At 38.5% G+C, this 57,671-nt stretch carries 53 protein-coding genes, 1 tRNA gene and 3 rRNA genes (2 of these 57 cut by a window edge); 39 read left to right on the top strand and 18 right to left on the bottom strand.

What is annotated here, in order from left to right:
- Positions 1-1,056 carry the 3' portion of a PTS sugar transporter subunit IIABC gene (locus DLD54_RS00245; protein WP_109917838.1) on the top strand. It extends 924 nt beyond the left edge of the window, so the window shows 1,056 of its 1,980 coding nt (coding positions 925-1,980); its start codon lies off the left edge, out of view; its stop codon occupies positions 1,054-1,056.
- 82 nt (positions 1,057-1,138) lie between these two features.
- Here the strand turns inward: DLD54_RS00245 and DLD54_RS00250 are convergent, their stop codons facing one another.
- Together DLD54_RS00250 and DLD54_RS00255 are read right to left on the bottom strand one after the other, a co-directional pair.
- The gene (locus DLD54_RS00250; RefSeq protein WP_109917839.1) at positions 1,139-1,615 is read right to left on the bottom strand and encodes a NanQ anomerase/TabA/YiaL family protein; all 477 of its coding nucleotides are present in this window, start codon (positions 1,613-1,615) and stop codon (positions 1,139-1,141) included.
- A 26-nt stretch (positions 1,616-1,641) separates the two neighbouring features.
- Positions 1,642-1,914, bottom strand: a complete 273-nt coding sequence (locus DLD54_RS00255) for a hypothetical protein (RefSeq protein WP_109917840.1) — start codon at positions 1,912-1,914, stop codon at positions 1,642-1,644.
- Between the two features lie 238 nt (positions 1,915-2,152).
- Here DLD54_RS00255 and DLD54_RS00260 point away from each other — a divergent pair, with 238 nt between their 5' ends.
- Positions 2,153-3,439, top strand: coding sequence for an SLC13 family permease (locus tag DLD54_RS00260; protein ID WP_158593299.1), 1,287 nt, complete (start codon positions 2,153-2,155; stop codon positions 3,437-3,439).
- Between the two features lie 30 nt (positions 3,440-3,469).
- Here DLD54_RS00260 and DLD54_RS00265 read toward each other — a convergent pair whose 3' ends face one another.
- Complete coding sequence (locus tag DLD54_RS00265) at positions 3,470-5,203, bottom strand: PrpR N-terminal domain-containing protein (RefSeq protein ID WP_158593300.1); 1,734 nt, start codon at positions 5,201-5,203, stop codon at positions 3,470-3,472.
- Between the two features lie 159 nt (positions 5,204-5,362).
- Here DLD54_RS00265 and DLD54_RS00270 point away from each other — a divergent pair, with 159 nt between their 5' ends.
- The 11 genes from DLD54_RS00270 (at position 5,363) to DLD54_RS00320 (ending at position 15,397) form a co-directional block, all read left to right on the top strand.
- Complete coding sequence (locus tag DLD54_RS00270) at positions 5,363-6,619, top strand: four-carbon acid sugar kinase family protein (RefSeq protein ID WP_158593301.1); 1,257 nt, start codon at positions 5,363-5,365, stop codon at positions 6,617-6,619.
- On the top strand, positions 6,598-7,743 hold the full coding sequence (locus tag DLD54_RS00275; protein ID WP_109917843.1) for a sialidase family protein: 1,146 nt from the start codon (positions 6,598-6,600) through the stop codon (positions 7,741-7,743). Before DLD54_RS00270 ends, DLD54_RS00275 begins: the two co-directional genes overlap by 22 nt.
- 7 nt (positions 7,744-7,750) lie before the next feature.
- Complete coding sequence (locus DLD54_RS00280) at positions 7,751-8,905, top strand: iron-containing alcohol dehydrogenase (protein ID WP_109917844.1); 1,155 nt, start codon at positions 7,751-7,753, stop codon at positions 8,903-8,905.
- A 22-nt stretch (positions 8,906-8,927) separates the two neighbouring features.
- Positions 8,928-9,830: a 4-hydroxy-tetrahydrodipicolinate synthase gene (dapA, locus tag DLD54_RS00285; RefSeq protein ID WP_046326516.1), complete on the top strand. Its 903-nt coding sequence runs from the start codon at positions 8,928-8,930 to the stop codon at positions 9,828-9,830.
- Positions 9,831-9,850: 20 nt separating this feature from the next.
- Positions 9,851-10,879, top strand: a complete 1,029-nt coding sequence (gene pdxA / locus DLD54_RS00290) for a 4-hydroxythreonine-4-phosphate dehydrogenase PdxA (protein WP_199692031.1) — start codon at positions 9,851-9,853, stop codon at positions 10,877-10,879.
- Between the two features lie 312 nt (positions 10,880-11,191).
- Entirely contained in the window at positions 11,192-11,884 is a 693-nt protein-coding gene (gene deoC / locus DLD54_RS00295) for a deoxyribose-phosphate aldolase (RefSeq protein ID WP_038520567.1), read from the top strand.
- Positions 11,885-11,987: 103 nt separating this feature from the next.
- A complete protein-coding gene (locus DLD54_RS00300; protein ID WP_038520570.1) occupies positions 11,988-12,728 on the top strand; it encodes a GntR family transcriptional regulator in 741 nt (246 codons plus the stop codon).
- Positions 12,729-12,738: 10 nt separating this feature from the next.
- Positions 12,739-13,152 (top strand): PTS sugar transporter subunit IIA, encoded by a 414-nt coding sequence (locus DLD54_RS00305; protein WP_109917845.1) that lies wholly within the window; start codon positions 12,739-12,741, stop codon positions 13,150-13,152.
- 20 nt (positions 13,153-13,172) lie between these two features.
- A complete protein-coding gene (locus DLD54_RS00310; protein ID WP_038520575.1) occupies positions 13,173-13,679 on the top strand; it encodes a PTS sugar transporter subunit IIB in 507 nt (168 codons plus the stop codon).
- Between the two features lie 2 nt (positions 13,680-13,681).
- Positions 13,682-14,527, top strand: coding sequence for a PTS mannose/fructose/sorbose/N-acetylgalactosamine transporter subunit IIC (locus DLD54_RS00315; RefSeq protein WP_038520578.1), 846 nt, complete (start codon positions 13,682-13,684; stop codon positions 14,525-14,527).
- A gap of 12 nt (positions 14,528-14,539) precedes the next feature.
- Entirely contained in the window at positions 14,540-15,397 is an 858-nt protein-coding gene (locus DLD54_RS00320; protein WP_109917846.1) for a PTS system mannose/fructose/sorbose family transporter subunit IID, read from the top strand.
- Positions 15,398-15,649: 252 nt separating this feature from the next.
- Here the strand turns inward: DLD54_RS00320 and alsE are convergent, their stop codons facing one another.
- From alsE to DLD54_RS00350, 6 genes are read right to left on the bottom strand one after another with little or no spacing between them, the layout of a single operon-like run.
- Positions 15,650-16,306 carry a D-allulose 6-phosphate 3-epimerase gene (alsE, locus tag DLD54_RS00325; RefSeq protein ID WP_109917847.1) on the bottom strand — a complete coding sequence of 219 codons (657 nt, stop codon included), beginning with the start codon at positions 16,304-16,306 and terminating at the stop codon, positions 15,650-15,652.
- Between the two features lie 20 nt (positions 16,307-16,326).
- On the bottom strand, positions 16,327-17,379 hold the full coding sequence (locus tag DLD54_RS00330) for a galactitol-1-phosphate 5-dehydrogenase (RefSeq protein WP_109917848.1): 1,053 nt from the start codon (positions 17,377-17,379) through the stop codon (positions 16,327-16,329).
- Positions 17,380-17,388: 9 nt separating this feature from the next.
- Positions 17,389-18,213, bottom strand: a complete 825-nt coding sequence (locus DLD54_RS08855) for a PTS system mannose/fructose/sorbose family transporter subunit IID (RefSeq protein ID WP_109917849.1) — start codon at positions 18,211-18,213, stop codon at positions 17,389-17,391.
- A complete protein-coding gene (locus DLD54_RS08860; protein WP_038520594.1) occupies positions 18,214-18,981 on the bottom strand; it encodes a PTS mannose/fructose/sorbose/N-acetylgalactosamine transporter subunit IIC in 768 nt (255 codons plus the stop codon).
- Positions 18,982-19,003: 22 nt separating this feature from the next.
- Positions 19,004-19,486: a PTS sugar transporter subunit IIB gene (locus DLD54_RS00345; protein WP_038520597.1), complete on the bottom strand. Its 483-nt coding sequence runs from the start codon at positions 19,484-19,486 to the stop codon at positions 19,004-19,006.
- Between the two features lie 5 nt (positions 19,487-19,491).
- A complete protein-coding gene (locus tag DLD54_RS00350) occupies positions 19,492-19,911 on the bottom strand; it encodes a PTS sugar transporter subunit IIA (RefSeq protein ID WP_038520599.1) in 420 nt (139 codons plus the stop codon).
- A 277-nt stretch (positions 19,912-20,188) separates the two neighbouring features.
- Between DLD54_RS00350 and DLD54_RS00355 the strand changes: the two genes are divergently transcribed.
- The 9 genes from DLD54_RS00355 (at position 20,189) to DLD54_RS00395 (ending at position 28,795) form a co-directional block, all read left to right on the top strand.
- Positions 20,189-21,208, top strand: coding sequence for a LacI family DNA-binding transcriptional regulator (locus DLD54_RS00355; RefSeq protein WP_109917850.1), 1,020 nt, complete (start codon positions 20,189-20,191; stop codon positions 21,206-21,208).
- An 84-nt stretch (positions 21,209-21,292) separates the two neighbouring features.
- Positions 21,293-21,466, top strand: a complete 174-nt coding sequence (locus DLD54_RS08965) for a hypothetical protein (protein WP_370448302.1) — start codon at positions 21,293-21,295, stop codon at positions 21,464-21,466.
- Positions 21,459-21,950 carry a PTS sugar transporter subunit IIA gene (locus DLD54_RS00360; protein ID WP_109917851.1) on the top strand — a complete coding sequence of 164 codons (492 nt, stop codon included), beginning with the start codon at positions 21,459-21,461 and terminating at the stop codon, positions 21,948-21,950. Before DLD54_RS08965 ends, DLD54_RS00360 begins: the two co-directional genes overlap by 8 nt.
- An 852-nt stretch (positions 21,951-22,802) precedes the next feature.
- Complete coding sequence (locus DLD54_RS00370) at positions 22,803-23,699, top strand: ABC transporter ATP-binding protein (protein ID WP_109917853.1); 897 nt, start codon at positions 22,803-22,805, stop codon at positions 23,697-23,699.
- Positions 23,692-24,915 (top strand): ABC transporter permease, encoded by a 1,224-nt coding sequence (locus DLD54_RS00375; protein WP_109917854.1) that lies wholly within the window; start codon positions 23,692-23,694, stop codon positions 24,913-24,915. Before DLD54_RS00370 ends, DLD54_RS00375 begins: the two co-directional genes overlap by 8 nt.
- Before the next feature lie 358 nt (positions 24,916-25,273).
- Complete coding sequence (locus DLD54_RS00380) at positions 25,274-26,167, top strand: EamA family transporter (protein ID WP_109917855.1); 894 nt, start codon at positions 25,274-25,276, stop codon at positions 26,165-26,167.
- Positions 26,168-26,301: 134 nt separating this feature from the next.
- Entirely contained in the window at positions 26,302-27,249 is a 948-nt protein-coding gene (locus DLD54_RS00385; protein ID WP_109917856.1) for an ABC transporter ATP-binding protein, read from the top strand.
- Positions 27,246-28,016: an ABC transporter permease gene (locus DLD54_RS00390; protein WP_109917857.1), complete on the top strand. Its 771-nt coding sequence runs from the start codon at positions 27,246-27,248 to the stop codon at positions 28,014-28,016. The genes DLD54_RS00385 and DLD54_RS00390 overlap by 4 nt, the downstream gene beginning before the upstream one ends.
- Complete coding sequence (locus DLD54_RS00395; protein WP_162542264.1) at positions 28,016-28,795, top strand: ABC-2 family transporter protein; 780 nt, start codon at positions 28,016-28,018, stop codon at positions 28,793-28,795. Before DLD54_RS00390 ends, DLD54_RS00395 begins: the two co-directional genes overlap by 1 nt.
- An 82-nt stretch (positions 28,796-28,877) precedes the next feature.
- On the opposite strand, the gene DLD54_RS00400 is transcribed toward DLD54_RS00395, so the two are convergent.
- Complete coding sequence (locus DLD54_RS00400; protein WP_109917859.1) at positions 28,878-29,756, bottom strand: LysR family transcriptional regulator; 879 nt, start codon at positions 29,754-29,756, stop codon at positions 28,878-28,880.
- 317 nt (positions 29,757-30,073) lie between these two features.
- Here DLD54_RS00400 and DLD54_RS00405 point away from each other — a divergent pair, with 317 nt between their 5' ends.
- Complete coding sequence (locus tag DLD54_RS00405) at positions 30,074-30,427, top strand: MerR family transcriptional regulator (RefSeq protein WP_046326534.1); 354 nt, start codon at positions 30,074-30,076, stop codon at positions 30,425-30,427.
- 6 nt (positions 30,428-30,433) lie between these two features.
- Here the strand turns inward: DLD54_RS00405 and DLD54_RS00410 are convergent, their stop codons facing one another.
- Positions 30,434-31,300, bottom strand: coding sequence for an alpha/beta hydrolase (locus tag DLD54_RS00410; RefSeq protein WP_109917860.1), 867 nt, complete (start codon positions 31,298-31,300; stop codon positions 30,434-30,436).
- Positions 31,301-31,499: 199 nt separating this feature from the next.
- On the opposite strand from DLD54_RS00410, the gene DLD54_RS00415 reads away from it, so the two are divergent.
- Positions 31,500-32,357, top strand: a complete 858-nt coding sequence (locus tag DLD54_RS00415) for a helix-turn-helix domain-containing protein (protein WP_109917861.1) — start codon at positions 31,500-31,502, stop codon at positions 32,355-32,357.
- An 80-nt stretch (positions 32,358-32,437) separates the two neighbouring features.
- Positions 32,438-33,301, top strand: coding sequence for an NAD(P)-dependent oxidoreductase (locus DLD54_RS00420; RefSeq protein WP_109917862.1), 864 nt, complete (start codon positions 32,438-32,440; stop codon positions 33,299-33,301).
- 70 nt (positions 33,302-33,371) lie between these two features.
- On the opposite strand, the gene DLD54_RS00425 is transcribed toward DLD54_RS00420, so the two are convergent.
- From DLD54_RS00425 to nrdJ, 4 genes are all read right to left on the bottom strand, one after another.
- On the bottom strand, positions 33,372-33,914 hold the full coding sequence (locus DLD54_RS00425) for a cob(I)yrinic acid a,c-diamide adenosyltransferase (RefSeq protein WP_038520638.1): 543 nt from the start codon (positions 33,912-33,914) through the stop codon (positions 33,372-33,374).
- Entirely contained in the window at positions 33,911-34,429 is a 519-nt protein-coding gene (locus DLD54_RS00430) for an ECF transporter S component (RefSeq protein WP_109917863.1), read from the bottom strand. The genes DLD54_RS00425 and DLD54_RS00430 overlap by 4 nt, the downstream gene beginning before the upstream one ends.
- 7 nt (positions 34,430-34,436) lie before the next feature.
- A complete protein-coding gene (locus tag DLD54_RS00435; RefSeq protein WP_046326541.1) occupies positions 34,437-34,829 on the bottom strand; it encodes a DUF4430 domain-containing protein in 393 nt (130 codons plus the stop codon).
- Positions 34,830-34,916: 87 nt separating this feature from the next.
- Positions 34,917-37,151 carry a ribonucleoside-triphosphate reductase, adenosylcobalamin-dependent gene (gene nrdJ, locus DLD54_RS00440; RefSeq protein ID WP_109917864.1) on the bottom strand — a complete coding sequence of 745 codons (2,235 nt, stop codon included), beginning with the start codon at positions 37,149-37,151 and terminating at the stop codon, positions 34,917-34,919.
- A gap of 638 nt (positions 37,152-37,789) precedes the next feature.
- Between nrdJ and DLD54_RS00450 the strand changes: the two genes are divergently transcribed.
- The 3 genes from DLD54_RS00450 (at position 37,790) to proC (ending at position 40,207) form a co-directional block, all read left to right on the top strand.
- Complete coding sequence (locus tag DLD54_RS00450) at positions 37,790-38,500, top strand: YjjG family noncanonical pyrimidine nucleotidase (protein WP_038520647.1); 711 nt, start codon at positions 37,790-37,792, stop codon at positions 38,498-38,500.
- A gap of 63 nt (positions 38,501-38,563) precedes the next feature.
- Entirely contained in the window at positions 38,564-39,427 is an 864-nt protein-coding gene (locus tag DLD54_RS00455; RefSeq protein WP_038520650.1) for an aldo/keto reductase, read from the top strand.
- 15 nt (positions 39,428-39,442) lie between these two features.
- Positions 39,443-40,207, top strand: coding sequence for a pyrroline-5-carboxylate reductase (gene proC / locus DLD54_RS00460; protein ID WP_109917865.1), 765 nt, complete (start codon positions 39,443-39,445; stop codon positions 40,205-40,207).
- Positions 40,208-40,298: 91 nt separating this feature from the next.
- Here the strand turns inward: proC and DLD54_RS00465 are convergent, their stop codons facing one another.
- The gene (locus DLD54_RS00465; RefSeq protein WP_109917866.1) at positions 40,299-41,309 is read right to left on the bottom strand and encodes a D-2-hydroxyacid dehydrogenase; all 1,011 of its coding nucleotides are present in this window, start codon (positions 41,307-41,309) and stop codon (positions 40,299-40,301) included.
- A 326-nt stretch (positions 41,310-41,635) separates the two neighbouring features.
- Here DLD54_RS00465 and DLD54_RS00470 point away from each other — a divergent pair, with 326 nt between their 5' ends.
- The 3 genes from DLD54_RS00470 to DLD54_RS00480 all read left to right on the top strand — a co-directional run bounded on the left by DLD54_RS00470 (position 41,636) and on the right by DLD54_RS00480 (position 45,835).
- The gene (locus DLD54_RS00470; RefSeq protein ID WP_109917867.1) at positions 41,636-42,463 is read left to right on the top strand and encodes an exodeoxyribonuclease III; all 828 of its coding nucleotides are present in this window, start codon (positions 41,636-41,638) and stop codon (positions 42,461-42,463) included.
- Between the two features lie 73 nt (positions 42,464-42,536).
- On the top strand, positions 42,537-45,377 hold the full coding sequence (locus DLD54_RS00475; protein WP_109917868.1) for a DEAD/DEAH box helicase: 2,841 nt from the start codon (positions 42,537-42,539) through the stop codon (positions 45,375-45,377).
- A gap of 206 nt (positions 45,378-45,583) precedes the next feature.
- Positions 45,584-45,835: a hypothetical protein gene (locus DLD54_RS00480; RefSeq protein ID WP_046326546.1), complete on the top strand. Its 252-nt coding sequence runs from the start codon at positions 45,584-45,586 to the stop codon at positions 45,833-45,835.
- Positions 45,836-45,969: 134 nt separating this feature from the next.
- Here the strand turns inward: DLD54_RS00480 and DLD54_RS00485 are convergent, their stop codons facing one another.
- Positions 45,970-47,055, bottom strand: a complete 1,086-nt coding sequence (locus tag DLD54_RS00485; RefSeq protein WP_233559182.1) for a serine hydrolase domain-containing protein — start codon at positions 47,053-47,055, stop codon at positions 45,970-45,972.
- Between the two features lie 652 nt (positions 47,056-47,707).
- On the opposite strand from DLD54_RS00485, the gene DLD54_RS00490 reads away from it, so the two are divergent.
- The 4 genes from DLD54_RS00490 (at position 47,708) to DLD54_RS00505 (ending at position 52,672) form a co-directional block, all read left to right on the top strand.
- Positions 47,708-49,273: ribosomal RNA gene (locus tag DLD54_RS00490) — 16S ribosomal RNA — on the top strand.
- 218 nt (positions 49,274-49,491) lie between these two features.
- Positions 49,492-52,400: ribosomal RNA gene (locus DLD54_RS00495) — 23S ribosomal RNA — on the top strand.
- A 72-nt stretch (positions 52,401-52,472) separates the two neighbouring features.
- Positions 52,473-52,589: ribosomal RNA gene (gene rrf / locus DLD54_RS00500) — 5S ribosomal RNA — on the top strand.
- Together the 16S, 23S and 5S rRNA genes with 1 tRNA gene alongside form the textbook arrangement of a ribosomal RNA operon.
- Positions 52,590-52,599: 10 nt before the next feature.
- Positions 52,600-52,672, top strand: a tRNA-Asn gene (locus tag DLD54_RS00505).
- A gap of 289 nt (positions 52,673-52,961) precedes the next feature.
- On the opposite strand, the gene DLD54_RS00510 is transcribed toward DLD54_RS00505, so the two are convergent.
- Entirely contained in the window at positions 52,962-53,717 is a 756-nt protein-coding gene (locus tag DLD54_RS00510; RefSeq protein ID WP_046326547.1) for an MIP/aquaporin family protein, read from the bottom strand.
- A gap of 369 nt (positions 53,718-54,086) precedes the next feature.
- On the opposite strand from DLD54_RS00510, the gene DLD54_RS00515 reads away from it, so the two are divergent.
- The 4 genes from DLD54_RS00515 to DLD54_RS00530 all read left to right on the top strand — a co-directional run.
- A complete protein-coding gene (locus tag DLD54_RS00515; protein ID WP_038520686.1) occupies positions 54,087-54,881 on the top strand; it encodes an enoyl-CoA hydratase-related protein in 795 nt (264 codons plus the stop codon).
- Between the two features lie 68 nt (positions 54,882-54,949).
- Positions 54,950-55,888 carry a nitronate monooxygenase gene (locus tag DLD54_RS00520; protein ID WP_046326548.1) on the top strand — a complete coding sequence of 313 codons (939 nt, stop codon included), beginning with the start codon at positions 54,950-54,952 and terminating at the stop codon, positions 55,886-55,888.
- A 42-nt stretch (positions 55,889-55,930) separates the two neighbouring features.
- A complete protein-coding gene (locus DLD54_RS00525) occupies positions 55,931-56,326 on the top strand; it encodes a MaoC family dehydratase (protein WP_223895917.1) in 396 nt (131 codons plus the stop codon).
- Between the two features lie 308 nt (positions 56,327-56,634).
- On the top strand, positions 56,635-57,671 hold the 5' portion of the coding sequence (locus DLD54_RS00530; protein ID WP_109917869.1) for an acyl CoA:acetate/3-ketoacid CoA transferase. It continues 535 nt past the right edge of the window; 1,037 of the gene's 1,572 nt are visible here — the first part of the coding sequence; the start codon lies at positions 56,635-56,637; the stop codon falls past the right edge of the window.

Consider the following 57,671-nt stretch of genomic DNA (forward strand, 5'->3'; position numbering starts at 1 on the left):
TTAACTAACTTCTGCCACATGTCTACGGCTTCGCCAACTTACACTATTATCAATGCGATGGGGGATGCATCGTTTTACTTTCTGCCTTTAATTGTTGGTTTTACAGCTGCTCAAAGATTAGGTTCTAATCCAGTAGTTGTTTCTATTATTGGCGGTTTTCTGATTTACCCTGATTTAGTAAAAATTTATGCCAGCGGCAAATTCAGTTACTACTTAGCTGGCGTTGGTATTAATGCCAACTTCTTCGGTATTCCAATTCATATTCCACAATATACTTATTCAATTTTCCCAATGATTTTTGCGGCTTGGATGGCTGCTAAAATTGAACCGTGGATTAAAAAATGGATGCCAGTTACATTAAGACAAATTTTTACTCCACTAGTAGAAATCTTTTTGGTAGGGATGACAGTCTTAATTATTGTAGGGCCCGTAATTTCGTTTATTTCTACGGGAATTGCCAAAGTATTGCAATGGCTCTTAACTGTCAACACTGCACTTTCCGGCTTAATCATCGGTGGTCTTTACCAGATACTCGTTATCTTCGGACTGCACTGGGCAGTAGTGCCAATTATTGCGAATGATATTGCTGCAACGGGACATAGTATTTTAAACGGTATTGTTTCAGTAACTATGATTGCACAAGGTGCTGGTGCTCTGGCCGTTTGGTTTAAGACCAAGCATAATCCTGACTTAAAGGGATTATCTTTAAGTGCCGCTATTTCCGCTGCTGTTGGTATCACTGAGCCGGCAATGTACGGTGTTAACTTAAAGTATGGTCGTGTATTTATGACTTCAAGTCTTGGTGCTGCCATTGGTGGTCTGGTAAACGGTCTGCTTAAAGTTGATATGTATGGCTTTACTGGCAGTTTAATCGGATTTCCATCCTTTGTGCCTAAAGCTGGGCAAGGCAATCCTAATAACCTGCTGAACTTCTGGATTGCCTCCATTGTGACAATTGTTGCTGCATTTGCTTTGACCTACTTCTTTGGTTATAAAGAGCAGGACGCTAATAGTCCTAAGGATGCTCCTAAGAAAAAGAATTTAGCTGATTTATAATTGATAACAGTTTTATAAGTACAAAATATTAAAGGGCTCCAAAAGCATGGTCGCTTTCGGAGCCCTTTTTCTGTCTAATAAATTATTGCACCAACTTAATTGGCACCTTGATAACCGCCTTTTTACATGGCTTTTCATTAACGTCTAAATCTAAGCAAGCTTCATGAGCATCTTCAGGAAATAAAATAATATAATCTCCAGGATGTAAGCAAATTGAAGTTGCTGGACCAGTAAAGCGCTGATAATGCGCTACGTCATCCGGGCTTGCAAGTGCATTATCTATTTCAGTCAGGCCGTTAGGTTTGGTTACCCTTGTTATTTCTGCACCCTTAATTAAATAATGAAAATCAAGGTGCGTTTGATGATTTTCAAAGCGACCCTTTTTTTCGTCTTTCGTATTATATTCCTGAATTTTAACAAAAATGCCATCACTGATATCGTATCTGCCAACAGCTAAATTGGTCAAATCGGTTTCTTGCAGCCATTTAAAAGCCTTATCCAGATACTGATTTTGACGAATGAAAGTAGTAGTTGAATCATTAATATTAGCGTAAATCATATCATTTTCCTTTCTTACATTCTGGGTTAATTATTTAGCATTTGCTTTGAATTAAGTTGCTGGATCTTATCCACCATTTCATCAAACGAAAGGTTGCTCAATTTTTTATTGGTAGTAAATTGTGTATCTTCTAGAGTGTTGAAATCACCTATTAAGTAGTATGCGGTCAAGTAACTTAACAAGAATTTTTTGGCCTCAGGTATTAAGTCTTGTTGAGAATAATTCATCTGACGGGCAACTGTCGCAAAATGATATGCGAATTTTTCTGGATCAATCTGAGTATTTTCGTTAACAGTCATAGAAAACCTTCTTTCATAAAAATACTTTTAATCCTATTCTATATTGCCCAATTAAATTGTTTTAGTGTTTATTGTTTAAAAATAAGACGATAAATATTCATTTACGAGTGATTTCTTTTTATCCAGTAAATAATGTTTAAAAATAAGACGATATTCAATGTAGTTTAGTTATGATTTTTATTAGCATAAACAATGTAAGCGATTAACCGGTATGTTTTATTTGAGAGAGGTCATTAAAATGTCACAAGCGTACATTGTTTTAATTGTAATGGCTGTAATGATCGTAGCAATGGTTTCTGATAAGTTTGATTTTGGATTTGCGCCAGTTGCCGCCTGTACAATCTTGGTTTTAACTGGAACAGCCACCGTACAACAAGCATACGGTGGCTTTATTAACAATAACACTATCTTAACTGCAGGATATGTAATTATCAGTTCACTTTTTGCGCGGACACGTGCCATTCATAAATTACAGGCATTTTTGTTAAAAATTCAAAAAGGTAAAAGTGGGCTGACACTATTTGTAGTTTTGCTATTATTCACTGTTATTCTGATGACAGTAATGGAACCGGGACCTGCAACCTTATTAATCTGTTTGGTTTTGTCAACTTTACCTGCAGGTGGTGGTATACCATCGGGACAAATGCTGTTGCCGCTGGCTTCAATGGTCGATATTAGCGCTCGTAAAATTCCTATGGGTATGACCATGGTTTATGTGTTAGCGTTAAATAATTTTATTACTAACGCTGGCTTCAGCCATACAGTAAGTATGGGCACTTGGATCATTGCCGGTGCAGTGCCACTTTTAGTTGCATTTGTTTATTCCTTAATTGCGTATCGTGTTTTACCCAAAAAGGAATTAAAAATTGATGCGGGGCAGGATCAAAAAGAACAGGAAGAAGAAGCGACTGATAACTTAAAATCATGGCAGGAAAATTTGATTTACATTTCTTTTGTTGTAACTACAATTGCCATGTTTTTTACCAATCAATTAGGAAATATTGTCTACGTTATCCCACTAGTAGGAATTGGCCTGATGTATTTTTGCAATATTATCAGTTTTAAAGAAATTCGCGAGGGTATGTCCAGTCCCATTATCTATCTTTTAGGCGGAATGTTTGGTCTTGCTGATATTATGGCTGCTAAAGGCGTAACCAAAATGATTGGTTCAGCATTACAAGGAGTTCTGGGCAATAATTCCAGCATTTGGGTCATTACCTTTGTCTTTGCTTTTGCGGCGACAATCATGGCCAACTTGACCGGCTCGAACATGGGAACAACCATGATTTTAACGCCAATCGCTATTGCAGTGGCTGTTGCTTCCGGACTTGATCCCCGTGCTGCAGGTTTAGCAACCGTAATTGCGTCTAATGCTGCAGTTATTATGCCAATGGATACTGCCATAGGTATTGCTGTTGCCCAGGGACACTATAAAATTGGCAGAACATTTGTCTATACTATCCCGTTAACAATAATTTATATCACCGTTGTTGCTGTGATGTGCTGTGTATTATTCCCAGCATAATTTGGCAGCAGTTTGATAATAACCCAGTTTTTACCGTTTTAAATAGCGCCATAAAGTTGCGCGACTAATGTTTAATTCTTTAGCCGTTTTGGTTTTATTGCCATTATTTTCTTTGAGCGCCTGTTTAATGTCTTGGACGATAATATCATGCAAAGAATGTCCTCGATGTGCGGGACTGGCTACCTTTAAAGCCGCTTGTTCTGGCTGTGATTTTTCACTCACAGCCAGCTGAGTTAAGATCAGATCAATATCTTTGCCCTTTAAAATCGGGGCGTCAGCTACTGCTAGGGCAGTAGTCAAAACGTGAATAAATTCGCGGTAGTTGTGGGGCCACGGGTAACTCGATAGATGGTCTAATGCTGTGTCAGAAATTCCTGAAAAAGTTTTACCCGTCTTTAAATTAAAATCGTTGAGAATGGAGTGTACCAACTGATTAAAAACGTCATAAGACATTGCGTTTAAAGGTTTTAAAAAGAGTTCGTTAACTGTGAGGTAATCAGGAAAAGAAATGTTCAACTTTGTTCCATAAGGCTGGGTAATTAAGAAAACCAACTTGTTTCTGCCGTCCAAATTCGATTTACGGATAAATTCAAAAAAGTCATTTTGGTCAGAGGCTGGCAATTTCTCTAAGCCGGTGATCTGAATAAGATGGTGATTATCAAAGAATATCGAGTCATTATCAGCAAGAGCTTTGCTTAAGCTTTCATGATCTGACAGAGAAATCTGTATTGGAGTTGCAGCGTCTGTTTCTTTAAAGATTAGGCTGCCTAAATATTCTTTTTCAAGGCCATCTGCACCGATTATGGCAACGGGCGCTTGGAGGTGAGAATAGTGTCTGAGTAATTTGAAAAACTGGTTATCATAGCAGGTCGAATAGACTGAGGAGATATAATCCGCATCAAAGTGTGTTTGACTGCTTGATGCAGCTTTTCCTAAATAATCAAGTGTAGCAATTGAAAAGTTGGGTGTCTGCGTTACTACTACGTGCCAGGAGGAATTAGCCCAAGTTACGATCGGTGTGGCGTCACTGAGCGCTTTACGCACCTTTTTTGCCAAAAATGCGGCTTTTTTCTTATTAGTGCTGAATAAAACGTTAAAATAATTATCTTTTTCAAAAAAGAGTGTGTAATTATGAAATGCTGCGAGGGTTTCGGAAAGCAGATTGAAGTAATTAATATTTGTTTCCTTTTCCCTAAGTAAGAGAAAACAGGTTTTAAGTGCTTGATAGACAACTTCGTCTCCCGATTCAATCAGATAAGAATTGAGGTGGTAGATATTGTTGGAAGCGACAATTATGCCTGAATCACAAATTATATTGTGATAACCGCTTGCTGCAAGCTTTGCCATTGCATTTTTAATATCCATTTTTTTCTGTACTACATATTTGGTCATTTTAATATTAAATTGAGCCAAGGTTTGGGAGATAGCTTGATCGAAGGCGTCATAGCAGATGATAGCGGACTTACTCAAGTCGGGAATGCTTTTGATCGTCCGAATAATATCGTACTGGGAAATACCAATATCTATTACAGGTACATTGGTTTGTTTTTCCAAAAAGGCGACAGTTCCACCACGGGAAAGTAATAAGTCAAAATCATTATTTTTAACTAAAGCGGCCAAATTGTTTTTATTCGCTAAATTAGCTAGTTCAATTTGAATTTGAATGTCCAGATCAGCATTCTCTGTTGTTAATTGCTTAAAAAAGTGTTGGACTTTGTTTCTCAAACCGGGATAGGGAACGATGCAGAGAATTTTAGCAGTCATAATAACCTCCGTTTCAATTTTGAACATATTTTTAGAGTTAGTATACTTCATTTTTAATTCCCTGATAAGTGTTTAAAAGTGAAACAAAAAATATTACAGCTTTGTTCTTAATCATTTTAAGATTATCTATGTAAAGAATATCTGATGGCGGGTGGAAAAATGGCTAAATTTTTGATAATTGCTGATGACTTTACTGGTGCTAATGATACCGGTGTTAAGCTTACAGAAGAAGGTATGCCAGTAAATGTTTTTTTCTCAGCAATTAATATTGTTCCCCACACTTCTTGTGTAATTGATACGGAAACACGAAATGACTCAGAAAAAACGGCTTATGAAAAAACAAAAACAATTTTAAATTCAATTGATATGAACCAGTTCGATTTTGTTTATAAAAAAGTTGATTCGACTTTGAGGGGTAATATTGTTACTGAATTAAGAGCGATTAACGACCGTTTTACACCAGATTACGTTGTTTTTGCACCAGCCTTGCCGGCGCTAGGCAGGCAGGTAATTAATAAGAAAGTTCTGGTTAGTGGCAAAGAACTGCGCAAAACGGAATTTGCCTGCGATCCCGTTAAACCGGTATTGCTGGATAATGTTGAAACAATCTTGGCCCAAAGCTTTGGCGTTAATAGCGTGCAATATTACTCTTTAAAAGATTTACGGTCTAACAAAGACTTGGATTTGAGCAAAAAATGCTTTGGCTTTGATACCGAAAATGATGAAGATTTTTGCAAGATTGTTTCTCTATTTCAGGGATTAAAAGGCAAAATCCTCTGGGTTGGCTCCTCTGGTCTAATTGAAGGAATGGTCAAAAAGAGTAGTGTGGCAACACCGGCAATTGCTTTAGTTGGCAGCGTCAGCAGTAAAACTAGAAAACAGATTCTTTATGCCAAAGAAAATGGGTTGGCTATCATTGCATTGCCGATTTATGAAATTTATAAAACAGAAAATTATTCTGAATACGTTGACCAGGCTGTAAGTATTTTAAAAAAAGGCAGAAATTTGGCCTTGGTATCGTCCGCATCACTAAAAAGGGCAGATTTAATAAAAACCAAGACCAGTTTTAATGAGGCTGGCATAGTTGGTACGGAAATGGAGAACACCATTCAAATGATACTGGCAGGTATTTGCCGCCGCGTGATTAAAGAATTTCCTGTTTCTGGCTTATTTGTTACTGGTGGTACAACTGCACAAAGTATTTTAAGAATTGTGAAGGCACAGGGAACGGTAATTAGAGAAGAAGTTGCTTTGGGGATGCCGCTTCTAACCGTTGTTGGCGGTGAATTTGACGGTATTAATATGATTTCTAAAGCTGGTGCTTTTGGAGATTCGAGTTTGATTATGTTTGGTTTAAATAAATTACGTTCTTTAGGAAAGAAGGCAGAAATATCATGGAATTACAAGAAAGCTTAACTGCTAAATTTGACAGAACTATGTTGTTGCCAGATTCGGGAATTCAAAGTCATGCTTCCAACTTATTGATATTACCTAATGGTGATACCTTGTGTACTTGGTTTTCAGGTACTGAAGAAGGCACAGACGACATTACCATTTTTATGGCTGAATTGAAAGCAGGAACAGATAGCTGGTCAAAGCCGGTTCCAATGTCGAACAATCCCGGTCGTTCCGATCAAAATCCGGTTTTATTTGCGGCACCTGATGGCGATATTTGGCTACTTTACACTTCCCAAGTTGGTGGAAATGAAGATACGGCGATAATTCAATATCGTGTTTCACATGATAATGGGAAAACATGGAGCTTGCAAAGTAATCTATTTCCAGGTGAAAGTGGTCTGTTTATTCGTCATCCGCTAGTTGTAACAGCTAATGGAGAGTGGCTTTTACCCCTTTATCATTGTGTAGTTAAAAATGACGGCAAACCATGGGATGGCAGTTATGATTACAGTTGTGTCCGGGTTTCGCAGGATAGCGGACAAACTTGGAAAGAATACGAAGTCCCCGATAGTCAGGGCTGCGTTCAAATGAGTATTGTCAAGCTACAAAATAACGCGGGATATGTAGGCTTTTTTAGAAGTCGTTGGGCTGATAATATCTACCGTTCTTTTTCTAATGACGGCAGCCGCTGGACGCCACCTAAGGCAATTGACTTGCCGAATAATAATTCATCTATCCAAGCAGCACTGCTGCCTGACGGCAACATAATTTTAGCTTTTAATAAGTCCAGTGCTGAAGATGCAACAGTGAGAAGACTATCATTATTTTCCGAAAAAACCACGGCAAAGGAAACGTCCAACAAAAAAGCTGCTAAAACTGCTTTTTGGGGTGCGCCCCGGGCACCATTAACCGTGGCAATTTCAGAAGATAACGGTAAAACTTGGCCGTATGTAAGAAATATTGCCGAAGGCAGCGGTTATGCCCTCACTAATAATTCTAAAGATAAGAAAAATAGGGAATTTTCGTATCCCTCAGTTAAACCGACAAGAAACGGTAAAATTGCTTTGACGTTTACCTATTTCAGACAAAATATTGCTTTTGTCGAGTTTACAGAAGACTGGGTCAAAGAAGAAAAGGAGTAAGACTGTGATGAAAGAAGCTTTTTTAAAGTTACCGCAGAGGGTATATCTGGGTGAAAATTTACTGGACAAATTAGGTGAATTTTTGCAAACCAGAAAAAATACGAATGTTTTACTTTTCACGGATCAAGGACTGTTAAAAGCGGGTTTGGTTCAACCGCTAGAAGATTGCCTGCAAGCACATGGTATTGCTTATCAAATTGAATCCGAAATTAAACCTGAACCAAGCTATACCCAAGTTGATGCTCTTTTTAAGAAGGTTAGCCAGTTTAACTTCAATACGATTGTTGCTATCGGCGGCGGCTCGGTAATGGATGCTGCCAAACTGATTTCACTATTGCTTCATACCGATTTGAGCGTTAAAGATCTGATTAATGATCCGACCAAAGCACAAAAACACTGTGCCACCGTTTTTATTCCGACTACTGCGGGTACAGGCTCAGAAGCCACAATTAATGCGATAGTCAGCATTCCGGAAAAACAGGTTAAGTTTGGTATTGTAGCGGATGCAATGCTCCCGGATTTAGTTCTGCTTGATGGCAATAATGTTAAAAACCTGCCCAAGTCAATTCTTGCCTCGTCAGCAATTGATGCACTCAGCCACTGCGTTGAATGTTATACGGCTAAAAACGCCACTGTAATGAGTGACGGTGTGGCACTTCTTGGTGCTAAATTGATTTTTAAGAATATTATTAAGGCCTATCAAGACACAAAGGATATTCAGGCACGTGAAGCGCTGCAACTGGGTGCCTTTTATGGTGGCGTAGCAATCACCGCTTCCGGAACCAACATAGTTCATGCCTTGTCGTATCCGCTTGGTGGCAAATTCCATATTGCTCATGGCGTAGCTAATGCCATTTTATTTAAAGCATGCATGGAAACTAACAAGCCGGCGATTGAAGATCGTTTAGCAGCACTTTGCACTAATATTTGGCCGGAAGAAGGCAGTAAAAGTACTAGTGCGAAAGCCGATTTTGTAATTGCTAAGATTGCAGAAATTGTTGCAAAAACCGAAATACCAACTGATCTTAAAAAATTTGGTGTACAGGAAACAGACTTGGACTTTTTAGTTGATTCAGCACTAGAGCAAAAGCGCTTGCTCAGTCACAATCTGAAAAAATTAACGCGCTCAGAAATTGCTCAAATTTATAAAGCAGTAATGTAGTTTAGAAGGAGGAGTTTTTAAAATGTGTCAGACAAAGATTGCTCAGGGTATTATTGCAGCAATGGTGACCCCGATGGATGAAAATGGTCAAATAAATTATGCAGAGTTGAAAAATCAGGTTGAGCGGCAGATTAATGCCGGCATCAGCGGAGTTTTTACGCTAGGCACAAACGGTGAAGGATATATTCTTAGCCATGATGAAAAATTAAAAGTGATGGAAACGGTAATTAAACAGGCAAATCACCGGGTTCCAGTATATGTGGGCACAGGTTGTGTTTCTACAGCAGAAACAATTCAGTTGTCGCAGCAAGCTGAGGAGCTAGGGGCAGACGCATTATCAGTTATTACTCCGTGGTTTGCGCAAGCTTCACAGGAAGATTTATTTAAGCATTATCAGGCTTTAAATGATGCTGTTCATATTCCAATTTTGCTTTATAACATCCCTGCAAGGACGGGCAATGCTCTCGCACCTAAAACTGTGGCTCGCCTGGCCGATTTGCCACATATTGCTGGTATTAAGGATTCAAGCGGTAATTTCGACAATATTTTGCAGTACATTGAATTAACCAGAAATAAGGATTTTGCAGTCATATCAGGTAATGATTCTCTCATTTTGTGGACTTTGAAAGCCGGAGGTACCGGTGGTATTGCCGCTTGTGCGAATGTATTACCGGAAATTATGGTATCAATCTACCGCTACTATCAAGCTGGTAAATGGGAAGAAGCTAGGAAAGCGCAAGATTCTATCCGTCCGTTTAGAAACTGTTTCAAGTTAGGAAATCCGAATACAATTGTTAAGAAAGCAACTAATGTCATGGGCTATCCTGTGGGGATGCCCCGCGCACCATTTAATGGTTTAACTAAAGAAGCAGTGACGACCATTCAAAATACTATAGATGAGTATTACAGTGAATATAAAAAGTAGTTGAAAAGGAGACAAAACTGATGGGTAGACCAATTGTTGGTATTACAATGGGAGATCCTGCAAGTATAGGACCGGAAATATCTTTGAAAACTTTTCAGGATCAACGACTTTATGAAAAATGCCGACCTTTATTGATAGGTGATAGCAATGTTCTCGAAAAAGTAATGGAAATATTACCTGACCGTAAACTGCAGCTTAACCCCATTACTAACGTTAAAGATGCTAAGTTCCAATACGGGACAATGGATGTTTACGATATGCACGAAGTTGAAATCTCTGAATTGCAGTTTGGCCAAGTCAGCAAAATGGCGGGTAACGCTGCTTTTCAATATGTCAAAAAAGTGATTGAACTGGCTAATGCCCATGAAGTTGATGCTACCGTAACGAATGCCCTAAACAAAGAGGCAATGAACTTAGCAGGACACCACTATGCTGGGCATACTGAAATCTATGGTAAATTTACCCATACTCCAAACTACACGATGATGCTCGCCCACGGCAATTTAAGGGTGGTTCATGTTTCTACACACGTTTCTTTGAGAAAAGCCTGTGATTTGGTGAAAAAGCCTAGGGTTGCAGAATGTATTAAGCTGGCTGACGAGGTTTGCCGTAATTTGGGCATCAAAAATCCGCGGGTAGCAGTTGCAGGGCTAAACCCACATGCAGGAGAAAATGGCTTATTTGGTGATGAAGAAATAAAGGAAATTGCACCTGCGGTTGCAGAAATGCGAGCAAAAGGCGTTAACGTGACTGGTCCCGTTCCTGCTGATACAGTTTTTGCAAAATGTAATGGCGGGATGTACGACATTGTAGTTGCAATGTATCATGACCAAGGACATATACCGGTGAAAGTAATTGGCTTTCAATATGATGAGCAAAAGAAGAAGTGGGATAGTGTTGCAGGAATCAATGTCACTTTGGGTCTGCCAATTATCAGAACGTCGGTTGATCATGGCACTGCCTTTGATCAGGTTCTTAAAGGCACAGCTAATGAAGTCAGTTTAAAAAATGCAATTGATTATGCCGTTAAACTAGCTGAAAGCAAGTAGTGCAAGATAATACTGTTGTATTGCCTCATGAACTTAGCAGATATAAATTTAATTAGTCTTTTGGCTTAAATATAGGCAAAAAAGAGCTATCAGTGCGATAGCTCTTTTTATTTACTCTCTTTGCGATATTTGTATTTAATGAAAGGCCAGTGCCCAGCAATTTAAACACTGCTAATAATGGTATTTATTTTACTAAAAAAACATTATTTTAATTTTGCTCTTGACATAGACGTCTATGAATGTTTATATATAACTGTAAGCGATTACAGTAATTGCGCAAGATAAGCTAATCAATATGAAAGGTGGTTTATTATGTTAAATTTGTCGGATAAGGAATTGGCTTCTAAGATTCAACATACTAATGTTAATCCAGAATTAACGCCAGATGATATAAGAGGTTTGTGTGATGATTGCAAGCACTTTGGCTTTAATGGTGTCATGATTCAGCCGCAATGGGTCACACTTGCAAAGGAGGAATTAAAAGGTACCAACATTCAAGTTGCCACATGTATGAGTTTTCCAATGGGGGCACAAAAGACAGAAGTTAAAGTGTTTGAGGCTCAAAGATGCTTTGCGGACGGGGCAGATCAACTTGACTGGATGCCCAATGTCGGCTTCCTAAAGGCTGGTATGTATGATGAATACCAAAATGAAATTGCCGCTGTGGTCAAGGCAGCAGGCGGCAAGGTTGTTAAAATTATGCTCGAATTTGGTATGTTGACACGCGAAGAAAAGATTAAGGCAGCTGAACTTGCCAGGGATGCTGGTGCCACTTATCTGAAAAACTCTAGTGGTTGGGGTAAAGGTGGTCACGCTACCATTGATGACATCCAATTATTAAAGAGAATTGCGCAAGACAAATGTGAAGTGAAAGCTTCTGGTGGTATCAGAACCAGACAGCAGGCTCTATCTTTGCTTGAAGCAGGAGCATCATTGCTGGGTACGAGTGCAGGGCCACAAATTATCACTGGGATAAAGGGAAATGATGATTCTATAGCTGATTAATTTATTTAGCTATATTGCTTTTAGGGCGAATAGTATAATGCTTTATAATAAAAACAAAGATTATACTATAAATAAATAACTTTTAAAGAAGGAATGAATCCCTATGAGTAATATATCAATAGATAATAATTCTCCAATATCCATTTACCAGCAAATTGCGAACCAAATAAAGACAGACATTAATAAAAAAATATTAACACCCGGCGACAAAATTCCATCTGAAAAATGGTTTGTTGACAATCTGGGAGTAGCACGAGGGACTGTTAGAAAAGCGATCTCTTTATTAGTCAAAGAAGGTACTTTGGAAAAAGTTCAGGGTAAAGGAACTTTTGTGACGAAACCGCAGATTTCTTATCCTTTTGCGCAAGAATTAGTCTCGTATGCCGAAACGATGAAAGCCAAGAATATTAATTTTTCCACGCAAGTGATAGAAAAGAAAATTGTCGAGCCTACCAAAGAAATCCAGAAAAAGTTAAAAATAGATAAAGAGCAGAAAGTATTATATTTGGTACGTCTCAGAAGTGTTGAAGACACGCCGGCTATACTTACTTTTAATTGGATTTCTCTTGATAAGTGCCCGGAAATAGCAAAAGTAGATTTTAATAATGTTGCTTTATTTGCTGCAATAGAAAAAGATGCAGGAATAAAAATTAAATATGGTATCAGGAATTTTTCAGCACGTAATCTAAACAAAAAACAGGCAAAAATAATGGAATTGGCACCAAATGATGCTGCTTTAGAATTAAACCAAGTTACTTTTGCCGCAAATGATGAGCCGATAGAATGCTCCGACGCTTTGCTTAGAACTGATCAATATAAAGTCACTTCTATTTTATATAGGTAGGTTACAAATAATGAAGATATTAATTACAACACACGGGAATATGGCAAAAGGCATTTATAGCAGTTATCAAATGCTTGCAGGTTCAAACAATCAGATTAAATATTTAGGACTAAGTCCTGATGATACTGGTCAATTTAAAAAAGAACTTGCCCACATCATAGATCAAGAAACAGATGATTTATTAATCCTTTGCGATATTAAGGGTGGTTCGCCTTATAATGAGTGCTTTGCAAAATATCTTCAAAATCCGCAAAAGATTAGAGTTGTAGCGGGTCTTAATTTGCCTATGCTTTTAGAAGTCGGCTTGTCACTAACTAGCAAGCCAAGTTTAGATGAAATCACAGATTTAGCTGAAAAATTCGGTAAGGAAGGAGTTTGTGTAGCTAAAGAAACAGCGGACACAAATCAAAATATTGAATTTTAGCTAGAGGAAGGTGTTTCTCTATGGCAATAACATTAGCTAGAGTGGATGACCGTGTGATTCATGGTCAAACCACCACGAGATGGTCGAAGGAAAGACCCATAGATGGTTTCTTAGTAGTGGGTGATAAGATCATTCATGATAAACTCAGAACAAAAGTTTTAAAAGCAGCAGCTGGAAACTTAAAAGTAGGTATATTTAGCGATGATAAAGGTCCAGAAATAATTAAAAAGGGGGTACAGTCACACAAAAACTTTTTCTTAATATCAAATTCACCCCAAACTTTTGCTAAGCTTCTGCAAAACGGTGCTGATTGGGGTAATGAACTGAATGTAGGACCAATGAATACGCGTGAAGGGGCAATAGTCGTTGAAAGAACTTTAGCCCTTGATGATAAAGATTATGAAGCATTTGACTACATGTATAACCATGGCATAAATATTTCTTTTCAACTGATTCCGGATGAAAAGAAAAAAACGTGGCCTGAGGTTAGAAAACATTACGATGAGTTGAAAGCCAAGGAGGGATAAAAATGAATATGGCTCTTTTTTGGCAAGCTGCTTTAGTTGGTATTTTCGGATACTTAGGAGCAGTTGATAGTATCGTTATGGGTGGCGTTGCCTACGGGTTCTATATTTTAGGCAGACCTTTAATTGCAGGCTTCATTTGTGGTTTGATTTTTGGAGATGTTAAGGCAGGTATACTTTGCGGGTTAGCTGTACAAGCGGTTTTCATTGCGACAATGCATACTGGCGGAACTTCAAGTACGGAAATCACTTATGCTTCTTATGGCGGCATTGGTTTAGCAATGGCTACAACCAAAGACCCTGCAATTGCAGTTACCCTTGCTATTTTTATTGGTCAAACATTTGGCTTAATTTTTTATAACTTAAGAATGGCAGGTTTTTCCTATTTTAATCATAGAGCGGATCGTGATATTGACCGTTTTAATAAACATGCCCTTATTATGGACCAAGTCGTTTGGCCGCAAATTATTACTTTCTTAGTACGTGCAGTGCCAATATGGGCGGCAATTTACTTTGGCAGGGGAGCAGTTGAGGCTTTACTCAAAGTAATTCCAACGCAAATAACCAGCATTATCACGGTGCTGGGTGGCTTACTGCCTGCTCTTGGTATTGCAATGTTAATGAATATGCTGATTAAAAATAAGCTACAATTAATCTACTTTCTATTTGGTTTTGCAATGATTGCTTTTGCCAAAATGAGTACTATTGGCTTAGTATTTATTGCCGTTTTAATTGCTTATATTGTCTACCAGATATCCGGTAAAACTGGCAGCAATAATAGTAGTAATTCATCTGGCACAGCAAAAGCGATTCAAACCGAAGATGAATACGAAGATGCAGATTTATTCTAAGGAGGCAAAATAATGGCTAATCAAGATGATAAACAAACGCCAGTAGCCCAAGAGGCTAAGCCGGAGCGTTTAACTAAAAAAGAATTACGGTCAATTTTTTTAAGATATATGTTCTTGCCTGAATCTGCAATGAGCTATGAAAAGATGCACGGCGCTGCGTGGGCAGTTTCATATATGCCTTTAGGCAATAAATATTATAAAAATAATGATCAAGCCTATCAGCGCCTGCTTAAGCGGCATTCGCCTTTTTACAATACGGAGCCACAAACCGGACAACTGGTTAATGGTATTGTAGCGTCACTTGAAGAACAAATTGGTATGGGCAACACTAATGTCAGTGAGGAGATGCCCGTCGATGTTAAGGCTTCCTTAATGGGCCCCTTAGCTGGTATCGGTGATTCATTGATGCAGGGTATTCTAATTCCCACGCTCTTATCAATTGCCATGGGGTTATCTAAGGGTGGCAGTCCTTTAGGTCCGTTATTTTACATTGTAACTTATGCGGTGATTATTACTATTGTAGAGGTAATTTGCTTTAAAGGTGGCTACAAGTTAGGCGTATCTGCTGTAGATAAAATTGTTGGTGAAAGTGCTAAACGTCTGACCAACATGTTCACAGTTTTAGGTACAATTGTTATCGGTGGTCTGGCTGCTTCGACAATTGCTTTAAAAACAACCGTCAAGATTCCTTTTGGTTCACAAACCAAACCACTTGAAACTATTATTGATGGGTTCTTCCCGGGGCTATTACCTCTAATTGCAGTTTTGTTTACTTTTTGGCTGATTTCATCTAAAAGGATGAGTGCTAACAAAGTAATTCTAATATTAACTTTGGTAGCTACGGTAGGTGTACTGATTAAATTTTTATAATAGTTAATTGTAAGCAAAATAATGTAAATGATAAGCTTCAACGCTAAGCAAACGTTGGAGCTTTTTTATTTAAGATATGCGGTATAACCAAAATAGAGGGCTTGACATAAGGGGCGCAGAGCATAATTAATCAGCAGGTATTAGGTTTTCTAGTGACTGCAAGTTAAAATTAGTTGGCAAAAAATGCTCAGTGCAGCTAATCAATTAGACAGTTGCAACTGAGCATTTTTGCTTGTATAAAACTATTTAGCTTTAATTTAAGTATTTTTCAGCCATTTTGATACATTGATCTATGTCTTGCGAAAACCCGAAAAAGCCGCTGCTGCCGAGAACTAAAATATCAGAACCGGCTGTTTTGAGATCTGAATAAGTTTCGGCATTACAGGAGCCGTCAATTTGAATTTCAAAATGAAGACTATTTTGCTTACGGTAATCTTTTAGCTGGCTAATGGTTAATAATGCTTCCTTAATGAACTTTTGCCCAGCATAGCCGGGGTCTACGGTCATTACGGTAACCATATCAACCAAGTTAAGATACTGGGAAATATCTGCAATATTTTCTTCAGGATTGATAACGACGCCAACTTGCCTGTCACTTTGCTTAATGAGATCAATCAAGCGAAAGGCTTGTCCGTCGAGCTTTTCCGCATGGATATTTATTAAGTCGGTTCCAGCAGCAATTAAGTCATTGATGTAGTCTTCAGGATTGTCTACCATTAAGTGTGCATCAATAGTTTTATTAGTTAAAGGCCTGATAGCTTTGATAAAATCAACTGATAAAGCGAGATTTCTGACGTAATGTCCGTCCATAATATCAATATGATAATTATCGGTAAAAGAATTAAGTTTTTTTATATGCTCTGCGACTGTTGTCAAATTCATGCACATTAAAGATAATGATACTTTCATTGATTAAATTAGTTCCTTTCTTATCCTTTATGCTGTATTACCATCATTGATTTACATGAGAAGATTTCTTTATTGTGGATATGCTCAAATAAATCAGTTACTTCATCAATTGCTACCCTCTGGGTGATTAGATCATGGACTTTTAACTCTTTGCTATCAAGTGCGTTTCGGGTGGTTGACCATTCATCTGTAGGATATCTCTTATAAACATCATTATACACTGAAATTATTTTACCTTCTTTTCTCATTAGTTGATCGTAGGTAGCACGTTTTAAAGTCATATCTGAATGGGGATTTCCCAGCAATACTATGGTACCAAATTTTGTGATAGATTGAACGCAGTTATTGAAGGAATGTGTGTTACCGGTTGCTTCAACCACAATGTCAGCTAGCTCTCCGCCGAAGGCTTGTTGAATATTTTCTAAATTGTTTTGACCATCATTGAAGAAGGTATTGGTAAAACCTAATTTTTGTGCAAAGTTAATGGCGTCGTTATCAATATCAAATAAAGCAATATGATTTGCGCCTGCCAGCTTTGCCCATCTGGCGACCATGATGCCAATAGGGCCAGCTCCATAAACAACCACATTATCACCCAATTTTAGACCAGATTTTTGAATTGCATGTTGAGCAACAGTTGCAGGCTCAATCATTGCCCCTTCTTCATAAGAAATATTGTCTGTTAAGGGCACCAAGTTGAATACTGGTACTGCCAAGTATTCTTCAAACCCGCCGTCATTGCGTGAACCAAAGTATCTGTAATTATCGCATTGGGCATAGTCACCCGATAAGCAGGAACGGCAATGAAAGCAAGGCAAAATCGGAAAGACTGCTACTCTTTGATTTAATAATTTTTGATCAACGTTTTCGCCTAGCTCTACTACTTTTCCGGCAAATTCATGACCTATAATGGTGGGAAAATGGTAAGTGCCATTTTGGTAAACGCGGGGTAAATCTGAACCGCAGATGCCACAGGCTTTAATTTTAACTAAAACCTCGTCTTTTTTCGGACGTGGCTTTTCTTTTTCAACTAACTCTAATTTTCCAATTGATTTAAGTTCTATAGCCTTCATATTAAGCTCCTACTTGATAATTCCAAAGATATTTAAATAACTAAACGCGATACCAATGATAAAGATAAAGACAATTATCCAGTTAACATTAATCTTTTTTCTGATTAGCCAATATACGAATAATGTTAAAGCCAGCGGTACGAGCCCAGGCATCAAAGCATCCAAAACCTGACTTTGAATGTTCATGTGGACATTACCAATGTTTAACTTTAATGGCACTCTGATTGCCACCCGTGAGGCAGTCATACATCCGACCACCATTAAGCCGATCATGCCAAAAACATCGGTTAGCTTGTTAATTGTCCCTTCACGCATTATTTGTAAAATGAAGGATTTTCCCCGACTATAACCTAACTTATACATATTCCAGCCGATAACAATAAGTAAAGTTTTGTAAACTATCTCAAAGAATAGTGGTCCTAAATAGTTGCCGGCGATTGCCAATGAACAGCCAATTCCGGCTAATATCGGATAAATTATCCCTTGGCTTAAAGTATCGCCAATTCCAGCTATTGGTCCCATTAAACCTGTTCTTAGGGAATTAATAGTTTCATCCGTTATTTCTTCCGCACCGTTGGCCCTTTGTTCTTCCATAGCTGTGGCTATTCCGGGAATAACAGTTCCTATAAAAGACGGTTCAGTATTGTAAAAGATCATGTATTTTTTAAGCTCTTGTGCCTGCTTTTTGGTATCGTTGGGATAGAGCTTTCTCATTATAGGTACCATTGCGTTGGTTTGACCGAGAGCTTGCAGCCTTTCATAGTTATAAGCTGCTTCATTAGAGTATATTAAGGCCCAGTTTTTTAGCAGGTCTTTTTTAGATAATTTAGGCATTTAATTAACCTCCTTCGGGGTTTCGTTATTCTTTTTATCTTCCAGAAATCCTGTTTGATAGAATACAACTCCCATTACTACAGCTAGTGCAGTTACGCCGATAATGTCGAGCTTTAAATAAATAGTTAATAGAAAGCCTAAGAAGTAAAAAGGCATTAGCTTTTTAGTTCCCATGAAATTAAGCAGCATTGCAATACCAAGAGCAGGCATGATCGCACCTACGACCTGCATAGCTTGAACTAACGAATTAGGGATGCTGGCTAGAAGATTTCTCATAGTCCCAGCGCCAAAATAAACTAAAATAAATGCAGGAACCCCAGTTACCAGGAAATTTAAAATCCCAGAGGGGACAAAATTCATGATTCTCATTGCCCTGATATTATTTTGATCTAAGTATTTTTCGGCGCGATGGACCCAAATAGAGTTCAATGACATGGTAATTTGAAAGGTTAATATCCCAAAAAGACTAAATGGCACTGCAAAAGACACCCCCAAACTGGGTTTAGCATTTGCCAAAATAGTCATGGTGGGACCGAAAACGGCTGCAACTGGCAGGTTGCCCGGCATTGTTCCGCCTGCAGTGATCCAACCTAAATATGCTAAATTAATATATGCACCTGCCTGCATTCCCAGCATAGGTTTTCCTAAAGCCAGACCAACTAGTAATCCCGTCCATAAAGGATAAAACCAGGTCCTAGTTAATAACTGACTGGGCCACCAATTCGCGATGGTTGCAATTAAGCACACCAAAATTGCTGATACTAACATTTTTTGCCTCCTTTAAATCCCATCAATGCAGATATTTTTCAGCATCAACTTCTTTTTGATCAGGGATAATATGAATGGTTACTTTGACACCTCTGTCAATAATATTTTGCAAAGACTTTTTTTCTTCGTCGTTCATTGCAATATTGCGATAAAATGGCTGCCGGTCTTTTCTTGCACCCATTCCTCCTATAATTAATTTGCTAATATTGATGCCGCTGACAATAACTTTTTCAATTACAAGTGGTTCTTTGACTAAAATAATGATTTTATCGTCATTAAAATTGTCTAAGTCTTGCAGCTTTGTGATAGCAGTATCAGAATCAAAAACATCTACTTTAATGCCCGTAGGAGCAGACATTTTAAGTACTTCAATCATAAAATCATCTTTGGCGACTTTATCGTCAATGACAATAATGTGATTGGCGTGGGTCTTTTTGACCCAGGCGGTCATTACTTGACCATGAATTAAGCGATCATCAATTCTCGTTAAAACTATTTCTGCCATTCTTGTTACCCCTTTTTATAAAAATCAAAGTTTTGAATTTTAATGGTTTCTGCTGCCATTTGTTGCAAATGCTTGGTGAAATCATCCAGACTTTGATATTGGTTTCTGCTCAATAGTGCTTCAATCAGAATGGGCAAGTTTACGCCGCAAAAAACCTGATATTCGATATCTTTATTTAATTGTGGGTAATTTTGCACCAAAACGTTATAAGGACTGGCCCCGAACATATCACAGAAAGCCAAAACTTTTGCTCCTTTACCAAAAGATTTTAAGCTTTGATACACTCTGTCCTTAAAACCATCAATACTATCCGTTTCCGCAAATTCAACGAAACTCACTTGAGATTGCTGACCGACAATCATTTTTGCTGCTGACAGAATGCCTTCAGCGAACTTTCCGTGAGTAGCGACTAATATCCCAATCATTAAAATCTCCTCTAAAGCAAATAGCTTATTATTCATTATTATTAAAAATAGAAACGTTTCCATCAATTAGTATAAATTTAGTGTTGTATTTTTGTCAAGTATGCGTTTACAGGGCAAATATTAGATAAAAAACCAAAAATTAAAGGAAACGTTTCTATTGAAAAATTGCTTGAAACCCTGCAACATTAGTATTTGCCACACGTTGTGTTAAAATAAAAGTTACTGAGACAAGTAATTCTAATTCCTTAAATTTTCAATATATTGGTAAACAAAAAAGATGACGGATAAAAACATATCAATTCGAGAAATCGCCAAATTAAGCGGAGTATCAATCTCAACTGTTTCTCGTGTAATTAATAATAGTGGCAGTTATTCTCAAAAGACAGCCAAAAAAGTGATGGACGTAGTCAATGAATATGATTATCACGCTAATAGCATTGCCAAGGGTTTAAGGCAGAAAAGAACCAATTCAATTGGTATTATTGTGCCTAATTTAGGCAATTCTTTTTTTTCTAATTTAGTTGAATTGATTGAAAATCAATTAGCAAATCAAAATTATTCCACTATAATTTGTGATACTTCCAACAATCAAGTTAAAGAACGCAAAAGTATTGATATGCTAAATGCCCGTCTCGTTGATGGTATTATTGTCATATCTGGGCGTACTAAGTTCCAATCTGAAAGTCTTAATTATTCTGTTCCGCTAGTATATATAGATCGTGAAGCTCAGAATGATACGGACTACTATTTTATCGGTTCAGATCATTATAAAGGTGCAGCTTTAGCAACCAATAAGTTGATATCTGCACACACTAAACCTTTTTTATTTAAAAATGAGAAGGAATATCCTTCTATTAAAGAACGCATCAAGGGTTATGTTGATACCTACAAAAAACAATTTAACACTTTTGATGCAGACCGAATTTTGGTTGTTCCGAAAAGGGCAAGTTTACAGGAGGAAAGGGCAATTATTCGTTCGCGTTTACGTGGGATTTTCTCCCGATATTCTGCGCCAATTGGAATATTTGCGACCAATGATTCATTAGCTGTGAATATTATCCTAGCAGCACGTGATATTAACGTTAACGTGCCTAAGGATTTAAAAGTAATTGGTTTTGACGACGCGCCGATAGCCCAATATAGTGTCCCTGAATTAACCACTATTCATCAAGATGTGCAAACTATAGCTAAAATTGCCTGTACCAAGTTAATTGAACAAGTTACAAAGCCTAAAGCGGTAAAAAGGCCGCAGAAAATCATTGTAGATGTTTCTTTAATAGAGAGAGGGTCGGCTTAAGCTGAAACCCTAGCTTTTTGCTTAATTAAATAATTCACAAGTTCTTTTAAAACCGTATTTTTATTATGCCTGCTGTTTCAGGATATTTCCTCTGCAGAAATATTCTTAGAAAATGGAGAAAAAGTTTTTTCGTTACGGGTTTTTCCTGACCAAAAGCAAAATTATATATTTGTTAATAGTTTAAATGCTAAAACTGTAATAAAATATGAAATAAATGAATTAAGAATAATGAAAGTAGAAGGTAAGAAGAATGTTTAAGTGGTTTGGCAAAAAGCAGGAGAAAAAAGAAGATTTGACGGTCACTGCACCAATTAGTGGCAAACTTGAAAAAATTGAAGAAGTAAATGACCCGGCTTTCGCCCAGAAGATGTTGGGGGATGGCTTTGCTATTGTCCCTGAAGAAGATAAAGTAACAGTTTATGCACCTGTAAGTGGTAAAATTGAGGCACTTCCCAAAACGAAACATGCTATAGGTATTCAAACGGCACAGGGCGTCGAGGTACTTATTCACATTGGTATTGATACTGTAAACCTAAATGGAAAAGGTTTTGAAGTAGTGGTGAACCAAGATGATGAGGTAACGCAGGGACAAAAACTAGAAGTGTTTGATAAGAACGTAGTAACTGAAAATAAACTAGATCCAACTGTTATTGTTGTATTCACCAGCGGCTATGAAAAAGAAGTCAAATTGAATCAGGATAATGGTGCAGCAGTTAAAGCCAACGATTTATTAATAGGATAAACATTTTTGCTATACAAAAAACAGGTTTAATTTCTAAAATAGGGAATTAAACCTGTTTTTAAGTATTGATACTAACCTTCTAAACATTATTGACTTAACAACCATCTAAAACAATAGTGAAACTTCAAGAAATTAAATAAATTAATTTTAAAGGTTAGAACAATTATTAAGGCTATTATACCGCATAATTAAAAAACAAAGTAATAATAGCAATAACGAAATAATTTTACATTGCTTGCAATGTTTAAAAGACTATTATACAATGATAAATGTAACGAACATAGTGCTATTAACGCTAAAAGAAACGCTAATGGCTAACTTGATTAAAGTTAACAAAGAAAGAACTAGTACGACATTTTTCTTTGTTAACTTTTTTTCGATTAATTGCATAAACTTGTTTAGCTTTTTCATTTTAAGCTCCTTATAATTAAAAAACAAAGTAATAATAGCAATAACGAAATAATTTTACATTGCTTGCAATGTTTAAAAGACTATTATACAATGATAAATGTAACGAACATAGTGCTATTAACGCTAAAAGAAACGCTAATGGCTAACTTGATTAAAGTTAACAAAGAAAGAACTAGTACGACATTTTTCTTTGTTAACTTTTTTTCGATTAATTGTATAAACTTGTTTAGCTTTTTCATTTTAAGCTTCTTTTGTTTAAATTATGATAAACAACAATTTATAATAGTGATTTACTTATCTTTAATAATTTATGAATCTACTATTACAATAATTATACTACCACATAATATTTAAATTGTCAAATTAAAAAATATATTGCCACCAAATATATTATAACTTATAATTTGCTAAAACTGTTATTAGAATAAAAAGGAGGGAGCAATGCTAAAGGTAGAACATTTGAGTAAAAAGTTTGATACTTTCCCAGCGCTTCAAGATGTCAACTTTACAATTCACCCCGGTGAAATTATGGGTTTGATTGGTCAAAACGGAGCGGGGAAAACCACGAATTTTCATAGTATTTTAAACTTTCTGCACTATGAAGGAAAAATCACTTGGGAAGATCAGCCCATTACTGAAAAAACTTTTGATACTATCGGCTATTTGCCGGAAGAACGTAGTTTATTACCCAAAATGACTATTGAACAGCAAATAGTTTATTTGGCGAAGCTAAAAAACTGCCCGGCGAAAGAGATAAAACCGCAAATCGATGATTGGTTGAAACGCTTTGATGTTCAGAGCAAGAAAAGCGACAAAATAAAAACACTTTCGAAAGGTAATCAGCAGAAAGTGCAATTAATTTGTACTTTGATTCACCAGCCAAAATTAATTATTTTGGATGAACCATTTAGTGGTTTGGATCCGGTAAATGCAGATTTGCTTAAAAACGCAGTTTTAGATGCTAAAAAGAATAATGCAGCAATTATCTTCTCCAGTCACGACATGTCAAATGTTGAAGAAATCTGTGATAGTTTAATCTTGTTAAAAAAAGGACAAGTTGTTTTAAGTGGTACAGTTGACGCTGTTCGTGACTCATTTGGTAAAACGGAAATTTACTGCAAAACTACCAAGTCGCTTGCAGAATTGCAACAGCTTCCTTACGTTGAAAAAGTGGCAAAGAAGTTGCATGGTCAATATCTTTTACGAATTGACGATGAAAATAGTGGTGCGGAAGTCTTTGATGCCTTAACAAATGGAGAATATATTGAAGAATTTCGGCAACAACCACCAACACTTGACGAAATATTTAGAATGGAAGCTGGTGAACAACATGAATAAATTATGGACCGTAACTTTGCACACTTATTGGCATCAAGTTAAGTCTTGGTCTTTTCTGCTTTTGATTCTGGGTCCATTTTTCATAATTGGTTGTGGTGCTTTAGGAGGAGCTATCGGTGCTAGTTCTGATCCAGACAGTCAGATTGCAGTTATCAGTTCCAATGAGCAAGTTCGCCAAAACTTTATTAAAAATAATGATAAATATGTTGATGCTAAAATTAAAACCGCTGAATCTGCTAAAAAGGCTGTCAAAAAAGAAAAAGTTGATGGCTACTTGGTATTTGAAACGCAAAAAAACCAAGTTAAGGCCATTTATCATGGAATATCATCTATTGATGATGAACTAAAGCCCAAAGTAAAAAGCTATTTACAAGTCTTGCAGAGCCAGCTTAATTTGCAAAAGGCGCAATTGGCGCCACACCAGCTCAAAGCATTACAGCAGCAACCGCAATATAGTGAGATACTCCAGAAAAATCATCAGGGAGATAAATTGGTTAAAATGGTGTCATTAATTATTGTGATTATGGTCGTTTACATGGTTTTGATGTCCTACAGTAGCATTACAGCTCAAGAAATAGCTTCTGAAAAGGGTACGAAGATTATGGAAATCATTTTTTCCAGTACAACTGCGGCAAAATATTTTTTAGGTAAAATTTTGGGTATTTTCGGCGTAATTATTACGCAACTTTTAATCTATATTGTTGGCGGCTGGGCAACTTACCGCTGGGCATTGCATGCAAAAATTACGTCTTCTTTCATGCATAACAACCAAGCAGTCATAAATAAAATTCTGGGCAATTTGGTAAATGTCAATCTCGTTTTCCTGATTCTCGGTGTAATTATTTATACGATATTAGCAGCTTTTTCAGGAGCTTTAGTAGCTAAGCCTGAAGATTCTTCAAAAGCTGCTCAAGGTACTACGATGCTTTCCCTCATTGCATTTTTCCTGTCGTTTGCGCTTATTACTAACCCAGAACAAATTCTGCCGCAAATATTATCCTACGTGCCATTCTTTTCCTCGTTCATGATGCCAATTCGTATAATTAATGGTCATGTTGGCAATATGGAAGTTATTCTGTCGCTGGCGATTTTAATAGTAAGTATTATTGGCTTGACAATATACATTAGTAAAATCTATCAAGGCGTAATTTTACAAACAGAAGATACCAGCTTTTGGCAGAGATTAAAACGAGGACTGGCATATAGTAAAGCGTAAATAATATAAAAAAGACTAGGATGAAAAAATCCTAGTCTTTTTTAGCATATTGCTTTTAATGTTTAAACAGATTGTAGCTGGCATTTATAAACCTTAATTAGAATTCACAGCTACTTTTTTGGATTTTTAACTTGGTGTATAATAAAATAATATTCAAACCAAATACTGTATTTTTATGATTAGTCTTTACTGGATTTCATTTGAATACATTTAAACTTTGTATGTCCAATGGCTGGATTTTAGTAACTGAACAACTCATAGTTACTGGTAATAACTATTTCTCTGACTTTTTAATTGTGGCTGCAAAGACCAAAATATTAATAATAGTTTTAAACAAAATTTGTCATTCGGAGGAAGCATGATTATCAGTAATATTTGGTTGATTATTTTTGCCACTATTTCTTCATTTTCCAGGGGAATAATATCAGTTATTGACCGTTACCAAATGGGGTATCGGAAGCAAAGCTCAATTGATGTGAACTTTTTAAATAATATTTGTAGTTCGGTTTTAGTAACTTTCTTTCTAATTTACGTCCTGCACAGTTTTCCTAGTCCTAGGATAACCAATAACTATCTTATTAAAGTCCTTTTATATGCTTTTTTGGCTCAGGTCGTCGCTTATGGCTACAGTTATGTGTTCAAAAAAGTTTCAATTATGCAGTCTGTGCTTTTGAGTAAAGTGACCGATCTTTTTATTCCTTGGGCCATTTTGCTGACTATGGGTTACTTTAGCAAATCTTCATATTTAGTTTCTATTATTTCCACTGTAATAGTAGTTATTTATATTGTTTTCGAGCAGCGCCACAATAATTTAAATTTGAAAACCCTGTTGACGACTTTTGCCGTAATTGCGCCCTTATTGATTATTCAAGCTGCACTTTCGCCGTTATTAACCAAAGGCCTTATCAAACCGATTGATCTGGTCTTTTTTACTATCATGACAATTTATGTGCGCTGTTTAATTACCCTAATTACTTTTATTTATAAAAATAGAACTCTTAAAATCAGCGCTGAAAATCTTAAAGGTAAGGTTTATCTAATTTATGGTTCTCGGGCGGTTTTGACTCTTTTAGCGCAAGTAACTTATACTTTGGCAACGTCTTCACCCAACTCAAGCATTGCCTGGATCTTTTTAAACATGACCTCTTTATACAGCGTCATCTTTGGCGATATTTTCCTTAAAGAAAAGATGAAGTTCGCAGATATCTTGGTAATTGTGGCCATTTTTATCTTGGCTTTGTTTTCAAAGTAATTGCAAGAGTTTGGAAAAATAAAAATTAAGCGCTATAATGGCGCTATGATTTGGAAACGCCGGTTCAAGGTGAGTGTTGGTTTCTATATTGGGGAAGAAATCTGCACTCTGAATTAAGCATTGGGGAATAATTAATGATAATTGAAACCAAGAACCTGGCGAAACGGTATCGTAAGGTGAAAGCAGCTAAGCTGTTTCACAAAGAATATCGCATTTTTGACGCAGTAAAAAATGTTTCTCTAGAGATTTATCAAGGAGATCATGTTGGCTTAGTGGGGTTAAATGGTTCCGGCAAGTCGACTTTGATCAAAATGATTTTAGGTATTTTGCAGCCTGATGGCGGCAGTATCAAAACTTTTGACAGAGATCCGCTTAATAACAGACAAAAAAATGCGACCAAAATAGGGGTTGTGTTTGGGCAAAGAAGCCAATTACGCTGGGATTTGCCCGCAATAGACACATTCAAACTCAACCGTGAAATATATCAAGTACCGGAGGATATTTTTACAAAACGGGTAACAAAGTTAGCGCGGATGTTGCAGGCTACCGAGTTTTTAACGCAACCGGTGCGCACCCTTAGTTTGGGTCAACGAATGAAGGCTGAATTCATTGCAGCTCTTATTCACGATCCTGAACTGCTTATTTTAGATGAACCCACAATTGGACTTGACGTTCTGACAAAAAATAGTATCACGCAATTTTTACAACAATTAACTGATAAAACGATCATTTTCACTTCGCACGATCTCGATGAAGTAGCTAAAGTATGCTCGCGCATTTTAATCCTGAATCAAGGCCAGTTGGTATTAGATCAAAGTAGTCTACAACTAGCAGAATTAGATGTGCCCACAACGGTCACGTTTACCAGTGCAGATAAATTAAGTGCTGATTTAATTAAGCAATGGCCCAACATGATGCAGCTTAAAAACGGTTCATACCAGATTGCAGGCATTAAGCAAGAAAATCTGAAAGAAGTGTTAAGTACAATTACTGCCCGCATACCAGTTGCCAATATTGAAGTTAAGAGTAATAAACTGGCATATTTATTAGCGCACCTCACGCGACAGGGGGTGCAGCAATGAAATATAGGCTAATGCTCATTAAAATAGGAATAAAAAAAGGTCTAGCCTCAAAATATGCTTTGATTTTCTGGCTGTTTTCATCTTTAATTTCGCTTACCGTACAGTATTTTTTGTGGCAAGCTGTTCTAACTGGCAAGCCAAACGGTGAATTTAAACAAACAATTAGTTATTTGGTATTAATGCAGCTTTTGACCGTGCTTTTTCCTAAAACCAGCTACGATGTGAATGATAAAGTTCGTTCTGGTGATATTGCACTTGACCTGTTAAAACCAGTAGCATTTGCAACGCAGCTACTGTGGGAAAGCATCGGCTATTCAGTTGTCAAATTTGCAGTGATTGGTACAGTGGATTTATTAGTTTGTTTATGGATTCTGAATTTTCAAATTGCAGTGGGCACAATTTTAATGGTCTTAGTAACAACCACTTTGGCGTATTTATTGTATTTTGAGCTGGAACTGCTTTTAGGGACATTTTCTTTTTACACTTATAGTATTTGGGGCATCTCCACTTTTAAAGAAGCAATACTATTGGTATTAGCTGGCAATATTTTTCCGGCCAATTTTTATCCGGCAGTGATCAAAAAGTTGGCCGCTTATTTGCCATTTCAATATTCATTTGGTGCAGTAGGAATGCTGGCACAAAAGCCATCGTGGAGTTTATTTATTCAAGTAGTTTTGATTCAGCTAACCTATATTGCCCTGTTCAACGTGCTCTTTAAATTCTTGTTTAAACGCTCCGTTGTTTCGACTGTGATTCAAGGGGGTTAATAATGAGATATTTAAAATTATTAAGTACTTATTTAAAAATCAATTTAAAATCACTTGCTGTTTATGACCTGGACTTTTATTTTGCACTAGCAGGGATGATCATTCAAAACTTGCTTAATATCCTCGCTTTAAGATTTATTTTTAATATTGTGCCCCGCATTAAAGGCTATAGTTTTGCACAGCTGCTTTTAACTTATGCCTTGGCAACTTTAGCTTTTGCTATTTTTCGCTGCTTTTTTATCAATGCACTCAACATTTCTGATTATATTCATGACGGGCGCTTAGATACAATCTTAATTAAACCCGTCAATCCTTTATTTCAGCTTGTTAATGAACGAGTCGATGAAGATGCATGGGGCGATTTAATTGTTGCGCTTTTGTTGTTGATAATTGTGGATATGCAGTTACATAATCCGTGGTATATCACGGTCATGTTTATTTTTATCTCACTTTTTACTTCGCTCATCTTTTTGGGATTGGCTGTATTAGGTAATATCGTTGCACTACTTTCTAATGGTTTAGCCAACTTGGCAGAAACAACATTTGACTTTTTTGACATGAGTAAATATCCGTTAGCGATCTATTCGTCGGCTTTAAGGCTAATTATGACCTTTATCTTGCCAATCGGCTGGGTTGCTTCAATTCCACAAGAAAAAATTGCAGTTAAGCATGAGTGGGTCTGGCTACTGTTAGTTCCTGCCGCCTGTGTATTCTTTTTTATCCTAATTTATCAGTTATGGCGGGTATTTTTACAAAAATACCAAAGTACTGGCAGTTAGAAAAAGCCCTGTAGCTATTACTACAGGGCTTTTAAAGTCTATGATATTCTTTTTCTTTTCATTTTTTTGGCATTAAGTATTATTACTTAAAAATTGATTCCTGCAGTAATTTTAAAAATAATTCTGCGACTGGTGATAAATTAACTTCACGTTTCCAAACCACCCTGATAGCTTGGTGCAGCTCTGGCTGTAATTTTCTAAATGTAATGCCTGAGCCTTTAGAGGTATCAGCTAATTTATCTAGAGTGAGCATTAATGCGGCGTGATTTTTGACCATCAAGGTACCGTTAAAATTTAAATTATAGCTGCCAATAAAATTGACTGAATCATAGTAATTTCCTAGCCAGTTTTGAAAAAGGTGCATTTTTTGCGCTTGCTGCGAATTTAGTAAAGAGCGCCCTTGTAAGTCTGCCGGTCTGATCACTGCTTTTTGCGCTAAGGGATCATTAGTAGGCATTAAAATTCCCCAAGTATCTCTTTCGGGTAAGGTTAAAGAGGCGTAATTAGCTAAAGGAACGTTCCCGATAATGACTGCAAAGTCAACCGTCCCGTTATCTAGCTTGCGTTCGGCATAACTGTAGTCTCCGCTTAATAGGTGAATTTTAACAGAAGGGTGCTCTTTAATAATTGCGCTGACCACATTCATGACCCGCTGCATCCCGAGGCTTTCACCTGCAGCAATGGTCAAGTCGCCACTGACAAAAGAATCTTTTTCGATATTTCTTTTAGTTTTGGCAGTTAATTCCAATATCTCTTGTGCCTGTTCTAATAAATATTGTCCTGCTGGAGTTAAAGCCAAGCGCCGCGACTTACGGCTAAATAATTTAACGCCAAGTTCAGCTTCCAGGTCAGCAATTTGCCTTGATAACGCTGGTTGAGAGATAAGCAGCTTTTTGGCAGCACGAGTCATATTGCCTTCTTGGGCGACGGCTACAAAATAATTCAAAACTCTTAATTCCATGTTATCCTTCCTGTCTTTAATAAGCAGACTTTAATGCAAGTAAGTTATAACTATTCATGTTTAATAAGTATTTTACATAATAATAGATGTGATTAAAATTTTAAGTGTTAGGTAAAATAAGTTAATTTTTTATTTATGCCAAAATTGGCGATCTAAGAATTCATATATAAAAAGCACCTATAATGTAATTATAGGCTACTTTTTAACGATATTAGGCTGAAAAAATGAGTAAAATTGCTGCAATCAACCTAATATATTTTTTAGATAATACTTAAACTTAGATCTAAGTTTAAATTCATTAAAAAGAGCAAAATATAATGAAAATATCAGAAGTAGCTGAAAAAGTAGAATTAACGCCTGTAACTCTCAGATATTATGAAAAGATGGGCTTAATACCCGAAGTCAAAAAAGAGCACGGGGTTAGAAATTATGAAGAAAAAGATCTTACTTGGATTAGTTTTATTAAGTGCATGCGGCAGGTGAAAATTCCAGTAAAGGATTTACTTGAATACACCGAATTATTGCAGCAAGGCAGTGATACTAAGAAGTCCAGACGGCAGATTTTAGTTAAAGAATTGCATAGGCTAGAAAAGCAAGACCAAAATATTCAGGCTACAATTGCCCGGTTAAAAACTAAAATCAATTTATATGATCAAGGCAAAATTCAGTAGGATAAATTACCAGAGGAAGTTGACTAATAAACGGTCAACATTAGTATTTTCGTGCAATTTACTGTGTTGAGCGCGAGGACCTTTTATTTCTTGTTCTTGGTATGAGTGAGCGCGTTTACTCACTAAATAGCGATAAGAGCGAGCAGAATTAACGGTGACGTCACCATCACTGCCAGAACCTGTGTCACCATAGATATTTAAGACGTCAGCGTTTTGAGGAAACTTTTTTCTCAAACTTAGAAGTCCGCGGTAACTCGCACTCATTTTTTGCGGTTTGCCGGCCCGGTTTAAGACAGTTTTATTTGGTGCTCCTTGTTCACCAACATAGCCATTATAATGACCAGCAATCGAAACCTGTTTATTTAGTTGAGGCATGTGCGCATTAGTGGCGTTGTTACGTAAGTAATAGGCAATCTGTAAATTACCCATTGAGTGACCTACTAAATTAATGCGGGTAAAACGGTATCTTTTTTGCAGTGCAGTGATTACATCTTTAATATAATTGCTGCTCTTGTTCATGGCAGTAATTTGATTATTCGTTCCAGCAAAAATGCTCTTATTATTTTGGAGGTTGACTTCAACTATCGGGTTCTTGGCCCGTTTTTTTATTGTCCCTATTAAGGTGACTTTACCAGTAGAGCTAACGTCGGCTCGAATGACAGAATTAGTAGCATGCTGTTTTTTTGCATAAGCCACCATACTTTCTTCAGCGTGGTAACTACTGCCCCAGCCATGTACAAAAAGTGTTGGAGTATTGATGCGAATACTTGCACCATTTTCTTCCTGATAGTTGTTTTTAAATATGCAAACGGCAAGTAGCAATAACGCTAATAGCAACGTGCCTGTTATGATAGATTTTCTTTTTGTAGTCATAATTAATCAGCTCCTAAAGAAGGATTAGTTGCAATTATAAAATTTGCTGCACATCTGCAACATAAAATTTTATAATTATCAAAATTGTAGTACTTAAAGTTAAGGTTAAGTCAAATAGTAAACAGATTTTTTAGTTAAATATCGTTTACACTATAGTTACTAAGTAAATTTGAACATTGTGAAACCGAAAGGAAACATAATGACAATTGGAGAATTATTGAAGCAATTTCGTATTAAAAATTTAAAAACACAGAAAGAATGGGCGTTTGGCATAGTTAGTCCTTCATACTATGCCAAAGTAGAAAAAGGGCTTCACCGCATTACCGCCGAAGACTTATTAGCGATTTTAACTGCTAACCAGATTAAACCGGAAGATTTTTTTAACAAATTAAGTGCTAATCAGGAGCATGACAATGCAGCCAGCTTTATTGATCGTGAAGTAAACAGGGCATATTATCAGAATAATCCTGCTAAAATCAGAAAAATCAGGCAGTATGTAGCAGATAGTGATTTTAAAGATAAAGATAAAGAAAAGATACTATTGCTGATTGATTTCGAATTGGCCGATGTGGAAAATAAGCTGGCAGATTTGAGTGAAACTAAAAAAAGCAAATTGAAAAGCTGGCTCTTTGACCAAAATGATTTTGACGAGAGAGCGTTGCGAATTTACATTAATTTAATCCCAATTTATGATTTAAAGAGCAATTTGCTAATAGGTAAAAAGATAGTTGAAAAGTTAAAGAACGTTTCAAAACCGCGCCAGCAAGAAGAATTGTTAGATGTTATCTGCAATATCTTGATCATGTGCATTGAGCAAAAGTCATATACTGAAGCACAATACTTTATTACTGCTGCTGAAAAGGTGAAGATGATTCCTGAACTCTTTTTCTGCAAAAATATGCTGGTTTTATTGGAAAACATGGTCAATTATCATTTTGTGCATAAACCTGAATATATATCTAAGTGCAAGTGGGCAATTAAGAATTTTACTTTATTAGGGATGCCGGAATATGGTGAGCAGGCAGAACTTTTTGTTAACGAAAACCTAAATAAATAAAAACTCTACTTATTAAAGATAAGTTAGTGGTATGATTAAATTATTAAGAAAACGTTTTATTTAATAGAGGAGATTTGATTATGAAAATAGGTTTTATTGGAACTGGAGTTATGGGAAATGCCATTTGCCTTAACTTGTTAAAAGCTGGTCATCAATTGTGGGTTTATAACCGCACTAAGAGTAAGACTGATAACCTGGTTGCAAAAGGTGCTACTTGGTGTGATAATCCTAAAGCTGTAGTTGAACAGACTGAGACAATTTTCACTATTGTGGGTTTTCCCGCTGACGTTGAACAAGTTTATTTCGGCGATAATGGTATTTTGCAAGCCGAAGTTAAGGGCAAAAATCTGGTAGACATGACCACTTCCAAGCCTGCTTTAGCACAAAAAATTTTTGCTGCAGGTGAAAAGCAGGGCGCTAAAGTGCTAGATGCCCCTGTTTCTGGCGGTGATTTAGGTGCTAAAAACGGTACGCTGACCATTATGGTTGGCGGCGATGAATCTGCTTATCAAAACTTGGAAACAATTTTTAAGGATTTCGGAAAGCAAGTTCACTTTTTTGGACCAGCTGGTGCAGGTCAGAATACTAAAATGGCTAATCAGATCATGATTGCAGGCACCATGACCGGTATGACAGAAATGCTGGTTTATGCTAAAAAGGCGGGGCTTGACCTTGAAACAGTCCTTAAAACGGTCGGAGCAGGCAGTGCTGCTAACTGGAGCTTGAGTAATTATGGTCCGCGGGTCTTAAAGGGTGACTATACCCCCGGCTTTTTCAGCAAACACTTTTTGAAGGATTTGCGCATTGCTCTAGAGACTGCTAAAGAAATGAAAATTGAGCTGCCAGCAACCGAAGAAGCTAAAAAGTTATACGAAACATTAGTTGATGAAAAGCACTTGGGTGACTTGGGGACTCAAGGACTAATTAAATTGTGGTGGCAGTAAAATATTAATTTTAAACAAAATAAAAACGGGGTAGTTTCAATTACGAAACTACCTCGTTTTTTGAGCTTGCTTACTTAATTTTACTTTTGACTTCTGGCACACCGTCTAGCACATTAGCATAACGAGCTAAGGTAAAGAGGTAGTCTGACAAGCGGTTGATGTATTCCAAACAAGCGGGAGCAAGTTTTTGTTCTTCAGCGTTTAGTTTTACCATGGAACGCTCGGCTCGTCTGGCAACTGTCCGGGCATAGTGTAAGTGAGTGGCAGTGATCGAACCGCCAGGTAAAATGAAATGGGTTGTTTGAGGAATTTGTTTATTAAGTTCGTCGATCTGTTTTTCAAGTTCTGCTACTTTTTCAGCCGTAATTTCTTCGTGTCTTTTGACAACAATGTCACTTTCCAGTTCATATAAGTCTCGTTGCAAATTTTGTAAAGGAGTATGCAGCTTTTGACATTTGGCAGACAAGTTGGCAATCACAACGCCTAGGTAAGAATCAAGTTCATCAATATCACCGACAGCGATAATCTGCAGATCATATTTGGGAACCATTTTGCCGGTTACCTGTTTGGTAAAACCTTGATCGCCCACCTTAGTGTAGATTTTAATTGTCATAATAGCCTCCGTTTGTAATGATCAAGTGCAATGTTTAACGGCTTGTATAAAATTGGGTAAAACACTAGGTTGCCGACAGCATGATAAGTATCAAAGACCAGACTGCCTGCCCAATAAGCTAGGAACGCATTGAAACCGCCAAATATAGACATGCCGAAGTCGACAAAGCAGCCATATTCCCAGCCGAGAAAAACAGCAAGAATAAGTTGCAGTGTAAAATGTTTTTTAAGTGGCGTAAATTTACTGAGCAAAGCCACAGTTAAAACACAGCCGCCATAGGCTAAGACTTGTGATACTGTCCAAATGCCAAAGCCTAAGTAAATGTTGGAAACTACCATAGTTAAAAGGGCTAAAGCAAAGCCGAAGCCAAAGCCAATATTTAAAGTTACAATCATCAAAATATCGGTTACTGGTTGAACATTGGGCACAGGAATAATTTTAAATATTCTTAGTGCCACACACATGGCTGTTAAAATTGCTAATAACGCTATTTTCTTAGTTGAACTGCGGACCATAGCAATTTTAGAAGTTAACTTTTGCTAAAGTAAATTTAATTTTATCTTTGTTAGCAAGCTTCTGTATTGCCGCACCTTTTTGTGCAAACTTGCCGTTAATGGTGTAAGTCCAATAAATCTTCTTGCGCTTATTTTGGCTTTTACCAGCTATTGAAGTAATAAGACCGTGATCACTCTTTATTTTCCAGCACTTTTTCAAACCGCGCATTACAGTTGAGTTCTTAGGCAATTTAATAGTCTTTTTCTTGTAATTCTTGTTATGTACTTTAAGGGTGTAAGTAACTTTGATTTTGCTGCTGGCGTCTACCTGTTGGACATTTTGGGTTGTTTCGTAGCCAGCAAAAGTAAAGGTAAAAATAGTGGCTATTCCGGTTAAAACTGATAATTTGCTTTTCTTCATAATATACTCCTAATCTATAGATTTTTGTGCAAGCACTAAAAACTTCGTACTTAGCTGCTTGCACGGCACTAGTTTAATTTAAAAAACTTATTTAACTGGACATGCACCAGATTCACAGTCTGTTTGGTCAACTAATTCCAAATCTTTTTGATCATCATTTTGTTCTGCAAATACTTGGGCTACATCACCGGTAATTTCAGCTTTTCTTTCCTCATATTTAACTTTATCGATTGGTTCTTTTGGCGCTTGTTTGAGTGAACCACCATAGTATGGCAATAATGAAGTTGACTTAATTACATGCCGGTATTGTTCAAAGAGTGGAGTAATCTTGTCACCTTCATTGCTTTGGAAAGTAACGGTACAGCTAACTGCATTATCTGACCAATAAGTTTGCAAAAAGGCTTGTGTTGCAAATTGTTCTTCAATTGAAACTGTACCGGCAGAAGCAAAGTTCTTGCTGTCGGCGTGAGCAGCACGCAATGGAAATTCAACACAAGTTGTGTTTGGTGAATAAATATCAGGTTCTGAATAGTAACCACATGCGTCCAATGCTTTAAGCAATGGATCAGAAGCTTGGAACCTAATTCTTTGAATTAAGTAGCCGGCATAGTGGAAGTGCATTCCTTCAGAGGCCCCAGCCAATTTGGCAACAGTACCAGAAGGCTTAACAGTTGTGTGCTTGATTGACTCATTGCAGTGTAAAGTCTTGCTGTATTCTTTATCAGCATCAATGACGGCTTGGTAAGCTTCAGTAACCATTTTAATTCCCTGAGGGTCGTAAATTGGCTTTTTAATCTTTGCGCCGGTTTCTTCATCAGTGCTGTCTTCAAAGCCGGTGACAACCCGGTGACCCAAATCATTTAACAGCCAGTCTTGAATACCTGACATTGAAACACCGATTCTACGATTCTTGGAAATGATGTTGCGGGAAATTTCCCAGTCGTAGTCACTAAACGTTACCCGTTTGGCGTAGCGAGTGGCCAACCTGAAAACATCCTTTAGTTTCCAACCTTGTTGTTCTGCAATGTATGGGAATACTTCAAACAGGTTGCATGGCTCACCGTTAGCCAAGGAAATCTCTCCGCAAGGGTTGGTGCCTTCAACGTCGCCGTCAATATCTTTTTGATAGCCGTCAATAATACGACCATAGTTACGAGATAAGTCAAGGTTAACTATTCCTGGTTCACCGTTTTCTCTAATACCGTTAGCAATTGGTTCATATTCATCAAAGTTAGAATCAATTGCTACACTGTTGTTTGATGCCCAACGGTGGTGGTAGAGTTTGTCTTTATCCTGTTTCATCGTGATGAAGTCTTGGTCGGTACTTGTACCTAAAGCCAGTTCAGCTGATCTTCTCACATTGCCGGCAACGACAGTTTTACCAATCAAGTTGCAAATATCCGTACAATCAACAGAAGTTAAATTGCCGCCAACCCGATTGTTAATAATGTTGTTAATATCAAAAAGCATTTCCACTAACGGCATAGGTCCAGAAGCAGTACCGCCAAAACCGTGAATTTTAGCCCCGTAAGGACGAATTCTGCTGATGTCCAGTACCAATTTGGTCTTGTTTTCAGCATTGGTTTGATTAAAATGCATGTCAACTAAACGAGCATTGGCCAAAACCCAACCTTCACGGGTATCAGGCAAGTTGTAGTATACGTAGTCAGGCTTGCCGTCATTTTGCTTTGCCCATTCGTCTTTGTCCGTTGCACCCAATTTAACCGAATCCGCGTATGAGGCACTCTTTTTGTCGATCACGATTGTTAAATCGATTTTGTTATCAACTGTTGGGATCTTTTGAATGTTGTCTTGGACAACAGAAAAGCCAACGCCGCCGCCTTTCATTAGTTGGTCAAAAAGAAATGAAAATGGCATTGAAACCGCTTCTTGCGTTTGCCCTAAATAGTCTGGCACTATATGGCTGTCACCGTATTTTTGGGGACGAATAGCTATAAACCAGCAATTATTCAACGAGTCACCATTACGCTTTTGGTAATCTGTCCCGGAGACCCAGAGGTTTCGACCAGAAGGCGTCGCGCCTAAACCGTAAACCAATTTAAATAGGCTCTTGGCCTCATCAGTTAGTTCATCGACTACTTCATTTGCAGGAGAATCTTTGAGACGAGGATCAAGATTAATATTGCCTTCGATTACGCGTTTAACCGTTTCATCCCAATTTTCGGAACGATTTTTTTCAGGAAGCCATCTGGCGTAGGTCCGTTTGTAAGTAACCCAGCCAAGCTCTCCCCAGTGGGGAGTGACAGTTTGTTTCACTTGATCAATGTAACCCTGATCTAAGGTTATGCTCGTATTTTTCATATTCAAAGTTACTCCTTCAACTAGCAAATTGTTCCACAGACACATCATCTATGGCTACAAATAGAACTATACCACAATATCTTGTATTTACTAGAGGAAAGTTTGCTCTTAAACACAAGTAAAAGTCACAACTTGATGTGCGAGTAAGTTATCGGGGATAATAAAAAAACATATAGAATTCGAAGATATAAAAAAAGCATAATAAGCTAAAAATAGCGTTTATTATGCTTGAATATATTTTTGTTTTTAAACTAAAAATTAGTGCCTAGCTAACGTGAAGAAAAGGAAAATTAAGCCAAGAATAACGACTATTGGCACTAATAAATGAATAAAGAAAATAAAGGCAAGTGTGCAAGTTAAAATGAAAAATAAGATTTTAAATATACCAACGCCCAGTTTTATAAATAACCAAATTAACAAGAATGCTAGTAATAGTCCAACCATGCTTAATCACCCCTTTTATCAGAATTAAGTGATATTATAGCTGATTTTTAAGAAGAGTAATAGTAATGCAAGCAAAATTTAAAAATAGTTAATTTTGTTCCCAATGTGTGAAATATTGTTATAATAGACCTCCACACTAATTTTTAGTGAATACGCATTTTATTCTGCGGAATAATTGGAGAGGAAGAAATTGCTTGCGTTATAAACAAATAATTTTTGATGTTGATGATACTTTGATTGATTTTGCTGCTACAGAAAATTTTGCTCTGCATAGTCTTTTTCAGGCTCATCATTGGCAGTTAACAGACAACATGCAGCGTGATTATCATGCATATAATCAAGGACTTTGGCGTAAGCTGGAACAAGGTAAAATCGATTATAATCAACTCAGCAAGACTGTCTTTAGCGAATTTATCAAAGAAAATTTAGGCATTGATATTGACGGAATTGCAATTATGAACGAATACCGTTCTTATTTTAGTGAAGCTCATAAGTTGCTGCCCGGTGTGACTGATACTTTGCGTTTTGCTAAAAAGCACAATTACGTTTTAACTATTTTAAGTAATGGTGAAGCCTTTATGCAGAGGCACCGTTTGCAATTAGCGGGCATTGATAAATATTTTTCGCTGATTGTGACATCAGAAGAAGCCGGCTTTGCTAAACCGGATACCCGTATCTTTGATTACTTTTTTGCTCATACTGAAATCGGCCCTGAAGAAACTGTGTTCTTTGGAGATGGGCTACAGTCCGACATACTGGGGGCAGAAAATTACGGCTTTGACAGCATCTGGTATAACCACCGTAAACGGAAGAATAATATGAATCTGCATCCCTTATATGAGGTAGCAACATATCCGGAATTTGTGGCTTTGCTCAAGGGTGATTTGCAAAAGCAACCGCAATAATTGCTATCTTTTCCTGTAGAAGTATAGTTCAATCCTGTATAATAATTATTAGAGGTGAGAATAATGACTTTAAATATTCATTCTTTTAATGATACTTATGAATTAAATAATGGCGTTAAAATACCAGTCATTGGTTTAGGAACTTGGCAAACACCTGACGGTGAAGTAGCCAAGAACACTGTGAAGGATGCACTGGATCTGGGCTATCGCTTAATTGATACGGCTGCAGCTTACGGCAATGAGGAGAGCATCGGACAAGGGATTAAACAAAGCGGGGTCAATAGACACGACTTATTTGTAACCACTAAATTATGGAACGATCATCACGGCTATCAGGCAACTAAGGCTGCGATTGATGAAAGCTTGACTAAATTAGATTTAGATTACCTGGACTTGTATTTGATCCACTGGCCTAATCCAGCACCTGTGCGTGATCACTGGGCTGAATTAAACGCAGAAAGCTGGCAGGCAATGGAAGAAGCTGTTCAGGCAGGTAAAATTCGCGCAATCGGAGTATCTAATTTCAGACGTAAACACTTGGATGAGTTGCTGAAGACCGCCAAAATTCGTCCTGCTGTCAATCAAATTTACCTTAACCCAAGTGATATGGAAGAAGATGTGACTTCTTATAATAAAGAACTCGGTATCTTGAGCGAAGCATATTCACCACTTGGCAGGGGCGGTTTATTTGCTAATGAAACTGTCGTTTCTGTTGCGCAACACTATGACAAGTCTCCAGCGCAAGTCTTATTACGGTGGTCTTTGCAACACGGCTTTGTCCCATTACCAAAATCTGTCCACCGCGATCGGCTTGAATCTAATTTACAAGTTTTTGACTTTACAATTAGTGATGCTGATATGGCTAAGCTTGATGGTTTGCATGGAGCAGCTAAATTAGCAAATGATCCAGATCACACGGACTTTTAAAAAAGGTGGTAGCTGATGAAAATTGGTTTTATTGGAACTGGTAAGATTGGTTCCGCTATCATTAAGGGCTTGTTAAATGCTAAAAATTCAAGCCAAGATATTTATGTTTATGACGGTGGTCATAAGTCCGCTCAAAAAATTGCTACTGAATTTAATCTGCGCTTAGTTAATAGTTACACTGAATTTAACGCTTGCCAGGCAGTTATAGTTGCTGTGAGTGGCTCCAGTGCTGAAGCTATACTGAAACAGCTGGGTCAAAAATATCACGGTATCATGTTATCAACGGGTGGGGGCAATTTAACTCAGATTAATAGTGGACTTGCGCAAGATACCACATTTGCCAAGATCGTTCCTAATACTCCCGTTCAAATAGGTAGCGGAATTACAGCCATCAGTTTTATTCCTAATGAAAAGCCGGAAGTGATTGCTACTGTAAAAAAGATTTTTACTCAGATGGGTGCAGTTTACGTTGTGCCTGAAAATCTGCTAGGTGTTTATGGTACAGTTGCTGGGTGCACGCCTGCTTTTGTAGATCTTATGATTGCAGCGCTGAGTGATGCCGCAGTGCAAAATGGTATTAAGCGCGCAGATTCATATCAGATAATTGAACAAATGCTTTTGGGTACCAGCCAATTGGCACTTGCTAGTAAAAAATTGCCGGAAGAATTAAAAGACGAAGTTACCACACCGGGTGGCTCAACTATTAGGGGAGTAGCCAAGCTTGAAGAAACGGGCTTTAGAAATGCGCTTATTCAAGCCGTAAATGCTGCCGCAAATTAAAATAAGCATTAGAAAAGACACCAGATAAATTTATCTGGTGCCTTTTATTGTTATTTAAAGTGTATTTAAGAAGGGAAATGAATTTTACAAATTAAAATTCTTTGTTCAAATCAACAGGAGTATCAGCCTGCTCGCCATTGATTAACTTCAAGTTGTTATCAAAGGCTTTAATAACCATGTTGCGCACAGCGTGAGTAGTGTAGAAAGCCGTGTGTGGTGTTACCAAAACATTTGGCCGTGCGATTAAATCAGCTAAACGCTTGTCAGGGAAATCTTTGCCACTGAAGTCGCTGTTGAAAATACCAACTTCATTTTCGTAAGTGTCCATTACGAAGCCAAAGATCTTGCCTGAGTCAAGACCACGAATAACGGCGTCTGTGTCAACTAATGGACCACGAGAAACGTTAACGATAACAACATCGTCTTTCATCTTTTTGATTGAGTCGTCGTTGATCATGTGGACATTTTCTGGAGTATCAGGAACATGAAGTGAAATAACGTCAGACTTAGCATATAGCTCATCCAAGTCATCAACGTAGTAGCCCTTCTTTTCTAATTCTGGGTTCTTGAAAATGTCATAGGCAATGACTTTAGCGCCAAAGCCTTCCATAATTCTCATGAATACTTGACCAATGTGACCAGTACCAATAACACCAACTGTTTGGTCACGTACTTCACGACCAATTGTAGGTGCCCAGCGCAGGTCATGCTTAGCAATTTTTTCGTCCATTGCCTTATCTTGACGTAAAACTCTGGCAGCTTGAATAGCAGCGTGTTCAGCAATTGCGTCTGGTGAATATACCGGAACATTAGTGATCTTAAAGCCTAATTCTTTAGCCTTTTTTAGGTCAATGTTGTCAATACCAACGTTACGGATTGACCAATTATGAATGCCTAATTTATCTAAAGCTTCAACAGTATCAGCCTTGTAATCTAATTGCTGGTAAGTTACAACACCGTCAGCACCCTTAGCTAATTCAGCTGTCTCAGGGGTGAGAAGTTGATCAGTAAAATCAACATCAACATCCTTGTGAGCTTCTTTCCATTCATGAACGTATGGTTCTTCGTCTTTACGAATGGCGTAAGCATAAATTTTAGTCATAAAATCTAACCTCCAAAGATTATTATTGTTGTCTCTTGTGCTATTATACACTTGCTTAACTAGATTTAAAAATATAAAATTGTGAAAATAATATTTTTATCAAAATGGCGTTCTATTAGTAATCGCTTACAATAATATGGCACAAGGACTCACGCTTAATCAAAAAAGTTACAAGTATTTTTTGTATAGATAGTGAAAAAAATAACAGCAATTTCACCTCAATATGATCACCTCAAACTTGGAATTGGAAAAATCAGGGTGACAGAAGTTTTGTGTCCCAGCTAAAAAACTATATAATGAAAGAAATGAATAAAAAGGAGCAGAAAATGATCTTAATTTCGTGGAATATCGACTCATTAAATGCAGCTTTAACCGGAACTTCTTCCCGTGCAGTAGCAACACGCAAAGTTTTAGAAAAAATACATGCTGAAAATGCTGATATAGTTGCAATTCAAGAAACTAAATTACGTTCAACTGGACCAACTAAAAAACACATGGAAGTATTGACAAAAGAATTTCCAGAATATGATATTGTTTGGCGTTCATCAGAAGAACCGGCACGTAAAGGTTACGCTGGAACCATGTTTTTGTATAAAAAAGAACTCAAGCCTCAAGTGACTTATCCTGTAATTGGTGCACCGGAACCGATGGATCATGAAGGCAGAATCATTACGTTGGAATTTCCTGAGTATTTTGTTACTCAAGTATATACGCCAAATTCTGGCAACGGCCTTAAGCGTTTAAGTGAGCGTCAAGTCTGGGATGAAAAGTATATTGATTACTTGCAAAAATTAGATCAAGAAAAACCGGTTTTGGCTAGTGGCGATTATAATTGTGCTCACCACGAAATTGATCTAAAGCATCCTGACACTAATCACCATTCTGCAGGTTTTACTGATGAAGAGCGAGCAGATTTTACCCAATTGCTTAAAGCCGGCTTTACAGATACATTTAGAAAACTCAACGGCAATGTTGAAGGAGTCTACTCATGGTGGGCTCAAAGAGTAAGAACTGCAAAAGCTAATAATTCCGGCTGGAGAATTGATTATTGGCTAACTAGTAATAGAATTGCAGATAAGGTTAAGCGCTCTGAAATGTTGGATACAGGAGAACGTGCTGATCACTGCCCAATTTTATTGGCAATAGATTTATAAGCAGTTGTAAAAAAGGGATCCAGATGGTTGGGTTTCTTTTTCTTTTGTGTAAAATAATTTTGAGGTGATGAGTATGAATGAGCCCTTGCAAGACGCCATTCTTAATGGTCTGTATGACCCTAAATATCCCGGTCATGAATTATTAGGGCCGAAACTGCTGCAAAATAATAAACAGGAGAATATTTGGCTGACGCTGCGCCAAGAGCTGCTTAGCTGTCAAAGTTTTACTTGGGCTGTAGCCTTTGTTACTCAAGATATGCTCGTTCCCTTTAAAGTAGTTATGGCAGATTTAGCTAAGAAAAATATCTCAGGTACATTAATTACGGGTGACTATTTAGGATTTAACAATCCCAAAGTTTTCCGTGAGTTACTTAAAATTCCCAACTTGACAGTTAAAATTACGCCGCAAAGCGGATTTCATGCTAAAGGTTATCTCTTTGAACATGAGGACTGGCAAACTTTGTTTATCGGCAGTGCTAATTTCACCCGGTCGGCTTTACTTAGCAATTACGAATGGGCTTTAAAAATCAGCTCAAAAAATAATGCGACGTTGACAGAGCAGATTGCCAAGCAATTGCATGAGTTAAAGAATGATAGTTCGCCACTATCTGAAAGCTGGATAAGAGAATATGAACAAAATTGGGTAAAGCCGCAAGTGCAATCTCAGGTTCATGTTAATGAAACAACTAAAATTGTGCCAAATAAGATGCAAGAAGAAGCACTGCAGGAACTACAAGGCTTAATTAAAAACGGACAAAAGCGGGGTCTGGTAGTTTCAGCTACTGGAACTGGCAAAACCTATTTAGGAGCATTTGCTGTCAAAGATTTTAACCCCCAGAAGTTTCTTTATGTGGTTCACCGTGAACAGATAGCTAAAAAGGCTTTAAAAAGTTTTCACCAAGTAATTGGCGGAAAATTAGCCGATTATGGTCTATTAACCGGGCATAAGCACCAGCTTGAACGCAAATATATTTTTGCCACCGTGCAGACTTTAAGTCAGCCGGAAGTACTTGCTAGTCTGAGTGCAACAACTTTTGATTACATTTTGATTGATGAGGCCCACAGGGCAGCTGCACCAAGTTATCAGCGCATTTTTGCCAAGTTTAAACCGCAATTTTGGCTGGGAATGACTGCCACTCCGGAAAGGATGGATGACCAGGATGTATACCGTCTTTTTGACTATAATTTAGCTTACGAGATTCGTTTGCGCGAAGCACTGGAAGAAAAAATGCTGGCACCTTTTCATTATGTAGGCGTTGCAGATTATGAGGTTGATGGTGCTACGATTGACGAAACCACTAACTTGCGCAGACTGCTGGCGCCAGAGCGGGTTGACTATGTTTTAAAGCAGCTCGATTATTACGGTTATTGTGGTTCTCAAGCTAAAGGATTGGTTTTTTGCAGCCGCCAAGAAGAAGCGCGTGAATTAGCGCAGGCCTTTTCAGACCGTGAACATCCTGCTATCGCCTTAACTAATGAAGACAGTGAAAAAAGAAGGCTGCAAGTAGTTAAGCAGCTGGAACAAGGACAAATTGATTACATTATTACCGTTGACCTGTTTAATGAAGGAATTGATATTCCGGCTTTAAACCAGATCATTATGTTGCGTAATACGCAGTCCAGCATTGTTTTTATCCAGCAGCTAGGCCGCGGTTTGCGTAAATATCCCGGTAAAGACTATGTCACGGTCATCGACTTTATTGGTAACTATAAAAATAATTATTTAATTCCAATTGCTTTAAATCAGGATGACAGCCGCTCGCAGGATAAGGCACGCGAGGAAAGCTTGCTTCCCAGCTTTATTGATGTTTCAACGATTAACTTTAGCCAAATTGCTTCTGCTAAGATTTTGGCTTCACTTGATCAGATTAAACTGGATAGTATTAAGGAATTGCGACAGTCATACCAGGAACTAGCGGAAAAAATAGGGCGTCCACCCCTGTTATTTGATTTTTACCGTTATGGCTCAACTTCACCCATGGTATTTGCCAATAATCATAGTCTTGAGCATTATGGTGAATTTTTAATAAAAATGGGCGAACCTGTGAAGCTAAGTCGGTATGAAAGTGCTGTTTTATCCTTTGTTACTAAAGAGTTATTGAATGGGAAAAGACCGCATGAACTGCTACTTTTGCAACTGCTTTTAGAAAAAAAGCAGGTTAGTCAAGAAAAATTTGAACAAGCCCTGCATGATTATGGTGCTTACGTTAATGAAAAAGTGTTAACTTCAATTGAAGATATTCTTTCTCTAAGCTTTTTTGACATCAAGCAGGGAAAAACAACTAAAAAAGAACAATATGGCGGGCAGCCACTTGTGCTTAAGGCAGATTTATTAGATTATGCGTTAGCACCTAAATTGGCACAATCTCTTTTGCAAAATGAAACCTTTAAAAAACTTTTTACTGATGTTATCAAAACCGGCTTGGCATTGAATCACAAGTATGATAATCAGAAGCAATTTACTCTTTATGAGCAATATGACCGTAAAGATGCCTGCCGATTATTAAATTGGCCGTTAGATGTTTCCGCCCCGATGTACGGCTATCGTGTGGATGAACATGAGACCCCCATTTTTATTACTTACCAAAAAGATTCAAAGAAAAAACGCAACGCTTTATACCATAATACTTTGGAAGATGGCCGCTGCTTGCGTTGGTATACCCGCACGCCCCGTCATATCAACTCCGCCGAGGTACAAAAATTACTTAATACGCCCCAGATGAAGCTATTGCTGTTTGTTAAGAAAAGTGATGCAATTGGCAAGCAGTTTTACTACTTAGGTCAAGTGCACATTCAAAAGGACACAGTCAAAGAAGAATTGCTGGGGCCGAAGAAAAAAGCAGCGGTAGGGATGAATTTGCTGCTGGAAAAGCCGTTGAGTACAAAAATGTATGAGTTATTATTTGATGAATAAAAAAAGTCTAAGAATTAATTTTCTTAGACTTTTTCTGTTGGCTTTAGCACTTTAAAAGAGAATATCATAGAGTTTTCTGCCAGGTAGCACAAACGATTAATTAAAAATATTAAATAAAGATTAATTAAATCATTTAATTTGGTAATATCGTGTTAAAATAATAAGAAATTTCAATAAGAAGGTTTAATAAAAAGGAGGTAATAAAAATGGCAGAACATGACCTTAAAAACGCGGATCAAAGTAAAGCAATTCATAGTATTCGTCGAGAACATCGAATTAACAGAGTCGCTTTACCCCTTGCGGTCTTTTATGTATTCTATTTAATGTGGACAGTCTTAACAGATTTAGGCTTATTTCTTAGAATTGTTACAGTCGCATTTTTTATTACACTTGTCTATTTTACTATCTCTGGGACTATGTATTTGAGTGACAAAATAAAAAAGAAACGCGAAAAATGATTTTCAATGTTAAAAACTTTAATAGAAAAGGCTAATAAATCACATTGGTAAATGTTGACTTATTAGCCTTCTGCGCTATAACTATTCAATTTTTAAAGTGACGAAACGTTGTTACAACCTTTTTGAACAAGAACCTAGCGTTTAACAAAAGTATTAGGTTTGATATGCTGTAAAATTTCGTAACCTACATCTTTTTCGTCATTTTCATTATCATCAGTTTGATTTAAAAACATGACGATACCGTTTTGGTTATCGGCAGTTAATTGCATCCAGGTGCCAAAATGTTGCCCCATAAAACTGCCATACGCATTTTTGATATTGTCTTTATTATATAAGTACAGTCCACCAGAGTAGTTAATTACCTTACTCTTTAGGTGAGTCATGTAGTAATAATCGTCTTTACTTAAAATAGAGCCGTCCGCTAATCCAACTTGGATTTTATAATATTCTTCTGGAGTTGAAAACAGATTGCCCGCGCCCGGAATTTGAGAAACTAGACTTTTCTTAAGATAAGTAGCATTTTGATAATTTTTACCTCCGTTTGAATAATATGAAATGGGATCTGTCATTGTTTTAGGGATGTTTTGATAAAGGTATGTATTTTGTAAATTCAACTTATTAATAATACGAGTCTGCAGATTTTCTTCATACGACTTGCCTGTAACCTGTTTGATAATACCGGTCAGAAGAATGTAATTACTGTTATTGTAATGATAATTGCCAATTTCATCGGATGATGAAGCATTAATATTATTGATTACCCACTTGACAGCATTATCTTCAGAATAGTTATAGCCGCGATCTATCTCCGTACCAGTAGCCATAATACCTGAGGTATGAGTTAACAAGTTGCCCACTGTAATGCTATCAGCGTTTTTAAGATTGGGATACCAGCGCGAGATTTTAGTGTTTTGGGTAAATTCCTTATTGGTTCCCTTAGTTTCATTAATTAGTTGGACTACCATTGCTGCAGTTACTACTTTTTGCAGAGAAGCTGTTGGGTAAACAACTTTACTGCTGCCATTACCAATTCTTTTGCCATACCAAGCATAGCCGTAACTGATTGTTTGTGGTACTCCGTCTTTTACAACCGTAACTATGCCGCGTACATGATGCTTTTTAAAAGTGTTCCTGACAAAATTGTACATTTCAGTTTGTTTATTAGTTGTCGTTGCTGCTTTAACTTGATTGGCACTAGTAACAAGGGGCGTAGTGGCCATAAATAAAGCGGTTGTCAATGTCATAATTTTATGCTTCAAGATATTTTTTCTCCTTAGAAATATAGTAGTATTATAAAACTTTTAAATTAATAAAAGTATGCGAAAGGGTTAAAATTACTTAACAAACTTAATAGCCTTTGTAAATTTGTAAAATAGCCAAAATAGATATTGAAAATGGATGATTAGAGGAGAAATAAGCAAAAATTTCCATAAAAAGTCTTAGATACATAAGGGCTTATTGACAGAGTGAGAAAAAATATCAAAAAAGACTTGCAAAAGGGAGAAATAATTGCTAGTATTAATAACTGTCGTCGGGCAATGAGCCGCAAGGCAAGAGGAGCCAAGGGGCGACAAAAAATCGAGCAAAACCAGTTGACAAAAAGCAACAGGTTTAGTAAGATAATAAACGCTGTCAGGTAAGGCAGCGAAAACAAGTCAGAAAAAAGTGCTTGACAAAAGCAGATGAATCTGGCAAAATGAAAAAGCTGTTTTAAAGAAGACAGCAGGTAGTACCTTGAAAACTGAACAATGTTTTCGCAAAAATGTGCGGGTTTAAAGAACCCAAAACAAAAGAGCGAAGTCAATTTCGCAAGCAAATAAATCCGAGATGCGAATCTTGGAACGAATGAGCAAACATTCAAACAAACATTTAAAAAATGAGAGTTTGATCCTGGCTCAGGACGAACGCTGGCGGCGTGCCTAATACATGCAAGTCGAGCGAGCAATTTTGACGGAATACTTCGGTAGGAAGTCAGAAGCGCGAGCGGCGGATGGGTGAGTAACACGTGGGCAACCTGCCCTTTAGCTTGGGATACCACTTGGAAACAGGTGCTAATACCAAATAAGCAGCACGAGCGCATGCTCGAGCTGAGAAAGGCGGCTTTCGAGCTGTCACTAAAGGATGGGCCCGCGGTGCATTAGCTAGTTGGTAAGGTAACGGCTTACCAAGGCGATGATGCATAGCCGAGTTGAGAGACTGACCGGCCACATTGGGACTGAGACACGGCCCAAACTCCTACGGGAGGCAGCAGTAGGGAATCTTCCACAATGGACGCAAGTCTGATGGAGCAACGCCGCGTGAGTGAAGAAGGTTTTCGGATCGTAAAGCTCTGTTGTTGGTGAAGAAGGACAAGGGTAGTAACTGATTCTTGTTTGACGGTAATCAACCAGAAAGTCACGGCTAACTACGTGCCAGCAGCCGCGGTAATACGTAGGTGGCAAGCGTTGTCCGGATTTATTGGGCGTAAAGCGAACGCAGGCGGGAGAATAAGTCAGCTGTGAAAGCCCCCAGCTTAACTGGGGAAGAGCAACTGAAACTATTTTTCTTGAGTGCAGAAGAGGAGAGTGGAACTCCATGTGTAGCGGTGGAATGCGTAGATATATGGAAGAACACCAGTGGCGAAGGCGGCTCTCTGGTCTGTAACTGACGCTGAGGTTCGAAAGCATGGGTAGCGAACAGGATTAGATACCCTGGTAGTCCATGCCGTAAACGATGAGTGCTAAGTGTTGGGAGGTTTCCGCCTCTCAGTGCTGCAGCTAACGCATTAAGCACTCCGCCTGGGGAGTACGACCGCAAGGTTAAAACTCAAAGGAATTGACGGGGGCCCGCACAAGCGGTGGAGCATGTGGTTTAATTCGAAGCAACGCGAAGAACCTTACCAGGTCTTGACATCTAGTGCCAGTCCTAGAGATAGGATGTTTCCTTCGGGAACACTAAGACAGGTGGTGCATGGCTGTCGTCAGCTCGTGTCGTGAGATGTTGGGTTAAGTCCCGCAACGAGCGCAACCCTTATTATTAGTTGCCAGCATTAAGTTGGGCACTCTAATGAGACTGCCGGTGACAAACCGGAGGAAGGTGGGGACGACGTCAAGTCATCATGCCCCTTATGACCTGGGCTACACACGTGCTACAATGGTTAGTACAACGAGCAGCGAACCTGCAAAGGCAAGCGAATCTCTGAAAGCTAATCTCAGTTCGGATTGCACTCTGCAACTCGAGTGCATGAAGCTGGAATCGCTAGTAATCGCGGATCAGCACGCCGCGGTGAATACGTTCCCGGGCCTTGTACACACCGCCCGTCACACCATGAGAGTCTGTAATGCCCAAAGCCGGTAGGATAACCTGCAAAGGAGTCAGCCGTCTAAGGCAGGACAGATGATTAGGGTGAAGTCGTAACAAGGTAGCCGTAGGAGAACCTGCGGCTGGATCACCTCCTTTCTAAGGAAAAGCGAAGGCCGAAGCGGAGAGTAGGAATACTAAGAGAAGCCAAGGCAAGAGCAAGGAAAGCACATGAGTAGCGAGAACATTGTTTAGTTTTGAGGGTAATACCTCAAACGAGTTAGTACATTGAAAACTGAATATAATCCAAGAAAAACCGAGAAACAATCAAAAGAGAACAGATTGCTAAAGAGCGACCGAGAGAGTATCTTGAGTAAGGTCAAGTAAAGAAGGGCGCACGGTGAATGCCTGGGCACAATGAGGCGAAGAAGGACGTGACGAACCACGAAAGGCTTCGGGGAGCGGTAAGTACGCAGCGATCCGGAGATATCCGAATGGGGGAACCCAATGCATGCAGATGCATTACCAAGCGGTGAATAGATAGCCGGTTGGGGCAAGACGCAGTGAACTGAAACATCTAAGTAGCTGCAGGAAGAGAAAGAAAGATCGATTTCCCTAGTAGCGGCGAGCGAAACGGAAAGAGCCCAAACCAGATGATTTATCATCTGGGGTTGTAGGACTGCGACAAGGCAGCGCAAAGGATAGCAGAATTATCTGGGAAGGTAAGCCAGAGAGGGTGAGAGCCCCGTAAGCGAAATCCGGAGCGCGCTGAGCAGGATCCTGAGTAGGTCGGGACACGAGGAATCCCGATTGAAGCAGCGAGGACCATCTCGCAAGGCTAAATACTACATTGTGACCGATAGTGAACCAGTACCGTGAGGGAAAGGTGAAAAGAACCCCGGGAGGGGAGTGAAAGAGAACCTGAAACCGTGTGCCTACAAATAGTCAAAGCCCATTAAGGGGTGATGGCGTGCCTTTTGTAGAATGAACCGGCGAGTTACGTTAATTAGCGAGGTTAAGTCAGAAAAGACGGAGCCGGAGCGAAAGCGAGTCTGAAGAGGGCGCGGAAGTTAGTTGATGTAGACCCGAAACCAAGTGACCTACCCATGACCAGGTTGAAGGTGCGGTAAAGCGCACTGGAGGACCGAACCCACGTAAGTTAAAAATTGCGGGGATGAGTTGTGGGTAGCGGTGAAATTCCAAACGAACTTGGAGATAGCTGGTTCTCTCCGAAATAGCTTTAGGGCTAGCCTGGTGCGAGGATGATAATGGAGGTAGAGCTCTGTTTGGACGAAGGGCCCGTCAGGGGTTACTGAATTCAGATAAACTGCGAATTCCAGATATCAAAGCACTGGAGTCAGACTGCGAGTGATAAGATCCGTAGTCGAAAGGGAAACAGCCCAGATCACCAGTTAAGGTCCCCAAATCTATGCTAAGTGGAAAAGGATGTGGAGTTGCGTAGACAACTAGGATGTTGGCTTAGAAGCAGCCACCATTAAAAGAGTGCGTAATAGCTCACTAGTCGAGTGACGCTGCGCCGAAAATTTACCGGGGCTAAGCATAGTACCGAAACTGTGGATGTGCAGTAATGCACGTGGTAGGAGAGCGTTCTAAAAGCGGCGAAGCTTAACTGAGAAGATAAGTGGAGCTTTTAGAAGTGAGAATGCCGGTATGAGTAGCGCAAGATAGGTGAGAATCCTATCCGCCGAAAGACTAAGGTTTCCTGGGGCAGGCTCGTCCGCCCAGGGTAAGTCGGGACCTAAGGCAAGGCCGAAAGGCGTAGTCGATGGAGAACAGGTAGAGATTCCTGTACTGCGCAGCTTCGTTAATAGCGAAGGAGGGACGCAGGAGGCGAAGGACGCATGGCGCTGGAAGCCATGTTTAAGCGTCAAGTGTGGATATGAGTCAAATGCTTGTATCCGAGAAGCACAAGGCGTGATGAGGAGCGAAATTAAAGTAGCGAAGGTCCAAGAGTCACACTGCCAAGAAAAGCTTCTAGTGAGAAGCTGCGTACCCGTACCGCAAACCGACACAGGTAGTCGAGTGGAGAACACTCAGGTGAGCGAGAGAACTCTCGTTAAGGAACTCGGCAAAATCGCCCCGTAACTTCGGGAGAAGGGGTGCTGGTGTAAGAGCCAGCCGCAGTGAATAGGCCCAAACAACTGTTTATCAAAAACACAGGTCTCTGCAAAGTCGTAAGACGACGTATAGGGGCTGACACCTGCCCGGTGCTGGAAGGTTAAGGAGAGCTGTTAGCGCAAGCGAAGCAGCGAACTGAAGCCCCAGTAAACGGCGGCCGTAACTATAACGGTCCTAAGGTAGCGAAATTCCTTGTCGGGTAAGTTCCGACCTGCACGAAAGGTGTAATGATTTGGGCACTGTCTCAACGAGAGACTCGGTGAAATTATAATACCCGTGAAGATGCGGGTTACCCGCGACAGGACGGAAAGACCCCATGGAGCTTCACTGCAATTTGATATTGGGCAGCTGTTAAACATGTACAGGATAGGTAGGAGCCGGAGAAGATAGCACGCCAGTGTTATCAGAGGCAATGTTGGGATACTACCCTTGTTTGATGGCTGCTCTAACCAGGGCCTCTAAGCGAGGCATGGGACAGTGTCAGACGGGCAGTTTGACTGGGGCGGTCGCCTCCTAAAGTGTAACGGAGGCGCCCAAAGGTTCCCTCAGAATGGTTGGAAATCATTCACAGAGTGCAAAGGTATAAGGGAGCTTGACTGCGAGAGCGACAACTCGAGCAGGGACGAAAGTCGGGCTTAGTGATCTGGTGGTACCGTATGGAAGGGCCATCACTCAACGGATAAAAGCTACCCTGGGGATAACAGGCTTATCTCCCCCAAGAGTTCACATCGACGGGGAGGTTTGGCACCTCGATGTCGGCTCGTCGCATCCTGGGGCTGAAGTCGGTCCCAAGGGTTGGGCTGTTCGCCCATTAAAGCGGCACGCGAGCTGGGTTCAGAACGTCGTGAGACAGTTCGGTCCCTATCCGTCGTGGGCGTAGGAAATTTGCGAGGAGCTGTCCTTAGTACGAGAGGACCGGGATGGACATACCGCTGGTGTACCAGTTGTCTTGCCAAAGGCATCGCTGGGTAGCTAAGTATGGTCGGGATAAGCGCTGAAAGCATCTAAGTGCGAAGCCCCCCTCAAGATGAGATTTCCCATACGAAAGTAGTAAGACACCTCAAAGACTAAGAGGTAGATAGGCTGGGAGTGGAAGAGCCGTGAGGCTTGGAGCGGACCAGTACTAATCAGTCGAGGACTTGACCAGAGCTTAGAAGCAGTCAAGGTTTTTCAAGCGGATTATATTTAGTTTTGAGTGTAAAAGCTCAAAGGAAAAAAGTACGGTGGCAAGAGCAAGAAGGAAACACCTGTAACCATGCCGAACACAGCAGTTAAGCTTCTTCACGCCGAGAGTAGTTGGTGGGAGACTGCCTGCGAGGGTAGGACGCTGCCGTGCTTTTTAGTATTCCGGCTTAGCTCAGTTGGTAGAGCGCTTGACTGTTAATCAAGATGTCGTCAGTTCGAGTCTGACAGCCGGAGCGAGCAGCAAAAAGAGGACCTAACGGGTCCTCTTTTTTGTTTATCATTTTATCTGATGTAAGGGTTAATTTTTAATTTCATAGGTAATTTTTAATTTCATAGTTAATTTTTAATTTCATAGTTAATTTTTTATTTCATAAAGGTTCTAATTAAATTGCTTAATCTTGGTTTGACTACTTGACTATGTTTAACAAAAATAAATACTATTCTGCTTATAAAATAATAGTTATCCAGTTAGGCTAACCATTATTTTTTTATTGCGAGTAAATATTAATATACATATAAATTACTACATTTTAAAACATAGTTTGTAAATAAAGATACCAACCAGTGCGCCTAAAATAGGAGCAATAACTGGTACCCAACTGTAGTCCCAGTTTGAAGATCCCTTATTAGGAATAGGCAAAATAGCATGAACTATTCTAGGTCCCAAATCTCTAGCGGGATTTAACGCTGGGCCAGTAGGACCACCATCAGCGATTACTAATGCCATGATGATGAACCCGACACCCACATTGGCAATATCAACAGATTGTTTGAAGAATACACCACTATAGATTCCAGTACAAGTGAATACTAAAATTGCAGTTCCGATAAATTCTGCGATAAAACCATTCAACTTATTGTTAAGTGTTTCACCAGTCGCAAAACAAGAAAAAATTTGCCCTTCTCCATTAGTAGTTTCTCTAAAGTACGGCCAATAGATAGCAACAACCAATAATTGGCCTACAATAGCGCCGAGCATTTGGGCAATTATATATTGCGTAACATGACTCCAGGGAAAAACTCCAGCTGCAGCCTTTGCAATAGTAATTGCGGGATTAATATGGTTTCCTGAAATTGAGCCAAACATCATTGCTGGTATCATTACACCAAAGCCAAACCCGAGCGCAATAAAAATCCAGCCTCCGTTTGCTTGACCATCTTTGCCATTGGCCGTGGTTTTCTTGAGAAATGAGTTGGCAACTGATCCGTTACCAAAAACTATAAAAACAGCTGTCCCCAAAAATTCGGCAAGATAGCGCGTCATCCAACTTCCAGTCATAATCTTCCTCCTTTAATTAATTAGACTTTGCACAAACTATAAACTAATGTAAAGCGCTACCACAAATAGCTGAATGACTATTAATACTATTTGTTATCAGTAGCATTATTTTTAGTTATTGCCAGGGAAAAGGCGGAAGCATTAAGCCTTTAAAACTATTTCACGACATAATTTGTGCAAAATTTAACAAAAGTTATTTCTACCATAACTTTTTTTCAATGATGCTAAATCCCTGATTATTTAAGCTTTTACTGCCAAATCCTGAAAAAATAAAAAAACAAGCCTAATTTGCTAATTGTTTCCGCTTACACAAGAATTGACCGTGAGAGCATAAAATGAGTTTGATGTTTTGAAAGGATCAAGGAAATTATGAGTTTTAATAAATATGATAACGTTTTGTTGGAAGCTGAAGATGGAATTGGCACATTGACCATTAACCGTCCTAAAGTTTTGAATGCTTTAAACTCTGAAACGCTGCAAGATATTGGGGATGCCTTAAGAGAGGTAAAAGCTCACCAAGATGAGATCAAAGTTTTGATAATCACAGGTGCTGGTCCCAGATCATTTGTTGCCGGTGCAGATATATCACAGATGCGCGACATGAACACACTGCAAGCACTTGAGTTATCAAAACTGGCACATAAGTCTTTTGGCGAAATTGAAGATTTACCTCAATTTACGATTGCTGCTGTCAATGGTTTTGCACTTGGTGGTGGCTGCGAGTTAGCTTCATCTTGCGATATGCGTGTTGGTTCTGCTAAAGCTAAGTTTGGTCAACCCGAAGTTGGCTTGGGTATTATTCCCGGCTTTGGTGGGACACAACGCCTGACACGCCTAGTAGGTCGCGGAAAAGCTAAGGAAATGATTGCAACTTCTACAATGATTTCTGCAGATGAAGCTTATCGCATCGGTCTACTTGATGAGTTAGTTGAGCCGGAAGAATTGATGAACAAAGCCCGTGAAATTGCTAAGCAGGTTATGAAGAATGGTCCTATTGCAGTTGCTCTAGCCAAATATTCTGTTGACCGGGGTGCAGATTTGCCACTTGATGTTGCTATTGACATGGAATCACAAATTTGGGCTGAAACTTTTGCTACTAAAGATCAAACAGAAGGAATGAGTGCCTTTGTTGATAAGAGAGATGCAAAATTCTCAGGTAAATAATTAATTACTCAAGCCTCCCTTTGCTTTATTAAATAAATTAAAAAATCAAATATTTTAAGGAGATTAATATGAATCGCGTTACAAAATTATTAGGTATTAAATATCCAGTTGTTCAAGGTGCCATGCAGGAAGTTGCTACAGCTGACTTAGCTGCTGCGGTTTCAAACGGCGGCGGCTTAGGCATTATTGCTGCCGGTGGAAAAACACCGGATCAGGTTAGAGAAGCAATTAGAAAAGCCAAGAAACTCACTGATAAACCTTTTGCTGTTAACTTGATGCTGATGGACAAGAATACCCCGAATGTTGTTAAGGTTTTAATTGAAGAAGGAGTAAAAATTGTTACTACTGGTGCAGGTACTCCCAAACCTTATATGACAGACTTGAAAGCTGCAGGTGTGAAAGTAATGCCTGTTATTCCAAATGTCAAAATTGCTAAGAAGATGGAAGAAATGGGCGCAGATGCAGTGATTGTTGAAGGTATGGAAGCCGGTGGCCACATTGGTAACACCACTTCAATGGTTTTATGGCCTCAAATCGCCGATGCAATTTCAATTCCTTTAATTGCTGCCGGTGGTATTGGTGATGGTCGTGGAGTTGTTGAAGCCTTTGTTGCGGGAGCTGAAGGCGTGCAATGCGGTACGATATTCTCCATTGCCAAGGAAAGCCCAGTCGGTGAAAATTGGCGCAAAGCCGTAATTGACGCAACAGATACTGGAACTGCAGTAGTAGGCACCTCTATTAAGGGTGGCGCTACCCGCGGAATTGCTAATGAAGAAGCCCTTAAGTTAACTGAACTTGAAAAGACTGGCGTTTCTCGCGATGATTTCAATGCTGCTATGAATAAGGCCCTTTATAAAGGCGTTCAAGAAGACGATCCTAAAGAAAGCTTCTTCATGTCTGGTGAAGTTGCCGGATTGATTAAAGAATCAAAACCGGCTGCTCAAATTGTGCAGGACCTCATGGATGATGCCCAAAGAGTCATTAAAAAAGGCGTAGAAATTTTATAGAAAGAACAAGAGGTAAGCATTATAGCTGAAGAAAAGTTAAGAATTGGTTTATCTGGCACTTTTACTAAGCAAGTTACAGATGAACTGGTCCAACAATTTGCCGAACTAAGCGGTGACCATAATCCAGTTCACATGGACGAAGAATTTGCCAAAAAGACCCAATTTAAGCATAGAATTGCGCACGGAATGATTACTGCTGCTTTTATTTCTACCTGTTTAGCAGAGCATATTCCGGGACAAGAAAGTTGTATTTATCTAGATCAAACCCTTAAGTTTGTCAAACCTGTGTACTTAAATGACGTGTTGACTGTCAAATGTACGATTACTGAATTTATTCCTAAAAAGAACTTCACTATTGTTGTGTATGATACTACTGTAACAAATCAAGATAATGTTGTTGTTACCAGTGGTCAAGCGCAATGTATGGCTACTAAGTAAAAAGAAATTTATGTGATAACAAACTACCTTGCACTAACTAGCATTTAACTAGTTTTGTGCAAGGTTTTTTTGATTAAAACCATAACTTAAAGTTATATAGACAGTGAAAATTATGTATTTCACAATCTATACTTGTAAGCGTTACCCTTATTGTGTCGGAACGATGTATGAATGACATAGTTCGGATAGTTATTGGTTTTAAAATTAATTTTTTGATTACATAAATTGCTCTCATCAATCTAAATAAACTCATTTTATTAATTGTAATTGAATAAATTATTTTTTGACTCATTAGGAGGATTAATCTGATGGCAATTCAATTTATTAATAGTCAAAAAGCTGCCGAATTAATTCCAGATAATGCAGTAATTGCACTAGATGGGTTTTTAGGTACAGATACTCCAGAAGAAATTTTGGAATGCATGAGAGCACGTTATAAAAAAGAAGGACATCCTAAAGGACTGGATGTTTGGCACGCAGCCGGCATAGGCGACGGCAAAACTAAGGGGACAAATAATTTTGCAGAAAAAGGCTTTCTACATCGTTTAGTTGGTGGACACTGGGCACTAGCACCAGAGCTGGAACCATTATCAGCTGCTAATGATTTTGAAGCTTTTAATTTCCCTCAAGGGGTTTTGTCACAAATATTTAGGGATGCTGCTGCACATAAGCCAGTCTTAATTACTAATGTGGGTTTAGGTACCTTCGTCGACCCCGAGGTTAGCGGCGGTAGACTAAATGATGCAGCTAAAAACGCCACGTTGGTCAACAGGATCAATATTCACGGTAAAGATTATTTAGCTTATGAAGTACCAAAACCAAATGTTGCTCTTTTACGGGGCACATTTGCTGATGAAGATGGTAATATTACGTTCGATGATGAGCCGCTTACCCTAGTGGCAACAGCGATAGCCATGGCCGCTCATAATAATGGCGGCAAGGTTTTTGTTCAAGTTAAACGTGTGCTTAAGCGCGGTTCCATGAAGCCTAAAGATATCAGAATCCCAGGGATATTAGTTGATTATGTTGTAGAAGCTGATAGTGCTGAATGGACTAAGCAAACAACAGATACTCAGTATAACCCCGACTTTGTCAGCTCTGCTGTTATTAAAGCCGAAGATGAAATCAATATACCGCTAGATAGTAAAAAGGTTATAGCACGTAGAGCTGCTCTGCTCTTTAATGAAAAAACCGACCAGGTGGTTAATTTCGGTATTGGCCAGTATCCAGAAACCTGTTCGTTAGTCTTAAAAGAAGAAGGACTTTCCGATAATATCATGACTACCGTTGAGCCCGGTACTTTTGGCGGCACCCCACTTGGTGGTGGTGACTTCGGCGCTGCTAT

This window comes from Lactobacillus helsingborgensis (assembly GCF_003173695.1).
Lineage (GTDB): Bacteria > Bacillota > Bacilli > Lactobacillales > Lactobacillaceae > Lactobacillus > Lactobacillus helsingborgensis.

Bases quoted from the DNA above. Each gene is read 5' to 3' on its own strand.
- DLD54_RS00250 (WP_109917839.1), bottom strand. From the start codon at position 1,615: ATGATTTACGCTAATATTAATGATTCAACTACTACTTTCATTCGTCAA.
- DLD54_RS00255 (WP_109917840.1), bottom strand. From the start codon at position 1,914: ATGACTGTTAACGAAAATACTCAGATTGATCCAGAAAAATTCGCATAT.
- DLD54_RS00260 (WP_158593299.1), top strand. From the start codon at position 2,153: ATGTCACAAGCGTACATTGTTTTAATTGTAATGGCTGTAATGATCGTA.
- DLD54_RS00265 (WP_158593300.1), bottom strand. From the start codon at position 5,203: ATGACTGCTAAAATTCTCTGCATCGTTCCCTATCCCGGTTTGAGAAAC.
- DLD54_RS00270 (WP_158593301.1), top strand. From the start codon at position 5,363: ATGGCTAAATTTTTGATAATTGCTGATGACTTTACTGGTGCTAATGAT.
- DLD54_RS00275 (WP_109917843.1), top strand. From the start codon at position 6,598: ATGGAATTACAAGAAAGCTTAACTGCTAAATTTGACAGAACTATGTTG.
- DLD54_RS00280 (WP_109917844.1), top strand. From the start codon at position 7,751: ATGAAAGAAGCTTTTTTAAAGTTACCGCAGAGGGTATATCTGGGTGAA.
- dapA (WP_046326516.1), top strand. From the start codon at position 8,928: ATGTGTCAGACAAAGATTGCTCAGGGTATTATTGCAGCAATGGTGACC.
- pdxA (WP_199692031.1), top strand. From the start codon at position 9,851: ATGGGTAGACCAATTGTTGGTATTACAATGGGAGATCCTGCAAGTATA.
- deoC (WP_038520567.1), top strand. From the start codon at position 11,192: ATGTTAAATTTGTCGGATAAGGAATTGGCTTCTAAGATTCAACATACT.
- DLD54_RS00300 (WP_038520570.1), top strand. From the start codon at position 11,988: ATGAGTAATATATCAATAGATAATAATTCTCCAATATCCATTTACCAG.
- DLD54_RS00305 (WP_109917845.1), top strand. From the start codon at position 12,739: ATGAAGATATTAATTACAACACACGGGAATATGGCAAAAGGCATTTAT.
- DLD54_RS00310 (WP_038520575.1), top strand. From the start codon at position 13,173: ATGGCAATAACATTAGCTAGAGTGGATGACCGTGTGATTCATGGTCAA.
- DLD54_RS00315 (WP_038520578.1), top strand. From the start codon at position 13,682: ATGAATATGGCTCTTTTTTGGCAAGCTGCTTTAGTTGGTATTTTCGGA.
- DLD54_RS00320 (WP_109917846.1), top strand. From the start codon at position 14,540: ATGGCTAATCAAGATGATAAACAAACGCCAGTAGCCCAAGAGGCTAAG.
- alsE (WP_109917847.1), bottom strand. From the start codon at position 16,306: ATGAAAGTATCATTATCTTTAATGTGCATGAATTTGACAACAGTCGCA.
- DLD54_RS00330 (WP_109917848.1), bottom strand. From the start codon at position 17,379: ATGAAGGCTATAGAACTTAAATCAATTGGAAAATTAGAGTTAGTTGAA.
- DLD54_RS08855 (WP_109917849.1), bottom strand. From the start codon at position 18,213: ATGCCTAAATTATCTAAAAAAGACCTGCTAAAAAACTGGGCCTTAATA.
- DLD54_RS08860 (WP_038520594.1), bottom strand. From the start codon at position 18,981: ATGTTAGTATCAGCAATTTTGGTGTGCTTAATTGCAACCATCGCGAAT.
- DLD54_RS00345 (WP_038520597.1), bottom strand. From the start codon at position 19,486: ATGGCAGAAATAGTTTTAACGAGAATTGATGATCGCTTAATTCATGGT.
- DLD54_RS00350 (WP_038520599.1), bottom strand. From the start codon at position 19,911: ATGATTGGGATATTAGTCGCTACTCACGGAAAGTTCGCTGAAGGCATT.
- DLD54_RS00355 (WP_109917850.1), top strand. From the start codon at position 20,189: ATGACGGATAAAAACATATCAATTCGAGAAATCGCCAAATTAAGCGGA.
- DLD54_RS00360 (WP_109917851.1), top strand. From the start codon at position 21,459: ATGTTTAAGTGGTTTGGCAAAAAGCAGGAGAAAAAAGAAGATTTGACG.
- DLD54_RS00370 (WP_109917853.1), top strand. From the start codon at position 22,803: ATGCTAAAGGTAGAACATTTGAGTAAAAAGTTTGATACTTTCCCAGCG.
- DLD54_RS00375 (WP_109917854.1), top strand. From the start codon at position 23,692: ATGAATAAATTATGGACCGTAACTTTGCACACTTATTGGCATCAAGTT.
- DLD54_RS00380 (WP_109917855.1), top strand. From the start codon at position 25,274: ATGATTATCAGTAATATTTGGTTGATTATTTTTGCCACTATTTCTTCA.
- DLD54_RS00385 (WP_109917856.1), top strand. From the start codon at position 26,302: ATGATAATTGAAACCAAGAACCTGGCGAAACGGTATCGTAAGGTGAAA.
- DLD54_RS00390 (WP_109917857.1), top strand. From the start codon at position 27,246: ATGAAATATAGGCTAATGCTCATTAAAATAGGAATAAAAAAAGGTCTA.
- DLD54_RS00400 (WP_109917859.1), bottom strand. From the start codon at position 29,756: ATGGAATTAAGAGTTTTGAATTATTTTGTAGCCGTCGCCCAAGAAGGC.
- DLD54_RS00405 (WP_046326534.1), top strand. From the start codon at position 30,074: ATGAAAATATCAGAAGTAGCTGAAAAAGTAGAATTAACGCCTGTAACT.
- DLD54_RS00410 (WP_109917860.1), bottom strand. From the start codon at position 31,300: ATGACTACAAAAAGAAAATCTATCATAACAGGCACGTTGCTATTAGCG.
- DLD54_RS00415 (WP_109917861.1), top strand. From the start codon at position 31,500: ATGACAATTGGAGAATTATTGAAGCAATTTCGTATTAAAAATTTAAAA.
- DLD54_RS00420 (WP_109917862.1), top strand. From the start codon at position 32,438: ATGAAAATAGGTTTTATTGGAACTGGAGTTATGGGAAATGCCATTTGC.
- DLD54_RS00425 (WP_038520638.1), bottom strand. From the start codon at position 33,914: ATGACAATTAAAATCTACACTAAGGTGGGCGATCAAGGTTTTACCAAA.
- DLD54_RS00430 (WP_109917863.1), bottom strand. From the start codon at position 34,429: ATGGTCCGCAGTTCAACTAAGAAAATAGCGTTATTAGCAATTTTAACA.
- DLD54_RS00435 (WP_046326541.1), bottom strand. From the start codon at position 34,829: ATGAAGAAAAGCAAATTATCAGTTTTAACCGGAATAGCCACTATTTTT.
- nrdJ (WP_109917864.1), bottom strand. From the start codon at position 37,151: ATGAAAAATACGAGCATAACCTTAGATCAGGGTTACATTGATCAAGTG.
- DLD54_RS00455 (WP_038520650.1), top strand. From the start codon at position 38,564: ATGACTTTAAATATTCATTCTTTTAATGATACTTATGAATTAAATAAT.
- proC (WP_109917865.1), top strand. From the start codon at position 39,443: ATGAAAATTGGTTTTATTGGAACTGGTAAGATTGGTTCCGCTATCATT.
- DLD54_RS00465 (WP_109917866.1), bottom strand. From the start codon at position 41,309: ATGACTAAAATTTATGCTTACGCCATTCGTAAAGACGAAGAACCATAC.
- DLD54_RS00470 (WP_109917867.1), top strand. From the start codon at position 41,636: ATGATCTTAATTTCGTGGAATATCGACTCATTAAATGCAGCTTTAACC.
- DLD54_RS00475 (WP_109917868.1), top strand. From the start codon at position 42,537: ATGAATGAGCCCTTGCAAGACGCCATTCTTAATGGTCTGTATGACCCT.
- DLD54_RS00480 (WP_046326546.1), top strand. From the start codon at position 45,584: ATGGCAGAACATGACCTTAAAAACGCGGATCAAAGTAAAGCAATTCAT.
- DLD54_RS00485 (WP_233559182.1), bottom strand. From the start codon at position 47,055: ATGGCCACTACGCCCCTTGTTACTAGTGCCAATCAAGTTAAAGCAGCA.
- DLD54_RS00510 (WP_046326547.1), bottom strand. From the start codon at position 53,717: ATGACTGGAAGTTGGATGACGCGCTATCTTGCCGAATTTTTGGGGACA.
- DLD54_RS00515 (WP_038520686.1), top strand. From the start codon at position 54,087: ATGAGTTTTAATAAATATGATAACGTTTTGTTGGAAGCTGAAGATGGA.
- DLD54_RS00520 (WP_046326548.1), top strand. From the start codon at position 54,950: ATGAATCGCGTTACAAAATTATTAGGTATTAAATATCCAGTTGTTCAA.